This is a genomic window from Arthrobacter sp. AQ5-05 (assembly GCF_003287975.1).
In the GTDB taxonomy this organism is placed as follows: Bacteria; Actinomycetota; Actinomycetes; order Actinomycetales; family Micrococcaceae; genus Paeniglutamicibacter.
Genome location: NZ_QMKQ01000021.1, coordinates 1 through 57,671 on the forward strand (window position 1 = coordinate 1; position 57,671 = coordinate 57,671).

Genomic DNA, 57,671 nt, shown 5'->3' on the forward strand with positions numbered 1-57,671 from the left:
GATGCCTCGGACATGAGAACCCGCCAACCTTCAGGTGGTGCCTAACTGCCTGCGAACACCTTCAGGATCCACCCGGCACCCCGTAAAACCGCGACAACACGCCGTACCGACCCCCTGACTAGTTACCAATTTTCCCTGATACGACGGGCATTTCGTGGTTAAAACGCCGAGCAGCTCCCAAATCTCATCGGTGGATCAAGGCTAAGAACGCCTGTTGCCGCATCGTCCAACAACAAGCTGCATGCCGTTGGGTACGCGACTCAGCAAAGCCTTAGCGTACGATTTTTTCCGTTTTCTGCGGCGACCCCTTCCACGCCTGTGGGGTGAAACCCGGGGGCATGATCGATGCCCGCGAGCGGCCCGAGTCCGGCTACCGGAAAGTAATTGCTGCAGGCTTGGACTACGAGGCTGCACTCTCACAATTGCTGGGCTCCCTTGAAGGTAGCGAGCGATTGCTTTCCATCCGTCTCCCCTAGATGATTGAGTTCTATTCATTTCAGTGGTCGTAGGCGGTCAGGGAGCGTTTGCGTGGCTCGTTGGTTTTCCAGTTGTGCCAGATTCCGGCCGAGAGGGCCAACAGTTTTGAGGCGACGCGGGCGTATAGCCCGTCGAGGGTCCGTGCCCCGTGGTGCTCGAGGCCGAGCTGGCCCTTGAGGCTGTCAAAGACGGACTCGATCCACTGGCGGATGCCCCCGAACTTCCCGAACCGGGGCTTTTCGTCCTTGCGGTCCGGCCGCACCAGGTTGGCGCCGAGGTCCTCGGCGATGAACCGTTCGAATTCCTTGCCGGCGAAGCCCTTGTCGGCGAGGATGACCTGCCCGTCGCGGACCAGGTGGTGGTCGTGGCGCAACAACGCCTCGGTGACCTCGCGTTCCCCGAGCTTGGGGTTGGCCAGTCCCCAGATGACCGGCATGCCTTCCGGGGTGCTGATCAGGTACAGGCGGAAGCCCCAGAAGTAGCGTGAGTGCGAGGCGCAGTATCCGTAGCCGGCGTGCCCGGCCAGCTCGGAGCGCTTGACGGTTTCGCGGCTGGTGCCGCACGGGACCGGGGTCGAATCGAGCAGGCGGAGGATCTCGTGCCAGGATTCGGTGTCCCGTGCCAGGGCGGTGATCACCGCGGAGATCAGCGGTCCTGCAGCCCGCACCCGCTTGTTGTAGCCGGATTGCTGCGGGATCCCGGGGAATAGACCGCTCAGGTGGGTGCGCGCATAGCGGACCCACCGGGATTCGGAGGAGTGCCCGTGCAGCAGGTGCTGGGCCACGACCAGGCACAGCAGCTCGGCATCGCTCAAGATGGCCTTGCGGCCGGGTTTGCTCGACCGGTCGTATCCCAAATCCGGCAGGACACGATCGGTCGGCAGGACGTAGAGTGTGGTCAGGAGGGTGTTGAGTTTTGGGTTCACATACGAGACTTAGCACTCTTCGCCAGCGATCAACAGGGCCCGGGAACAAGTTCCCGGGCCCTGTTTCGTCCTAACCACCGATTAGGACTAACTCATCTAGTGGGACGAGGTTAGTGCTGTTCGGCGAAGACCGGGTCTGCCGGAGCTTCCACCTCGGGCTGGGGATCCGAGAGGGTCTTCGGGACGGTGTCCTTGAACAGCGGGAGGCGGTTGAGGTAATCCACCACCGAGTCCGTGGACTCCACGTCACCGAACTTGTTGTCGATGTCGTAGAGGTTCCACTGCACGACGCCCGGCACGCGGTCCCCGATGGTCTCGCGGGGGATGATCGGGCGGAAGCCCTTGGCGATCGCGTCCTCGACGGTGTGGCGCACGCACCCGGCCGCGGTCGCACCGGTCACAATCAGGGTGTCGATGCGGTTGGAGGTCAGGAAGAGCTCGAGGTTCGTCCCCGGGAATGCCGAGGCACGGTTCTTCTCGAGCACGACCTCGCCCTCTGCCGGCGCGATGCGGTCATCAATCTGCGCCCAGTAGGAATCCGCCGGAAGGGTTTCCGTGGGAATCTTCGAGTACCACAGGCCCATGTCGTTCGTGCCGGAGGTCGCATCGCGGTTGCGGTACACGTTGGTGGTGTAGAAGACCGGGACGCCCTTGGCGCGCGCGGCCTCGTTGATCCGCTGCACGTTCGGGATGATCGTGTCCATGCCCGGGCAGCTGAACGGGTGGCCCGGACGGGTCCAGGCGTTTGCGAGGTCGATGTGGATGACGGCGGGGCGGTTGCCGTAGCCGATCCGGCGCTTGAATCCGCGCTCGTTGTAGATGCTGTTTCCGGCTTCGAACGCTTCTTCCAGCACTGCTGCCAGACGGGCTTCGATGTCGTTGAACTTCCCTGTCGCTTCAGTCATTTTTCTCTCCACTCTCATTCACTGGGGTGTTGCTATCGAAGCAACAATGTTGCTCTGGTAAGTACCATAGCGCATGGTTCGACCCAGCGCCAGAGCTTTGCCGAATCCGCATCTCCATCGGAGCAATCGCTCGGCAGGGCGTGCGGATTGGTGGGTGCGAGTATCGACAACCCGTCAAGGATCGGGTCCGCCCGCTCGTATTGAGCCTCCTCGCGCGGCTGGATGAATCAGGACAAAAGCCTTGACCTGTTGCTGTTAGAGCAGATAAGTTGTTGCCTGACCAACAGTGGCCTGGATCACATACGAAATACTCGGCCCGCAGTATTCTGGGCTGGAAGTGAACCACCACGCGGTCTTCGGCGCCATCCCCCCTGAACGGAGACAACATGGAACGCAACCTTGCAGACAGTTCACTGGAGAAGGTGAGCCCGGAGCGCCTACGAAAGGTGGTTCGCGCCTCTTTTGCGGGGACCGTAGTGGAGTGGTTCGACTTTGCCATCTACGGCTACATGGCAACTCATATTGCTGCCACCTTCTTCTCGTCCACGGATCCGGTCACAGGCCTGCTGGAGACGTTCGCCGTATTCGCTGTGGCATTCTGCCTGCGGCCATTGGGTGGAATCTTCTTCGGACGCCTGGGAGATCGCCTTGGACGCAAAAAGATCCTGGTACTGACTGTGCTGCTCATGTCCGGATCCACGGCCGCAATCGGTCTCATCCCAAGCCACGAAACGATCGGCATGTGGGCCGCCGTCCTACTGGTGGTTGCCCGGTGTTTGCAGGGGTTTTCCGCCGGCGGCGAATACGCAGGCGCCACGATCTACGTCGTCGAACACAGCCCCGACAGACACAGGGCCCGCTACTCGTCCGCCATGTCGGCGGCCACCTTTTCCTCATTCGCTCTCGCGGCCGGGCTCGGCGCGCTGCTCAGCTTTATCCTGCCGGCTGCGGCCATGGGCGATTGGGGCTGGCGCATCCTCTTCCTGTTGTCGGTGCCGATGGGCCTGGTTGCCTTCTACATTCGCGCCAAACTCCACGAGTCTCCCGAGTTCCAAGCGATGATCGACGATTCCGCCTCACGTCCCGCCCCGTCACTGGAGACCGTCTTCCGCACCCAGTGGCGCGCGATGCTGCGCCTAGGCGGGTTTGTGATGCTCACGGCGCTCTCCTTCTACATCTACTCCACATATATGTCGACCTTCCTGATCAAGGTGGTCGGGCTGCCGCAGCACCTCGCGCTGTTCTCCAGTCTTATCTCGCTGACCATGGCGACGGCGTTCGCCCCGGTCATGGGCCGCGTCTCGGATCGCATAGGGCGCCGCCCCACCATGCAGGCCGCCGCCGGCCTCCTGGCCATCCTCACCATTCCGGCGTACATGATCGCCGAACAAGGAACGTTTGCAACCGCCGTTGCCAGCCAACTGCTCATAGGAATCGGCGCAGTAACCGCTAATGTGGTGACCTCGGTCCTGATGTCGGAAATGTTCTCAACCGACGTGCGCTTCGCAGCATCGGGCACCTGCTACAACATCACCTACGCCGTGTTCGGTGGCACCGCACCCTTCCTGGCAACGTGGCTTGTCGCCGGAACGGGATACTCGCTCTCCCCCGCCATCTACGTCGCAGCAATCGCCGTCGTATCATTCCTCGTCGCCACCTTCCTCATACCCGAGACCGCCGGACGACCTCTTCGCCGCTACCACGACGACCCCGTGGCCGCCGAGCCCGCGCGCGCGATGACCCCGCAAATGGCGCCCAAGGTTTGATGACCTGCCCGCTGCTCGAACCCGGCGGGGTTCAAACGTCTCGCATCAGCGGAAATTTCACGGTTATTGACTGCACCGACGCTGAAGTCTCCCGCCGCCGCAGGTATCGGATCCAGACTGGATCTTCAGTCAGCCAGCAGGACGTAGCGCAGGCCTCTTGTTCTCATTGACGTGATCTGATGTGCAATATCTTGGGCAAGCGGACCATCTCTGCAGAGATGGTCCGCTCCTTCGGACGGGTCCGCTCGAAAGAAAATGCGCAGTGGCGCACATCCAGCTTCAAGGCTTGGGTGGAACCATCGCATCATGCAGTCACGGCATTCGGGGAGCTGTGGCTAGCGACGCCTCGACCGCCCTGGTCACGACACAGGATAGTAACGTCGCGGTCCACGCACGCGACGTATCAAGACCTGGTCACTAAGGATCTGGAGCACTTCCTTACTTTCGATCCGCGGATGCTGTCCGACCGAGGCCTCAGACCACGTCCTCTCCAAACACTTTTTGGTCGGGGAGCCAACCTCTCTTCTTCCTCCGTGACGTCACTACTGGAGGAGCCAATCGACGTTGTCGTCGCCGCAGGAACCAACATCATATTCATTGAGAACAAGAAAATCGGTCTGGATGACTTGTTCGATGAAGACGACCCGTTTGACGCCGAAAACTGCCGCTAGCTCCCCTGCCGTTCAATTAAGCGGTCCCGCCCGACGTCAACCCACGTCTGCAGTCCGGAATACGTGCCGCCCAGGACGCCAACCATGACCGGGCGGCACGCCTTGTCTTAAATTGTGAGACGAACCCCGGAACCCCTTTTAGAGCGCCGGGACCCCTGTTACGCATGTGAATGTTCAAGCCCATGTGCCTCACAGGAGTTTCTACGTGCCAACTTTCCATCTTCCCGCCGACCTTGGCCAATCCGGCGGGCACCCCCGGATCCCCGCCGTACCCCCCTGCCCCCACAGCCGCACGGTCGGAGCTTGGGACCCGGCGCACCTGGGCGAGCCGACCGGGCAACTGCCCGCCGACCTGGTGGGCCGGACGCTGGACGCCATGGGGAAGCGTGAACGCCGCGCCCGAACCCTACCCCCGGGTGGTCTGTACTTCACTTCGCGCTTGTCTTGGCCACGGTCACCGGATCGGCACTCACCCAGGCCCGGCGTCGGATCGGGGTCCAGCCCCCCCGCACTGGCCCTTCGAGCTGCTCCGCGGCCCGGCCTCGACCGCCATCTGCCAGGGGTGCTGGTTCGGGTCCCTGCGCATCTACGCGATCGACGGCACCATCCTGACCCTGCCGGACACCGAGCAGGTCAAGACGAAGTACGGCGTGGCGTGCGGGGCGCCTGCTTCGGATGCCCGGGACTTCCCTGTTTTCCCAGATACGACAACAGTCCGGCACCCTCTGGAGGGGTGCCGGACTGTTGTTGCCATGGCCTGGGGCCGCTGGCCAGTGGGACGAGGTTAGTGCTGTTCGGCGAAGACCGGGTCTGCCGGAGCTTCCACCTCGGGCTGGGGATCCGAGAGGGTCTTCGGGACGGTGTCCTTGAACAGCGGGAGGCGGTTGAGGTAATCCACCACCGAGTCCGTGGACTCCACGTCACCGAACTTGTTGTCGATGTCGTAGAGGTTCCACTGCACGACGCCCGGCACGCGGTCCCCGATGGTCTCGCGGGGGATGATCGGGCGGAAGCCCTTGGCGATCGCGTCCTCGACGGTGTGGCGCACGCACCCGGCCGCGGTCGCACCGGTCACAATCAGGGTGTCGATGCGGTTGGAGGTCAGGAAGAGCTCGAGGTTCGTCCCCGGGAATGCCGAGGCACGGTTCTTCTCGAGCACGACCTCGCCCTCTGCCGGCGCGATGCGGTCATCAATCTGCGCCCAGTAGGAATCCGCCGGAAGGGTTTCCGTGGGAATCTTCGAGTACCACAGGCCCATGTCGTTCGTGCCGGAGGTCGCATCGCGGTTGCGGTACACGTTGGTGGTGTAGAAGACCGGGACGCCCTTGGCGCGCGCGGCCTCGTTGATCCGCTGCACGTTCGGGATGATCGTGTCCATGCCCGGGCAGCTGAACGGGTGGCCCGGACGGGTCCAGGCGTTTGCGAGGTCGATGTGGATGACGGCGGGGCGGTTGCCGTAGCCGATCCGGCGCTTGAATCCGCGCTCGTTGTAGATGCTGTTTCCGGCTTCGAACGCTTCTTCCAGCACTGCTGCCAGACGGGCTTCGATGTCGTTGAACTTCCCTGTCGCTTCAGTCATTTTTCTCTCCACTCTCATTCACTGGGGTGTTGCTATCGAAGCAACGATGTTGCTCTGGTAAGTACCATAGCGCATGGCTAGGCCCAGCGCCAGAGCTTTGCCGAATCCGGATCTCCATCGGGCCGGCTGCCCGGCAGGGCGCGAACATCCGCGGGTGCGCCACTCCGGAAGCCCGGCAAGGAGCCGACTCCTGCCCCCAGACCCAGCAGGCCGGGCAGCAGGATTGGAGCCGAGCCCCGGGTGAATGCCGAGGCCCCCTCCGTGACGGAGGCGCACATGGCCGCGACCTCGCACCGGCGATCGGGGCGTCGATCCGCCCAGAGGCTTAGTCGATGGATGGGTGCCAGGGGAGGTGGCGGATGGTGATCGCATTGCAGCGGCCACCGGCCTGAAGCTCACCCGCCCCGGTCCCGCCCTCGATCTTCCTTCAACTTTCCTGCCCAGACCGGGATGAAGGCGGCGGGGAACGTCACGAGGCTGAAGGGGACGCCCATCCACCGATCGGGAACGGCAGCCCCTCCATGCGGCGTCCAGCGTGGAGGCCGCGGGCCCTCCGGGCTTGACCACCGCATGGACCAGGAGGCGATGGGGTCGGCGACTGCGGCAGGCCACTGCGCACCCAAAAAAATATCGAATGGATCCCGCTTAGGCATTGCGTGTTGCTCAGAGGGGCATTAGATTGCTACCTAAGCAACGTTGCGTGATTCGAATCACACGAATTGTCGGAGAAGGTCCCAGCACTGTGGGCCCGCCTTCCCCTCCGGGGCCCGACCCGGGCCCCGTTCCCTGCATCCCCTGCCCCTCCCCCAGGCCCTTCCTCTTTCCTCAACAGACCTGGGTATCCCCCTTTCGAAAGGACCCATCATGAAGCGCATCGGAGTCGACGTCGGCGGCACATTCACCGACCTTTACTATTCAGACGATGAACGCCGCATCGCCGTCGTCGAGAAGGTTCCCTCCACCCCACACGACCCGTCCGAGGCCGTGGTCAATGGCATCAAGATGCTCTGTGAGAAGGCCGGTGTGCCCCTGTCGGAGATCGACCAGCTGGTGCACGGGACCACGGTGGCCACGAACACCGCGCTGACGCATACCGGGGCGGAGGTCGGGATGATCACCACCGAGGGATTCCGGGACATCCTGCACATTGCCCGCCACAAGAAGCCGCACAATTTCTCCCTCCAGCAGGATTTGCCGTGGCAGACCAAGCCGCTGATCAAGCGCCGCCACCGGCTCACCGTGAAGGAACGCATCACCGCCCCCCACGGCGAGGTCCTGGTTCCCCTGGACGAGGACGAGGTCCGCACCCGGGTGCGCGAACTCAAGGCCGCAGGTGTCCAGGCCATCGCCGTGTGCCTGCTGCACTCCTACCTGAATCCCGCCCACGAGCGGCGCATCGGGCAGATCGTCAACGAGGAGTTCCCCGAGGCCTACCTGTCCCTGTCCAGCGAGATCGTCCCCCTGTACCGGGAGTACGAGCGGTTCTCCACCACTGCCCTGAATGCCTATGTCGGGCCGCGGGTCTCGCGTTACCTGCACCGTCTGCAGGAACAGGCCGAAGGCTTGGGCTACCGGCGCGAGATCCTGCTGATGCAGTCCTCCGGCGGCATGGTGCCCATCCGCGAGGCCGCCAAGCGACCGGTCACCCTGATGATGTCCGGTCCGGTGGGGGGCCTGATCGGCGGCATGTGGGCCGCCAAGCAGTCCGGCTTCGAGAACGTCGTCACCCTGGACATCGGGGGCACCTCGGCGGACATCGGCGTCGCCTACCAGGGCGAGCTGCGCATGCGCCACCTGCTGGACACCAAGATCGGGGACCACCAGGCCATGGTTCCCATGGTGGACATCGACACCATTGGCGCCGGCGGCGGTTCCATCGCCTATGTCGATGCCGGCGGCGTCTTCCGCGTCGGCCCGCAGTCGGCCGGCGCCGTCCCGGGACCGGTCTGCTACGGACGCGGGGGCACGGAGCCAACGTCGACCGACGCCCAGGTGCTGCTGGGCCGGATGCGTCCGGACCGCATGCTGGCCGGCTCGGGCCTGGACATGGACCTCGACGGCGCCCGCACGGCCATGGAGAAACTGGCCGACAAGCTCGGCATGTCCGTCGAGGAGGCCGCCCTGGGCGCGCTGCAGATCCAGAAATTCGGCATGACCCAGGCCATCGAGCAGAACTCGGTGCGCCGTGGCTACGACCCGCGCGACTTCACCCTGGTCGCGGCCGGCGGCGCCGGCGCTCTGTTCGCCTGCGAGATCGCCGCCGAACTGGAGATCCCGCATGTGTTGGTCCCGGCCCACCCGGGCATCATCGCCGGCATCGGGCTGCTGGCCACCGACGAGCAGTACGAGTTCGTTGCCACCAACCGGTTCAGGTTCGCCGACGCCGATCCGGCGGCCATCCAGGCATCCTTCGAACAACTTGAACGCGACGCCAATGCGCAGCTGGACGCCGAGGAAGTCCCCGCCGAACGGCGCAGGATCGACTGGCTGGCCGACGCCCGCTATGAGGGCCAGGGCTACGAGATTCGCTTCGATGTCCCCGAAGGTCCGGTGACCACCGCCTGGCTGGACCAGGCCGAGGCCGCCTTCCACGACGCCCACTTCGAGGAGTACGGCCACCGCTTCAAGGACGGCACCGTGGAGGTCATCAACATCCGCGTGGAGGCCCGGGCCGTGATGGACGAGCTGCCCACGCCGGAGGCGACGAAGTCCGGCTCCCTGGAACAGGCCCTGGTGGAGACCCGTCCGGTGACCTTCCAGCAGGACGGCAAGCCGGTCACCCTGGACACCGGCTTCTATGACCGGGACAAGATGGGCGTGGGAACCACCTTTGCCGGCCCGGCAGTCATCGAGCAGTACGACTCCACCACGGTCATTCCCCCGGGCTTCACCGGGACGGTCGACGAGGCCGGCAACCTGGTCATCGCCTGCCCGGCGGCCACCCAGAGCGTCGAGCAGCTGGCAACCCCGATCCTGATGCGCGTGATCGGCGGCGCACTGAACTCCGCGGCCAAGGAGATGGCCTCGGTGCTCTTCCGCATGGCCTACTCCTCGATCATCCGCGAGTCCGAGGACCTGGGTGCCGGGCTGTTCGACAAGGACGGCAACGTGCTGGCCGAATCCGACTCCACCCCGATGTTCATGGGTTCGATGCCCAAGATCGTCAAGGGCGTCATCTCGGTCCTGGGCGATGACATCCACGAGGGGGATGTCATCCTGCACAACGATCCGTACCTGGGCGCCACGCACTCCCCGGACGTGGCGATCATCGAACCGATCTTCCACGACGGGCAACTCGTCGGTTTCGCCGGCGCCTCCGGGCAGCTCATCGACAACGGCGGTGCGTTCTCCGGGCTGATGGTGGACATCCAGGACATCCAGTCCGAGGGCACCATCTTCCGGGCGGTGAAGGTCTATGAGAAGGGTGTCCGCCAGGCGTCCTTGATCCAGCACATCCTCAACAACACCCGGACACCCACCTCCAACGAGGGCGACTTCCAGGCGATGATCGCCGCCTGCGACCTCGCCAAGTCCCGCTACCTTGCGCTGGTGGAACGCTATGGCCTGGACTCGGTCCGCGACGCCGGCCAGTTCTGGATCGACTACTCGGAGAGGATGCTGCGCCAGGAGATCGCCAAGGTCCCGGACGGAGTGTACGAGACGGAGGTCGGCTACCTCGACGACGACGGGCGCAACTACGGCAAGAAACTGCCCATCGTGGTCAAGGTCATCGTCGAGGGCGACGAGATCACCTACGACCTGACCGGTTCCTCCGAACAGGTGCCCACCGCCTACAACTGCGCGTTCGAGGGCACCACGGTCTCGGCGTTCACGTTCATCACCCGCATGATGTTCCTGGACGAGGTCGCCTTCCCGGTGTTCGTCCCGCAGAACGAGGGCATGCTCAAGCCGCTGAAGGTGATCGCCCCGGAAGGCACCATCTTCAACCCGACCTACCCGGCGGCCACCTTCAGCCGGTTCTCCCAGGTCCAGCGGGCCGTGGACCTGGCCCTGCGGGCACTGGCTCCGGTGATGCCCGAACGGGTCACCGCCGGGAACTCGGCGCACATCCACTTCATGTCCTACTCCGGCTGGGACCAGAAGCAGGGCGAGTACTGGGTCTACCTCGAGGTCAACGAAGGCTCCTACGGCGGGCGCCAGCACTCGGACGGGCCCGACTCGGTCGACAACCTCATCGCCAACACCCGCAACAACCCGATCGAGGAACTCGAGTGGCGCTTCCCGATGCGCACCGACCGCTACGAGCTGCGCGACGATCCGGCAGCCGCCGGTGAGTTCCGCGGTGGCATCGGCATCGTGCGGGAGAACACCTTCCTGACCGACACCGCGGTCACCTGCGAGGGTGAGCGCCACGACTCGGATGTTCCCTGGGGCGCCTTTGGCGGCCATGACGGCCTGAACGCGTCCTTGGTGAAGAATCCCGGCCGGGACGGGGAGGCGTACTGGCCTTCCAAGGTCACCGGCTGGCAATTGACGGCCGGCGATTCCCTCCAGATCACTGTGCCCAGCGGCGGCGGATTCGGCGATCCGCTCAAGCGCGACCCGATGAAGGTACTCGAGGACGTGCTGGATGGCTTCACCACCGCCGAGGCCGCCACCCGCGACTACGGCGTGGTTCTCAAGGAGGTCAACGACCAGCTCACGGTCGACCTGGTCGCCACCGCAGAACTCCGGAAGAACGTGGCATCCGAGCTCAGTCCCATCAACTGATCCCGAAGCCGTAGCGGAAAAAGGGGGCGGATTGGAGGCCAGCGTCATTGCCTGGTCGCTAATCCGCCCCTTCGTTCCTGATCCACCACCCTGTCTCTGTCATTTTCCCGCCCTGCCTCTGTCATTTCCCCACCGTCCTCAAGGAATCGTCATGTCTACTGTGCAACCAACTCAATTTGTCGAATCGGATGTCCGGCCCAAGGACGTCCGGTTGGCCACCTGGATCTGCTTCTTCGCCTGGACCTTCGCCGTCTACGACTTCGTCCTCTTCGGGAACCTGTTGCCCCAGCTCGCCGAGGACCTCGGATGGACAGGGGCCCACTCGACCGAAGTCAACACCTGGGTCACGGCAGGCACGGCCATCGTGGCCTTCGCGATCGGCCCGATCGTGGACCGGATCGGCCGGCGCAAGGGCATCCTGATCGCCGTGGCCGGAGCCGCCGTGGCCTCGCTGCTGACCGCCATGGTCGGCTGGGTCATCGGCCTCGCCGCCGGACTGGGGCTCGTCTTCCTGGTCCTGGTGCGGTCCCTGGCCGGTCTCGGCTACGCCGAACAGGCCATCAACGCGGCCTATCTCAACGAGATGTTCGCCCACAACAGCGACCCGGCCAAGGCCAAGCGCCGAGGGCTGGTCTATTCGCTGGTCCAGTCCGGCTGGCCGGTCGGCTCCGTGCTCGCCGCCGGGTCCGTGTACCTGCTGTTCCCCATCGGCGGTTGGCAGCTCTGCTTCATCGTCGCCGCCATCCCCGCCGTCTTCATCCTCTACGCCGGACGCTGGCTCAAGGAAAGCCCACAGTTCTCCCATCGTCACCAAATCGACCGGATGATCAAGGCCGGTCAACTGGAGGTGGCACAGTTGCTCGGACAGAAGCACGGCATCGATGTCTCTGAGAAGGCCAGTCCCCTGGCCTCCGTTTTCCGCGGGGAATCGCTGCGCTCCACCGTGACGATCGGTGGCGCCTTCCTCCTGAACTGGCTCGGTGTCCTGTCCTTCGCGATCCTTGGCACCTCGCTGTTGACGGCACCCGACGGCAAGGGCATCGAGTTCAGCAACGCGCTACTGGTCCTGATCATCTCCAATGCCACGGCCTTCGCCGGTTACCTTTTCCATGGCTGGCTGGGTGACCGAATTGGACGTCGCAACGCCATTGGCATCGGTTGGATCCTGTGCGCCGGGTCCTTCTTCACCATGCTCCAAGCCCCGAACGGGAACTTCCCGCTCATCATCGCACTCTATAGCGCCGGGCTGTTCTTCCTCATCGGCCCCTTCTCGGCCCTGATGTTCTTCACCGGTGAGAGTTTCCCTGTCCATACCCGGGCCACCGGCAGCTCGCTGATCAACGCCGCGGGCCAGGTCGGTGCGATCATCGGCGGCCTGCTGATCACCGCTTCCCTGGCCGCGGGCAGCGGCTGGATCAATGCCACGTTGTGGTGGGGTGTCATCCCCATCCTGGCCTCCGGGATCCTGATCTTCGCTGCCCGCAACGTCGATCCCCGCACCGTCCGCACCGACTGACGCGCCTGAACTCCGAACCACGGACACCGTCCGCCCGGCGGCAACTCCCTGTTTCCCAGGGAGTTGCCGCCGGGCGGACATTAATGAGTCCGGGCCACTCCAGCATCCTCTGGACGTAGCGTTGGAACAGCCGAACCACGCAGCGGAGCATCCGATGCCTGCGTGCCCGGGTTGCTTCCGTGCTCCCTGGAAGCGCGAACCGCAAGGGTGCCGCTGCCACGTGCGCTCGTGCTGGGCCTGTCCGGGAGTGGGCCGGATGAACGGCGGGCCGTTGCCCGCCCCCCGAAAGGTGCTTCATAAGACATATAGTTGCTGGTAAAGCAACAGCGCAAGGGGTTGGGTAAACTCTTGCCTTAACCCTTTCGGGGCACCGCTGCCTGGGTTGGCGGGTGCGGACGATCGATGGCCGTGGGTTGAGATGGCTGTCAACAAGGCGGAGGATTCCGCGGAAGAAGGTGTGTGGTGGGAAAGACGCAACAGGTTTCGGAGAACACCCAAGGTGTTGCCGCGTCGCTGCTCAATGGCCTGGCGGTATTGGAGGCGTTTTCCATCGAGAACCCCGTCCTGGGGGTCACCGAGATCGCAAACCGGGTCAATCTGCACAAGAGCACCGTCTCCCGGATCCTGAACGGGCTGGCCGAGACCGGATACATCCAGCGGGACGAGCAAACGGGGCGATTCCGGCTCGGCCTGGGCCTCATCATGCTCTCCGGGCCGCTCTTGGCCGACCTGGACGTCCGGCGTGCGGCCCTGCCCTATCTTGAGGGCCTGACATCCGCCACCCGGGAAACCGCTGCCATCTCGGTGTGGAACGGGAAGGAGGCGATCGTGGTGGAACAGGTGGCCAGTCCCCACCAGGTTAAGCACACCGCCGCAATCGGCACCCGCTATTCCCGGTACGAAAGCTCATCGGTGCGCGTTCTGCTGGCCGAACTTCCGCCGGCCGAGGTACAGCGCCTCCTGGGGGACGGAACCATGACGATTGAGGCCGACAGCACGGCACCGCACCCGGTGGCCGCGCATCTGGAGCAAGTGCGGGAGACCGGCTACGCGGTCAATGACGGGTACACCACGGACGAGGAATACGGGGTCTCCGCCCCGGTGCGTGACTACCGGGGGATCGTCGTGGGGTGCATCACCGTCAGCGCGCCACGCTCGCGCGTGTACAAGCTGAACAGCTTCGAGGCGCTGGCCGAGGCCGTCACAGGCGCTGCCGGGCAGGTCTCGGAGCGGCTCGGGGCCGCACCGGCCACCAAGGCCGCGGGCGTTCAGGCGTAACTGCCAGCCGGCCGGCCCGCGTGCGTTCGGCCCGCTGCCCGGGCTCCAGCTGCGCGAAGGCGGGCATTATGGAGCGCATCACCTTGCCCATGGACCCCGTGACCGCCCCCCGGGCCGGTCAGTGACTCCCAAGAAGGAGAGAGTCACCCGCCCGCTGCGCCGCAGCGAGTTCGAGATCACCTTCGGGACCGCCAACGCCCGCACTGGGTGGATCAATGTCCTGGCCGTTCAGCGGAACACTGTCGTCCAGGCTTGGGAACGGATGACCCTTGATCCCCTGGCCAACGACTCCACCTGCTACGGCATGAAGGGCGACCTGGAATTTGTTGCCACTAGGGCACCACCCACAGGCGCCGGCAATACGAGCTTTTCCACGGGGCCAGGGTCTGGTTCTACGTCGAGGGCAAACAGTGGTCCTGATCGATATCCACACGCACCACCCCAACGCCACGAAGTAGGTCCTCCACTGCGTGGCCAACACTTGTACGCCCAATACCCCGGGAGGTTCTGCCGTTGACCCACCACGCCGTCCCCGGCCGACCTGGTCGGCGTCAACCTGCCCGAAGCAAAACCAGCCAGACTAGGCGTCTAGTGACTCCACTCAGCTTGACAGATGTAGTCCAAGAATCCCTAGACGATTAATACCGGACTACACGAAATACCAGCCATGCTGGAGAGCCCGGGATGCGTGCCATCGACGCAGGTCATGGTCATCCACCTTGTTCAGGAGCGCGACGTTGTGGCTCCAACTCAATTGTCCAGACGTTGTCTGGACAATTGACGACGCAAGGGTTTGACGTCATTCATCGACGGAATACCCATTACCAACCGATCACGTATTGGCCGTGGCCGTGTGTCTTGGGTGCTGTGCAGGATTCTTCAGGATTCCTGCCGCGGGTGCTCTCGTGTGAAGTCCTTGAACCAGCGCATCTGGGCGTCGTCGTTGTTCTGGTCCAGGGCTTCGAGTTGCTGCACCAGGGCAGCAGGCCGGGCTGTACCCGGGCGTGTGGAGATGATCTGCTGTTTGCGTTCGAGGCGCAGACCGTGAATCTTCTGTTCCCGGGCCTGCGACAGTCTTTCGCTACCCGACGGGTCGACTTCCACGGCATGGCCGTATTCCACAACGGCATGGGGATACAAGTGCCGCAGCCGCCGGGAACCGTTCCTGGCTGTGGGACCGGCCGTGCACCGCCGGCATCATCCCATGTTTGCGCCGATGGCTCCGGTGAAGTAGGGAACCAGCCAGATGACCCACACGATGAGGGAGAACTTGTGAAAGCTCGATTTCTCGGCTTCACGGTTGCGCAGCAGCACGATCACGGCCCACACCAGGTGGAGCACCATGAGCAGCAAGGCCGCCGCACCGGTGACGGCCATGATGGTGTTGAGCCCGGTCCCCAACTCGCTGGCCTGGACCCCGCCGGTTGCCGCAATCCGGGACATCAGATAGGTTCCGCTGGCATCGCAAACCAGGCCCACTGCGAAGAACCCGGCGTGCCACCATTTGAGCACGCGCTGGAGGTGTTCGGCCCAGACACCGATCGAGTAGAAGATCAGGGCAGCGGTGATGAGTACGATCGCAGGCAGGAGCATGATCCGAGGGTATCGGCTGTTTCCAGCCGCCGGATCAACCAAATGGTTGACTCGCATGCTTTCGGGCATTGTGTGCGGGGAAACCACAACTGAGGCGCATGCCGGATTCGGTCCCGTGCCCCGGGTCCGCCGTCATGCAGCGCAAGGCGTTTGCCACCTCCGTCCAGGTCCGGGGTCCGCGGCTGGCGGCACTCGGGGCGCTTGGACAGCTGCGCGAGCCTGTGATTGCAGGCCACGAGGTGATGGGTGCCGCCCGAGCCAGCCGCGGCCTGTGCGTTGCACTTGTTGTACGAGTTGTTCACGGCGAGATACCGCCAGGCACCCACCACCTGGTGGATGGGTGCAAGCCAGGTACCGCTGGGCAGGTCCGCGTTGGCTATCGAAAGCACCGCGACAGCCACGCCAATCCACTGCGCGATCTTGCCGAATACCGGGCTTGAGCCGCCAACCGGGAAGGTGAGGGCTCCAAGGACGGCGAACGTCTAGACAATGCAGCCAACGATCGTGCCGACCACTGCGTAAAGGAATGAGGGGCATTTCGCGAGCCCGGACATTCCCCGGGCGAACAGTTCCAGGCCCCCGCCCGGCTCCGGCCGTGCCGGGCTTCGCCGCAGGGTGCCCCGGGGCCGGGATGCGAGGCTGCACCGCCGCGGCAGCTGACCCGGTCTGCCTGGTGGAGGCAATCGAAGCCCACACGACGATAGCTAGCTAGGCTAGGGATTGTGTAGGGTTGGAAGCGCAGGTCACAAGCCGTGCCAAGTTGGCCATTCCTGGACGAGGTGTATGCATGCGGATCCAAAGCTGTCTCGATGCCGTGAAGAAGGCCGACCGGTTGGTCGATGCGCTGCGGCTGGCCGATGAACTGGCCGTGGAAGCCGGCAGGGACGGCGGGGTGCGCAACCTGCGACTGCTGCGCAGCACCATTTCCGGGCCCGACCAGGTCGCGGCGATCGCCGCCATCCATGCCCTCGCCCAGGTCAACGACGAGGAAGCCGACAGGCTCCTGGCCGAATTGCTCTCCAGCGACCAAGGGTTCATCCGCGAGCATGCCGCCTGGGCCCACGGTTCCCGGACGCCGCGCAGCAAATCCGTGGGGCGGCTCATCGGACTGGTGCACACGGGGGGATTCGCGGGGATGCTCGCGCAGCGAACCCTTGAAGACTGGGCGGCCACCGTGCCCGAAACGATCACCGTGGGACTCGAGGGCGCGCTGCTGGGCGTCGTGGACGAGGCGGGACGTTATCGGCTGGTCGAAACCCTGGGCCTGGTGGAGCACGAGACGGCCATCCACTTGCTTGAGCGCATCGCGCGGAACACCGGCGAGGCGGAAGACGTCCGGGTGGCCGCGGTCGTGGCGCTGGGCCAGCATGCGTGCTCCGAGGACACCACGATGTACCTCGAAGCGCTCGCGCGGGAAAACGGCCTGCTGGCCCAGGCTGCCCGGCTCACCCTGGCGGATCTCGCCGAAACCCCCGCCCCACGGCCCGATCCCGGTATTCCCGGGCAGGGGCTCACGATCGCCCAGCTGTTCCTGCATGCGGACATCGACGCGCACCTGAGCCACGCCGGCAGCGGGGACACCGGCGGGATCGCCACCTTGCTGGTGCGCCTGGGCGATGCGCTGGTCCACGGCCACGGGAACCATCCGGCCTCCGCCACCCCGGGACCCGAGGCGGATGGCCGTTACACGGTCAGCCGTGTGGTGACCCTTTCCCGCGGGGGGCTGGTCGAAGCGGCACGGAGCCTGGACACCCTGCGGGAGACCGCCACCGGCCACGTCTACGGCCGTGTTCCCCTGCTGCAGGACCCCATGCCCTCCGCAACGGCGTGGCCGTTGCGGGTGGCGGCACGCCGCGGCATCCACCGCATCCTCACGTCCCTGGGACGGGTCGATGCGCTGCACCTGCGCATGGCCGACGTGGGAAGCCTGGCCGCGTTCGACGTCGCCCGCAAACTCGAGATCCCCGTCGTGTTCACCGTGGCACCGGACCCGCACGCGGTGATCAACTCCATGGATCTTTCCGGGCAATTGACCCGGGAGAATTTCGGGAGCATCGACGAGGTGGAGCATTTCTGGTTCCGTGCGCGCCTGGTCCAGCGCATGGCCGCCACGGCGGCACACACCGTGTTCTTCCCGCGCCCGGAACTCGCACGGGACATGAAGGAACTGGTGGGCCTGGACATGGCCCTGGAGCCCGAGCGCCACACAGTGGTCCCCGAGGGCATCGACCTGAAGGTCATCGACCGGGCGGTGGCCGAAGCCCAGGAGCTTGCCGCCGGAGGCGAAGCCAGTGAACCGCTGGTGCAGCTGCGCGGGCTGTTGGCCCGGCTTCCCGCCGAACGCCGCGGGAAGCCGCTGCTCATCAGTGTGGGCAGGTTCCACCGGGTCAAGGGCATGGCCACCATCGTGGAGGCCTGGGCCGGCTCGGACCTGCAGCAGCGGGCCAACCTGCTGCTGGTCGGCGGGAACCTGAACCATCCCTCGCCCGACGAACGCGAACAGCTCGAACGGATCGACGCGCTGGTCGATCCCGGGTCCCGGGAACCGGCCGGACTGATCCTGCCCGGGCACCGGCCCAACGACACCGTGGCCCGTTGGGTCGCCGCGGCACGCACCGGTATTCCGGGACTTGCCGCCGAAGCCGGGGTCTACGTCTGTGGCAGCCTCAAGGAGGAATTCGGGATTGCCCTGCTCGAGGCCATGGCCTCGGGCCTGCTGGTGGTGGCCCCGGATTCCGGGGGGCCGGCGACCTACCTCGAGCAAGGACACACCGGGTTCCTCACCGCCACCTGGAACACCGCCCGGCTGCGCGCTGCCATCCTGGAGGCGCTGGATTCCGCCGCGGCCGAGACCAGCCAGGAACGTGCCACCTACTCGCGCTCCGTTGTTGAGGCCGATTTCACCGTCCAAGCCATGGCGCGCGCCCTGGCCAAGGTATATTCCGATGTGCACCACGCAGACGTGGAACTTCAACGAGAGCTGGTTTTCGTCCCATGACACTGCTGATCATCAGTCCCGACTATGCTTCCCACCTTTACCCGCTGGCCGCGTTGGGCGCCAACTGGCTTGAGGCCGGAGAGCGGGTGGTGGTCGCCTCCGGTGGGGCAACCGCGTCAATCGTGGAGTCCTTCGGCTTCGAGCATGTCCACCTGCAGCTGAGTCGGGGTTCGAACCCCGGGGTGATCCGGGCGGAGGAACAGCCCGAGGGCGAGGATGACGCCCTGCGCGGGTTTTTTGCCGCCACCCGCCTGGGCATGGTCCAGACCCTGGCATTCCAGGCCGAGGCCCGCATGAATGACCTCATGTGGGAACCGGTGAAGACCGCAAGGGCCGTGCAGCGGATCATCGAGGATGTTGCACCGGAGACGATCATCGTGGACCATTTGGCCTTCAGCGCCCGCTTGGGGATGGTTGCCGCCGGGATCGAGCACATCGATGTGGTCTTGGGCCACCCCACGGCCCTCCCGCTTCCGGCGGCGGCGGAGGTCTACGGCCTGCCGCCGGCCTGGCCGGCGGCATTCTCCCCGGAGGACCAGGAAATCGAGGAGCTGCGGAACCTTTGCACCCGGGTGTCCGAATCCTTTACCTCCGAATGGAATTCGGCCCTGGCGCAGTTGGCACCCGAACTGCTTCCCTCCCCCGACGCCTTTGCCGAACATGGCGACGTGCTGGTCTTCAACTACCCCGGTGAACTCGTGGGCGAAGAACGTGCCGGGCATCTTCCCCCGCACATCTTCATTGGGTCATCGGTTCGCACCGAAGCGGCGGAGGCCCACATCGAGGAGTGGATCTCCGAGAGCGATGAACCTTTTGTCTATGTCAGCTTCGGCAGCTTTCTCTCGGTGCGCGGGGATGTGCTGAACAAGGTCGTCACCGCCTTGAAGGAATCCAATATCCGCGCCGCAGTGGCGTATGGTTCCGCCGGTGCCGAGTCCTTGGGCGAAGTCCCGGATAACTGGCTCGTCGGTGAATTCCTGCCCCAGGTCACGTTGCTGGGTTCCGCCGCGGCCGCCGTGACCCACGGCGGAAACAACTCGGTCACCGAGTCCCTGACCTTTGGGGTGCCTACCGTCGTTCTGCCGTTTTCCACGGACCAGTTCGCCGGCGCCGCGGCCCTGGAGGACATCGGTTTTGGTGCCGTACTGGCACCCAACACCGCGACGGTTCAAGAGCTCCGGCGCGCCCTGGGCGCCATGCTATCGCTTCCACAGGACACCCGCGACGCGATGCACTCGCTGGGCCGATCCCTGCGGGAGGGCGCTGGACGCAGCCAACTGCGTGCTGCCCTGGCCAAGGCAACTGCCGGGAAGTAGACGGTGCCTGGCGCACCCTGCGCCGGCGGCACCCCGCAGGGTGCGGGCTGTCGCCGGCCCATGATCCACTTGCCCGCGGGACTCCGAGCCTGATGGGCATTGATTTGCGCCCGGCGCGCCAAGCTACTGGCCCGAGGTGTTCCCGTCCGTTGCCCGGTGCGCCGTCCGGGCGGTTTCCATGGGCCAGACGCCCTTGGCATGCCGCGGCTTCCTTTCCCCGCCCGCGTCGGCAGCCTGTGGCTCTTCAGGGGGCGGAAGTGCGGGCTTCAACCTGAGGCTGGTCAACAAGCCGAGCGCCAGGACTCCGGCCGCAATCCATGCAGCCACGGACACTCCCTGGGTCAATGCATTCCGTGCCGCGTCGGCGATGGCTGCGGTTTGCGGATTTCCGGCCAATGCCGAGATCGTGCCGCCCGAACTGTGGGTCACCGAATCCACGACACCCCGGAGCTGCGGGAACTGGGCCACCAACCCCGAAACCTGGGACTCGGTGGAATTCTTCAAGGTGGTGAACAGCGCGGTGCCCAGGATCGCGATTCCCAGGGCGGAACCCACTTGCCGCGCCGTTGACTGGGTGGAGGCTGCCTGTCCCGACTGCTGCACCGGGACATCGGCCAGTACCACTTGGGTCAGCTGGGCGGTGGCGAACCCCACCCCGATTCCATAGACAAAGAGGATGGCCGAGGTCATCCAGGTGGAGGAATCGGGGCGGATCAACAGGGCCAGGGTTGCCACTGAAACAATCTCCAGTCCAACACCCAGCTGCACCATGCGCACTGCAGGCAGCGACTTGGACAGCGCGGATATCGAACCGGAGGCCACAAAGGATCCCGCGGCCAACGGCACCAACGCCACCCCGGCCTGAAGCGCGCTAAGTCCCAAGACGTTTTGAAACCACAACGGGAGGGAAAGGATCAACCCGAACTCGCCCAGGCTCACGGTCAAGGCGGTGAGGTTTCCTCGCGAGAAGGATGAGATGTTGAACAGGGAAAGGTCGAGCAAGACACTTCGATTCGCCCGCGACCGCGAACGTTCCAAGAGAATGAATCCGACCAGCGCCAGCACCGACAACACCAAGGACACCGGTACCGGGGATAGTCCAAACAAAGGGAATGGCGCATCGGTGTTGGCACTCCACCACCCATAGTGGCGCCCCTCGATCAGGCCAAAGGCCAAGGATCCAAAGCCGACCACGGAAAGCAGGGCGCCGAGGTAATCATCGAGTTTCACGGTGGCGTTTTCCCTGGAGTCGGCCACGAAGTACAGGACACCGCCTGCCGCGATCAACCCCAGCGGGACATTGATCAAGAACGCCCAGTTCCAGGAGAAGGAGGATGTGAGCCATCCGCCAACGATCGGGCCCACGGCGGCCATGCCGCCGATGGTCGAGCCCCACACTGCGAAGGCGATGGTGCGTTCTTTGCCGCGGAAGGTGGCATTGAGCAACGAGAGGGTGGCCGGAAGGATCATCGAGCCTCCGATCCCCTGCACCGCGCGTGCGGAGATCAACCAGCCGCCGGAGGGGGCCAAGGCACACAGGGCCGAGCTGGCCAAGAAAATCAGCAGTCCCAGCGCCAGGATCCGGCGCCGGCCGACCCGATCCGCCACCCTGCCCCAGACCAGCAGCAATGCGGCGAACACCAGGGTGTAGATTTCCTGGATCCATTGCACCTGGGTCGTGCTCAGACCCAAGTCGTTGATGATCGCCGGGACCGCCACCGCCACGATGGTGCTGTCCATGATGATCAGTGCCACCGAGAGGCTGATGGCGCCCAATCCAAACCAGCGCAGCCTAAGGTATCGCTCGTTGTCTGCTTCCACGTGTGCCAGACTACTCCTACATAGTTCCACCATGGAAGGATCTCTGGAAGGATTCTTTTGGCTCCGACAAGCCTCGGGGTCGACCACACCGGCCGTGCGGACACTTACCCGGGTTGCGGCCGAAAACCGAGCCGTCAACCCGGGAATGATGGCACCGCCCAGCGGTGCGCCAGATAACCTGCCGGCTCCGGGCCGGGGGCGCGCAAGCCCGAAAGAAGTCCACCATGGAGCCCGAACCCTGAACGAAAGATGACCACCGTGGAACCGAACGCACACAACGAAGCAGGGCGGCGATGAACCGCAGCGAAGTGGTCCTCTTCTGGGCAGTACGCCTCGTCTCGGCCCTCGGGGCGGTCGCCGTGGTCTGGGCGGGAATCTCCACCGGTGACATGCTCGTGCACGGACACCCGGCGTACGCGATCCTGCTCGGGCTGCTCTTCATCGTGTGCACGGCGGTCGCCATCCGTTCCTGGCGCCGGCACACGCCCGGGCACCGCAGATTCAAGGTGCTGCGCACCATCGGCCTGTTGGCCTCCTGTGGGGTCCTGTCCCTGGGCTGCTGGCTCGTGCCGTACAGCGCCGCACCCGCGGCCCTCTCGGCAATGGTCTCCGACGGCACGCTCACCGTCACGGAGTCCCCAACGCAAATCTTGATGACACCCACCGGCACGCCCAGCGACGTCGGGGTATTTTTCCAGCCCGGAGCCTTGGTCGACGCCCGGGCCTATGCCGCGGTCTTGCGGCCGCTGGCCGAGAGCGGCCACACCGTCGTCATCCCGAAACAGCCCTTTGGCATTGCTTTCCTGTCCACGGGGGCCTTCAACGCCGCACGCACCGAGCACCGCCCGGTCGCCCGGTGGGTCCTCGGCGGGCATTCACTCGGCGGGGTGGTGGCCGCTATCGATGCGCAGTCCCTCGCCAACGATCCGGGAAGACCCGTGGCCGGGGTGCTGTTCTTTGCCTCATATCCAGCCTCGGACATGCGCACCCTGCCGGTGCCCGTGCTTTCGATCTCGGCATCCAACGACGCCTTGACCACCCCGGAAAAGCTCAAGGCCTCGCGTTCCCTGCTTCCGAAAGACACCACCTACACGGAAATAAACGGCGGTGTGCATGCAAACTTTGGTGACTACGGGACGCAATCCGGGGACGGCGAGCCAACGATTTCCCGCGACGAAGCCCGCACCGAAATATCGGCTGCGGGCCTCGCCTTTGTGCAATCGCTGGGCAGGTAGACCCGCCGCAGTCCTGTCTAGTTCTGGATGAACGGGTAGTCGGTGTAGCCGGCGGACCCCTCGGTGTAGAAGGTGGAGGCATCGGGCTCGTTCAGCGGAAGGCCTTCCTGCCAGCGACGCACCAGATCCGGGTTGGCGATCGCCGGGCGGCCGACCACCACGGCGTCTCCCCAGCCGTTTGCGGCCACCGCAGCGGCGTCGTCGTAGGTGGTGACGGTCTGGAAGCCGGTGTTCAGCAGGACCGGTCCACCGAAACGGGCGCGCAGGTCCTGGACGAGGGCGCCGGCTGGATCGGCGTGCAGGATGCTCAGCGCGGCCAGGCCCAAGGGGGCGATCCCGTCGATGAGAGCGGCATAGGTGGCCGCGACATCCGCCGGATCGGTTTCCACCGCGCCCTGGACGTTGTGCTCGGGGGAAATGCGCAGCCCCGTTTTGCCTGCACCGATGGCGTCGGCCACGGCCATGGCGACCTCAATCACCATGCGCGCCCGGTTTTCCGGGGACCCGCCATAGGCGTCGGTGCGGGTATTGGCGCTCGGGGCCAGGAACTCGTGCAGCAGATAGCCGTTGGCCCCGTGCAGTTCCACGCCGTCGAACCCCGCGGCGATCGCATTGCGGGATCCATTCACGAACTCCTCGACGATGCCCGGAAGCTCGTCGGTCCCCAGAGCGTGCGGGACAGGGTAGGCATGCTTTCCCATGTAGGTCCGGGTGACCCCGTCCACGGCGATGGCACTCGGGGCCACGACGTGGCCCTGCCCGGTGGTATCGGGGTGGGTGACCCGGCCTGCGTGCATGACCTGGGCGACGATCAACCCGCCCTCGGCGTGAACGGCGTCGGTGACGCGCTTCCATCCGGCGATCTGCTCCTGCGTGACAAGCCCGGGCTGGCGGACGAAGCCCTGGCCGGTGGCGCTGGGGTACACGCCCTCGGAGACGATCAACCCCATCGAGGCGCGCTGGCGGTAGTACTCGACGACATCGTCGTTCGGCACGCCGTCCGTGCGGGAGCGCGAGCGGGTCAGCGGCGCCATGACCAGGCGGTTGGGCAGTTCGAGGTCACCGAGGGTGAGCGGGGAAAAAAGGTCCATGGGGCAGTACTCCAAAGGTCGGGGGTGGTTGTCTGGTGCAACCGGCCCCACCGCATGGCTATTCCTTCCGGGCCTCAGTGGTGAGGCGGAACACCGACACTCCGGAATGCATCAGGGCAGGAATGACGACGCCCGGCACCCGCTCGGCAATCAGTGCCCAAGGGTGGCCACTACTGCTCCGGTGCGCTCTCCGGCGCCGTGGCGTAGGCTACCGACAGCCGCCGGTACGAACGCGTGGCCAGCGCGGCAAACCCCAGCACGATCGAGGCGATCCCCGACACCAGGAACACCAGCGCGATCCCGCGGGCGTCCCCATCCCCCAGCAACCAACCCCAACCTTCCTTCCCGGCTTGGGAGTTCATGTACGGGATGATCCAGAACTCGGCCAGCGGCGCGATCAGGAAGGCGGTGATCGGTGCGGCAGCGGCCTCAAAGGTCATGGCAAAGCCGAACACCCGGCCTTGGACCTTGTACGGGACGACCTTCTGGATCACCGTCTGCTCCGCTGCCTCCACCGCCGGAATCAGCATCATGTAGATCCAGATGCCCACCGCATACAGCCACCACCACTCGCGGATCGTGAAAGTCGCACCCAGGAATCCCGTGCACGCCACCAGGACGAGCATGGTGCGGATCGGGTTCTTGCCCAGGCCGAACTTGGCCACCAGCCCGCCCCCGACCAGGAACCCGGTGGCGGTCACCCCGAGCACCACGCCCCAGATCTGAACCGGGAAGATCGTCAGGCCATAGGGGTCCATGAGCGCCATGAACACCCCGCCGGTGAGGTTGTTGAAGGTGGTGAACAGGATCAGGGCAAACAGGCCCTGGGTCGCCCGGACCGCGGAGATCCCGGCACGCAGCTCGGCAAAGCTCTCGCGTTCGGCTGCCCGCACGATCTTCGGTTCCGGGATCCGCAGGACCATCAGGTGCACCAGCACCACCACGCAGGCCACCAGCGCAATGACGATCGTCCCGCCCATGCCCAGGAACCCGACGGCCAGTCCACTGAAGACGCTGGTGATCATGAAGGCGAGCCCCTGCACGGTGCCCACCAGGCCGTTGGCATTGGCCCGGCGCTCCGCCGGCACCAGCAGGGTCACGGTGGTGGACAGGGCAATGTTGCGCAGCTGTTCGACCACCGCACCGATGAGCACCACTAGGGCAAAGAGCCAGAACCAGATCCCGGACAAGCTCAGCATCTCGGACTCGGGAACCAGCAGGAACATGGTTCCCGCCACCGCAAAGCAGGCCACCGTGAACAGCGTGGAGCCCACCATCACCGCGTGCTTGCGGTAGCGGTCCACCAGCACCCCGAAGAAGAGGCCGAAAAATGCGACCAGCAGCATGTAGGTCCCGCCGATGAGCCCGGTGGCCAGCACCGAGCGGGTCTCCAGATACACCCAGAAGGTCAGGGCGAACCAGAGGAAGCTGGTGATGACATTGGCCAGGGCCGTATTGACCAGCACATGCATGAACGTGCGGCGCCCCGATTTCGGAGGCGCCGCCGCACCGGTGGATTCCGCTTCGGCGGTGCCGGTGTTGGCAGGTGACGGGTCGTCCCGTGGCATGGACCAAGTTTATGGCCGGCCGCGCCGCCCCGAAAGGGCCGCGGCCGAGAAATGGCGCCGTGGCGCGGAAGCCAGGGCTTCGGCAGCACTGCCAACGGGTGCGCACATGTGCAAGCCCGTGTAAGAAACTTCAGTGCTCCACTAGTCCCATTGACGGCGACAATCGAAATCTACTTCCGGTTCCGCAAGACACTACTGGATATGTCCTCCGAAAGCGTTCCCCAAGCTATCGGGCCGGAAACCGCAGCACAATCATCGCTTGGACACCGTTCCCATCAAGGACGCGATGGGACGGATGAAGACTGGCCGGGCCAGAGCAACCGCAGCTGAAATGACCACCAGTGAACCCAAGAACAGCCAGAATCCCAGCCATCCGTTGTCGTCCGCGCCAGCATAGATATGGTTAAGGTTTCGCAGAGCGCCAGTAGCCAGAACCAGAAAAACATGTGTCACGACGAAGACTACAAAGAAGATCATGACGGGGAAATGCACAGCTCGGGCAAGTGTCATCGGGTAGACCTTGTTCAGCCGCCTGTTGTTCTGTGGCCATATGCCGGACATTCTGATACCGCTCATGAATGCCAAGGGTGCGGCCACGAAAACGATTAGGAAATATGCCAAGAGCTGCAATGCGTTGTATGAAACCCATCCATTCTCTGTAGGCCAGTCGAGTGAAGCATATTGAAGAGCGGCCGAGAGCGCATTTGGAAAGACATCCCAGCTGGTCGGGACGATCCGCACCCAATGCCCGGTGGCGATGAGAAGTCCGACAAACACCACACCATTGATGAGCCAGAAAGCATCAAGGAGCAGGTGAATCCACAGGTCGAGGCTGATCTTTCCCGGAGCCCCTTTGGTCCTGATCAAGCCGCTGTTATTCCTGGTCCAATAGGCGTCCGGACGCGAGACCCGACGCACTCGCCATCCTGAGCGGATGATCAGCACCAGGAAGAACAGATTCAAGAAATGCTGCCAGCCGAGCCACGAAGGAAAACCTGTTGGCGCGGTCGTCGGCAGCATAGCGTGCCCCGGATACACAGTCAGGAATCCGTCGATGGTTCCCGAACCCCGAAGCCATTTCGCCGAAGCCACCACGAGGACAATGAGCACCACAGCTGCGGCCGCGATAGCTATCTTCCTGGTCTGTGGCCCCATTTTGGACAACACGTGTTCCTTGGACGGGTTCGTCTTTGACGTCACCACGAAGGCTTCCTTTCATTTACAACAAAAAACATGAGTTCGGCTAAGAATGCCGTCGAGTCGGCCGACCAGCGTAAGGCGAAATTTGGGGTGGGCACCAACGTTAATGCCCACCCCAAAAGAATTCGGAGCTACCTGACCGAAGTTCCTTCATGAAGATCCTGAAGGATGCGGTGGTACAGACCTCCGGAAGTGAGGCCGCCATCGACCACGATCTCTGTGCCGGTAACGTATCGTGACTTGTCCGACAGCAGGAACATGACGACGTCGGCGATCTCCTCTGCTTGGGCCAATCGGCCAGCGGGGACAGAGCCCAAGCTCTGTTCCACGAATGTTGCCGACCCGGAATTCAGCAGCGGCGTATCCACCAATCCGGGGTGCACCGAGTTCACGCGAATGTCCATGTCCGCGAATTCCAGCGCGCCCACCTTGGACAGGCCGCGCACCCCCCACTTGCTGGCTCCATAGCCCGCGGCGAAGTAGCCCAACATGCCCGCGATGGATGAGATATTCACGATGGAACCACCTCCTGCGGCTTGAATCAACGGTGCCATGGCTTTCATGCCGTAAAAGACACTGTTAAGGTTGATGTCCATGACACGCAGCCAGTCGGTCGGAGAAGTATCCATGATATTGCTGCGAAAGCTGATTCCGGCGTTGTTGACCAAGCCGTCAAGCTTGCCATCACGTCGTTGAATGGTCATCGCCAACTTTTCCCAAGCCGCGCAATCAGTGACATCGAGTTGATGGAATTGGGCCGATCCGCCTGCCTCCCGGATTTCGTCGGCTACGGCTGCGCCATCTTCCGAGACGTCAGCGATCCAGACTTTTCCGCCTCCTTGGGCTGCGGCAAGTGCTTCGGCCCGCCCCATCCCACTGGCAGCACCGGTGATCAGAATGCTCTTTCCTGCGAATTCGTCGTGTGCGACGCACCGTTCCATTCTCTAGTCGCCCTGCAACTCGATGCCCTTGGTCTCCTTGACGAAGAAGACCGTGACCAGCGTCAGGAGTGCGCAGAAAACAAAGTATCCGGCCGGGGCCATCGTGTTGCCTGTCACGCTGATCAACAGAGTCGCGATGAATGGCGCAGTGCCGCCAAGGAACATGTTCGTGATGTTGTTACCCAGTGCAAGTCCGCTGTAGCGGACGGAAGCCTTGAGCATTTCAACATAGGCAACGTATGACGCGCCGTTGACGATGGACACGCAAATGAACAGCGTTGACTGGGCAATGGTGGCCTGCCAAGCAACTCCGCTGGACATCAACATGAACATTGGCATCCCAAGAATTAGCGCGCAGGCGGAGCCGGTGCCAAGCACGATCTTACGACCGAACTTGTCCGCACAATAGCCTGCGATGGGGAGTGTGATCACGCCCAAGACCAAGGCCAGGGAAGTGGACAGGAATGCAACCCGGGCCGAAAGCCCGCCAACCGTCTGCAAATACGTGGCGGCGTATACCGAGGCAATGTAGTAACCGCCCGTGATGAGTGCACCCAACCCGATGATCTTGATGAGGTTGAGCTTGGAGGTGCGCAGGAGTTCCTTGATGGGCAGCTTCGCAATCTCACCCTTCTCTTCAAGTTCCGCGAACTGGGGAGTGTCTTCCATCTTGTTACGGATAATCACGCCGATGATGCCAATCGGGAGGCTCAGCAAGAAGGGAACGCGCCAGGCCCATTCCATGACCTGCTCGGAGGTAAACATCGTGTTGACGCCAAGAGCCACCAACGAGGCGATCAGCGAGCCTAGGTAAGTGCCCGTGTTGACCAAAGATGTCTGGGTTGCACGCCACTTTGCGGGAGCCGATTCGGCCACAAAGGCATTGGCCCCGGCCAGTTCGCCGCCTGCCGCAAAACCTTGCAAGCAGCGGCACAGCACCAGAAGGATTGTTGCCCACACACCGAGAGTGGCGTAGCTAGGTAGCAGACCCATTAGGACGGTGGCAGCGACCATCAGCAAGATAGTCCAAGACAAGGCCTTCTTGCGCCCGTACTTGTCGCCCATGTGCCCGAAGAAGATGCCGCCCGGGACGCGAAGGAAGAACGCGACGGCGAAGGCCGCAAAGGTGCCCAGCAGTGCGGCGGCGGGATCATGCGCCACAAAGAACTGGGCGCCAATCATTGTGGCCATGTAGCCATACATGCCGAAGTCGTAGTACTCGACCACGGTACCGATAACAGCGGCCTTGATTACCTGTGCCGGTTTCTGCTTCGGCTTCTCGGTACTTTCAGGGGGCAACGCTTGCATTGTTGAATCCATGTTTATTCCTCAGGGATCAGAGACCAAATAAGATAATGCGTCGGATGTGACGCATAGTCCGGTGATGGTGCCAATTGGATATCGCACCGGTGCAACAGGAAAAAATCCATATTTCGGTGCGAGCTTAAACCGTCCTGCGCTGAAATCAGGAGTGCGAATAACGCAACACGCTTGCGTCGACTCGTATTCTATGTGCCTAAAGTCACGGAACGCAAGAAGGCAAGCTGCGATCCGGCCAATGTTTCCTGCACTCACCACCGGAGCACCCTCCTGACTTTGTGATGACGCACACTCGGGTTAGGGTTAAATTCGCACACAGAGTGCGTTTATCGCAAGTTCATGAGTTGGATAGTGGACGAGGTGGCTATTGGAGGATCTTGTGGACAATTTTGAGCGGACGATGTTGGCCGTACTTCAGCTGTATGGGGCACAGTCCCGTGCCATTGACATTGGTGCCGCGCAGACCTGGGCCGAGACTTTCGTACCGGACGGTCGTTTCGAATCACCGAGCTACCCCGGCCCCGTGGTGGGGCGCGAGGAACTCGCGTCCTTCGCTGCGAGTTTTGCCCACAACACCCCGTTGGCCCGTCATGTCATCACAAATGCCCACATCACGAGCATGGACTCCACTGATCGAGCTACCTCCACTGCATATTTGATGGTCGTTCAGACACACCGGAACGGCGATGTCCAGATCCTCCGGCTGACCACCATTGAGGATGAGCTGATGAAAACCGATGGCGGTTGGCGAGTTTTGTGCCGACGAGTCATCTTGGAAAACAAAGGAAAGCAAAAATGACAGTATTGACCGAGAACCCGACCCGAAGCATCACCACTCCGATGGTTGCGATCCACCCGGAACTTGCCGGCAAGGTTGCAGTCATCACCGGTGCTGCCCGTGGCATGGGCGCGATTTTTGCACGCGGGTTGGCCCGTCAAGGCGTTCACGTTGTTGCCGCTGATATCAATGAAGCCGATGTGGTGCAGACTGCGGCCGACCTCAACGCGATGCACAACTCCAGCGAAACGGCAGGCAGAGTCATCGGCACAGCCGTTGACGTGACTGTTCCCGAAGCCCACGACGCCTTGTTGCAGACAGCTCTCGACAAGTTCGGTCGTGTCGATTTCTGGATCAACAACGCGGGCATTTTCCCCCAGGCCGAGATCCTGGACATCACCCCCCAGCAGATCAACTCCACTTACCAGGTCAATCTCAACGGTGTGCTCTTCGGTGCACAGACCGCCGCGCGCCACATGAAGGAAAATGGTGGCGGCTCCATCATCAACATGGCGTCGGTCGCCGCCGTCCGTGTTCGAGTGACCCGCGGTGCCTACAACTCGAGCAAGGCCGCCGTCAAGCACCTGACCAATTGCCTCGCTGTCGAGCTTGGACCGCACAATATCCGCGTCAACGCGGTTGCCCCCGGCTTCATCGACACGGAAATGACGCGATGGGTCCACGAGCAGCCCGGAGCCCTGGACAATGCCTTGGGCACCATTCCCCTGCGCCGGATCGGCGCACCGGAGGAAGTCTTTGGCACACTCCTGTTCCTGCTTTCCGACAGCGCCCGATATGTTACCGGTACCACCATTGCTGTCGACGGCGGCTCACAGCACATCTAACGACCCCTCTGCAATGGGTCAAGGATAGACAGGAAATCACAATGGACTACGACCTCATCGTTATAGGCGCCGGTGGCGCCGGGCTTGCGGCAGCAGTAACTGCTGCACAGGCGGGCTTGTCAGTTATAGTTTTCGAATCCGAAACCGAAATCGGCGGTTCCACACAGCTGTCTGCTGGGATGCTGACGGCAGCCGGAACCAGTGTCCAGCGGGAACTAGGTGTCGAGGACACCGCTGAGCGCTTCTACCAGCACTACATGGACCTCAACCAGTGGCGGGTTCTGCCAGGGCCGACAATGGCGTACTGCGAGGAAGCAGCAGCCGTTGTGGAATGGCTGAAGGAACTTGGGCTGGAGCTGCCCGCACAGGAGTCCTCAAGCGCCCATGAACCGGGGCTGACCCGTGCAGGCGTCGAGGATGTATGGCGCGGCCACGTCCCTAAGGACCAAGGTTATGGGTTGGTCCAGGTTCTTGACCGTGCCCGCCGAAGCCTCGACGCTGAGCTGGTCCTGAACACGCGTGTCAGCGAGCTCTTGATCGTCGATGGCGAGGTTCGCGGGGTCATTGCCGATGGCGTTGAAGTCACTGCCCCAAATGTGTTGGTCGCCAGCGGCGGGTTCGGCCAAAATCCTGATCTGGTGGCCGAGCTCTACCCGGAGGCCCTGGGAGCCGGAACCTACGGTTTCTCTGTTGCAGCACCGGGCAGCAGAGGCGACCACATCGAATTCGCAAGACAACACGGGCTCTCCTTGTTTGGACATGGTTGGGGCCTGCTTCTGGTTACCGCGTCCTTCCAGCGCTACCACCACTGGCAGAGCGGTTTCCCTCCTGCTTCCCGCATGTACGTCAACGCCGAGGGGCGTCGGTTCATGGACGAGGACGCACCGTATGCAATCAGTCCGGGAATCCTCAAGGACAACGACGGATTTGCATGGGCGATCTTTGACGAGGAGGCCCGCTTGAGGCTTCCTTCGGGTTATGCAGACTGGAATTCCGAGAATATCCTCGACCAGGTCGCTCTGGGATTGGTCCACCGTGACGATTCCCTCCCTGGCCTCGCTGTACAAATCGGCGTGAACGCGAGGTCGCTGGAGACCAGCACCGCTCGCTTCAACCAGCTGATGACCGAGGGCGTGGATTCCGATTTCCTTCGGCATCAGACGCTGCAGGCAAAAGGCACGGACCCGCGCCTTGCCCCCATTGAAAATGGCCCCTTCTATGCAGTGAAGATGGTGCCGGGAGAACTCGTCTGCACTCACACGGGACTGCAAATTGATGCCAACGCCCGTGTCCAGAACCAGTTCGGCGAACCGGTCATTGGACTCTACGCCGCTGGCGAAGCTGCCGGAGGTGTCCTTGGCGAACGTTACGTCGGCGGCGGAAATTCCGTTGCCCATGCACTGACATTTGGTCGGCTCGCCGGCTTGCATGCCGCAGCCCGTGTGGCTGCAAGTTAGTCAAGCGCCCAAGGCAGGACAAGAACCTTTATCCGCACCATCCGCGTTAACAACGGGAATCAGCTGGAGAAAACCATGAAAATTGCAGTACTGATAAAACAAGTTCCGGACACGGCTTCACCGCGGTCGGTCGACCCGGACACGTTGCGAATCACACGAGACCCCGCAGAAGCCGTCATCGACGAGATCAGTGAAAGGGCCCTCGAAAAGGCGCTGCAGCTGCGTACCGAGCACGGCGGTGAAGTAGTCGTAGTCTCAATGGGGCCGGACAAGGCGGTTGCCTCCCTACGCCATGGGCTTGCCCTGGGCGCAGACCGTGGCGTGCACCTGAACGATGATTCCTTTGCCGGGGCAGACTTGGTTTGGACCGCTACGCTTCTTGCTGCGGGATTGAGCACCATCGATTCCGTCGATTTGATCCTCGCCGGCAATGCCTCCACCGACGGTCGTGGAGGTGCCGTTCCGGCAATGTTGGCAGAACTTCTCCAGATGGCCCAGGCTACCTCACTACAGGCCTTCGACGTTGTCGATGGCGTTCTGACAGGCGAACGCATCTTGGAAGACGGCGTCCAAAAGATCCAAGCCACGCTTCCTGTTGTGGTTTCCGTGACGGAGAACATCGCGGAACCACGGTTCCCGGGCTTCAAGGGCATCATGACTGCCAAACGCAAGAAGATCCTCACCCTGGATGCCACGTCATTGGCGACGGTCGGCGAGGTCGATCCCAGCGGCCGCCTTGTCGGCGCCAATGTTGTTCGATCAGTCATCGAAAATCCCGCCCGGTCCTCCGGTGAGAAATTTGTTGATGACGGCCTTTCCGGACAACGGATCTCGGACTACCTCAAAGCAGAAGGACTCGTATGAGCTACAAGGACGTGCTGGTCCATGCAGACCACGCCGAAGGAACATTGCACCCGGATTTCTCCGGATTGCTTGCAGCGGCCAGGAAAATTGGACGGCCCGTAGCAGTCGTAGCAGCCTCCGCGGAGCACTTGGACAACCTCGTTGAGCAGGTGAAGAGGCACCCGGTGGAGTCCTTGTGCGCCGTCGAAACCCCGGCAGGGGAACAACTGATCACCTCCGAGCTCGCAGCTCTGACTGCAGCATTGGACCGGCTGGTGGACGGGGACGCCGAAAAGGTGGGGGCCGTCTTGCTATCGAGCGGCATCAAGTGTCGCGAGTTGGCAGGACGACTGGCAGTTCGTCGCAATATGGGCCTGATCATTGATGCCGTTGGGCTTGATCTCGTCGATGGCGCTGTCATTGTCCAGCAATCCGTCCTCGGCGGCCAATACTCCGTCGCCTCCGGAGTCAACCATGGTGCCCCGGTGATTTGCCTGCGGCCGGATTCTGTTTCGGCGGATGTGAATTCCCCGGAGACCGTCGTAGGCTGCATGGTCACAAGGATGGGTATCGCGGTACCTTCTGATGCCGATGCCGTGGTGCTCTCCACGAGCGAACATCGGGTCTTGGATGGCCGTCCCGAACTGAACTCGGCACCGATCGTCATCGGCGGCGGACGAGGACTCAACTCTGCGGAGAACTTTGGTCTGGTTCAGGATCTTGCCGATTTGATGGGCGCGGCAGTGGGCGCATCCCGTGCTGCCGTCGATGCAGGATTCTGTGACAGAAGCCTTCAGGTGGGTGAAACCGGTCAGATCATCGAGCCAGAACTGTATATCGCGGTCGGGATCTCCGGAGCAATCCAGCACCGTGTGGGAATGCAGAACGCCAAGAAGATCATCGCCATCAACACGGACGCAAATGCACCAATATTTGATATTGCCGATCTGGGCATCGTCGGTGACGCATTCACGGTCGTTCCACAGCTAATGGAGGCCCTCCGTGACCGGGCAGGTGCAACCTCATGAGCCTGGCAGAGAAGCAGGCCATCGCTGAGGTCCTCTACAGGTACGCACGCGCAGTTGATCGCAAGGACTTCGACGCAGTCGCCGCCTGCTACTTCGAAGACGCAAATGACAACCACGGCGGCTACAACGGCGGTGTGGCTGGGCTGTTAGAGGACATGGAAGTTCGGCACCGGACGATCGACTCGTCACAGCATTTCATCACCAATGTGCTCATTGACCTGGGTACAGACATTGCCGATGCCGAGTCCTATTGTTTGTGCTATTTGCGGCAGCAGAGGAAACCTGGTGAGGAATCGCAGCTTCTTCTGACGATTCGATGCCGTTACGTGGACCGCTTCGAGAAAAGAAATGGACAATGGCGGATTGCCGATCGAATCGTCGTGTTCGATGAATCCCGACAAGAATTGATCACGGATACCTTGGACCCCGCCTGGGTCACATCCACGCGCAGTTTCGATGACCCGGTCTATTCAAGATTCATCCAGTCAGCGCGGTTACGCCTGTGATGGCATCCCCGGGTGTTGCGGTGGCGTTCGATTCCCCACAGCACCCGGGGATGTTTCATGCTTGGAGTACAGAAGGCTATTGAGTTCTTCCTCCAAGGAGCCCGCCGAGCTCCGCCGCCGAGCGCAGCACCTCGGGAGCCAGAACGTCCAGCAATGAGGACTGGAAAATAGTCACACCGACACTGAACTCACCCATCCCGCTCCCGGCTGGTACATGGGCTGAAAGTCCCCACGCCGAGGGGATGACCTCGGCACTGGAAGTTGCGTAACCTCGAACTCGAGCTTCCGCGACCTCCATGCGCTCCCCAGCGACGGGCGGGCGTGCCGAAAGGATCGCTAGCCCTCCCGATCCTTGATGGATTGGATGTATCTGGCCCGCGCGGAATGCTATATGTGCCACTGCGTTTGTGGGCTCCACCACCAGCAGCGCCTGAACCTGGTCTTGCCCCGTTGCCACAATTAAGTGCGCCGTGGCACCAACTTTGTCGGCCAGGGCTTGGAGAACCGGCCGAGATACTGTGCGCAGGTCTTGATCCACTGATTCTGCAAGTCTAATCAGCCCAGCTGCTGGTGAAATCAGTTTCGTGTCCGATCGACGGACCAGATTGTGGCGCTCAAGTGTGCCTATCAATCGGTGCGCAATGGTGCGGTGGACACCGAGATGCTTGGCAACCTGGGTCAGGGTAACTCCAGCCGGATGATCTGAAATGTATTCCAAAGCCACAAGCCCGCGATCAAGCGTCTTCGAGATTGCAGATTCCTGTGAAGCTACTTCTGCCAGACTCACTGCAGGCCCCCTTTGCGTTAGATTTATACTATTCTAACTTGGCGTGCGATTATCGCAACGTGCGGGCATTCGACACGCTGACTGTTGCATCGGAAATTCAGTGACTGGGCTGAGCAAGAGGATCTGGATAAAGACTCACTCAAACTTCATCAAACTTGGTGTCATTCGAGGGGTTCGGCGAGACCAGTTGACCAGAAGCTTCGGACTCGCAGACTCTGCACTTTCTTTGTTGGTTGCAGCAACAGCACCCGAGTTGTTGGGCTTACGTTCATTGGCTCTGGTCTTACGGTTTATTTCCAAAGCTGTGGGCCAGACAGTCCGCCGAATTAGTACCGGTCAACAACTAATCATCTTTTCAAGCCCACGTCTTCAACCTTCGGTGTTGTTGTGGTCGTAATCGTAATTGGTGCCGAGCCCAATCATGATCGAAGACCTGCGGCTTCCCCGTTGACTAATAACTTCCAGATACGCCGTCGGCGGGCAGACGCTGAGCTTTGCCCCTGCGCCCTCCCGCCCACGAACCTCGTCCCGGACCTCGCTAGTGCAGTTCCTTCTTGGAAGTGTCCTTGTTGAGGAGCAACACCGCCAGCACCATCAGCAGCACCGCACCCCAGAACACGCCCACGGTTTGGTACGAACCGGAGTTGATGACCAAGGTCTGGGCAATGAGCGGAGATAATCCAACGCCGAGCGCCGCCGCTCCCTGGAATGCAAGCGATGCGCCCGTGAACCGGACGTCGGTCGGGAATTGCTCCGCGATGTAGGCCCCCACCGGCCCAAAAAGCATGCCTTGGACGATACCGCTGCCAACGACAATCGCCATGCCGAAGCCAATCAACGATCCACTCTCAAGCATGGAGATGATCGGGTAGGCCAGCACCATTCCCAGAATCGCCGCGGTGGCCATGACGGCCCGCCGCCCGTACCTGTCACTGAGGCGAGCCGAGGCAAAGGTCATGGTCAGATTGACCAGCGCAGCGGCCGCTTTCCAATTGAGGACGCCTGTCCGGTCGGCGCCGGACTCCGTGGCCACGGCCACGCCCCAGACGGTCATCAGGCCTTGGGTGACGGCGAATCCCAACGAGACAATCAGTGCAACGGCAACGGCCCTCGGGTGGTTGGTGAAGACTTCAACCAAGGGAATCTTCCGCTTGGAACCGGCTTTTTCAAGTCCTTTGAACAGCGGGGATTCCGACACCTTAAGGCGAATGACGAGTCCGACCACCACGAGTACGGCACTGAAGAGGAAAGGAATGCGCCAACCCCAGGTCAGGAAGTTGTCCCCGGTGAATGCGGAGGCGGCCGAGAGGGCAAGCGTGGCCAGGATGGCGCCGGCCGGACCGCCGGCGGTGGCGAAGGACGTAGCGAATCCCCGCTTCTCCTTCGGCGCGTGTTCCAGAGCCATGAGCGCAGCACCGCCCCATTCACCGCCAACGGCGATGCCTTGAATGAGCCGGATGAAGGTCAGAATGATTGGAGCGGCGATTCCAATGGTCGCCGTGGTGGGCAGGATGCCAATCGCCATGGTGGCGAATCCCACCGTGAGCATGGATATGACAAGCATCTTTTTGCGGCCAACACGATCGCCCCAGTGGCCAAAGAGCGCCCCTCCGAGTGGGCGTGCAAGATATCCCACCGCGAAGGTTGCAAAGGATGCGAACGTCGCCATGGCCGGCGGCATGTTGATGAAGAAGACCTTGTTAAAGACAATGGCCGAGGCGGTGGCATAGAGCAGGAAGTCATAGTACTCAACTGCGCTGCCGATAAAGCTTGAAGCGAGAATCCGCTTCATCTCCGGCGTTTTCAATGATGCTTGCAACTGAGGTTGTTGTCCTTGGAGGTTTGAAGGCACGGTGGAACCCGTTTCAGAAGTGGTGGGCGTGGACATGGTTACTCCTGGTTTCCGAAGGGAATGATATCTAGGTCATCGGGGAGGAAGAACTCGCCGCTGAAGTTCATGCGCGCGTCCTGCCAAACCAGCGGTGAAGCAGTTCCCGGGACCAAGTGATGAAGTGCCAGTCTCTGGGCGCCGGCCTTGGTGGCAATGCGAGCAGCGTCGGCGGCGCTCGTGTGGCTCTTGTAGTGGTGGTCTCTGGCGGCAATTGACGTGGCATCGTCCTTCCGCGCATACAGCCCGTCGATATAGTCGAAATCGATGGCCTCGTGTAGCAGCAACCCCGTGCCTGCGGCGAGAACGGCCGTATTCTGGTTTGGAGCGGTATCCCCCGAAATCGTGACCGATCCTTCAGCCGAGTCAAAGCGAAAGGCGAAGGCGGGAGCCACGGGAGGGTGCTCAACCAGGATTGCCGAAACCGTGACCCTCGAATCCTGATGGATGACAAAAGGTTCCATCGCCGGTGTGGGATTGTCGTTAGGGTGGTATCCGATGCCGTCCGGGATCTTTATGTCACTGGCAACGAATAGGTCGTGCGGCGAGGGACGCAAGGAATCAATGATTCGGTCATTGAGATCGGTTGCAAATGCCTTCATCAAGGTGGCAAAAGTCTCCTTGGTTCCCGGCGTCGGTGATTCCGGGGCGATGTAGGCCGGCATCACTGTGGCCCGCGGCGAGAGCGGCGGGAGCATCCCTCTATCGCCGGGGCCGATGATCGGTACGGGGTCTTTGAGCCGTGACCCCATCTCGTAGAGTCCGAAGAGGGCCAGGCTTGCCAAATCAATCGTGTGGTCCGAGTGCAGGTGCGTAATGAATATCCCGCGCAGGTCCTTGAATTCCAGTCCCGCCTCATGGATGCGACGCCCGACACCATGTCCGCAATCGACGAGGTAAAACCCGTCCTCGACCACAATCGCAGTCCCGATCCCGCATCTCTCTGACCTGACGCCACGTGACCACCAGCGTGGCCCACCGGCTGTTCCCAGTGTCACGACATGTGCCCTCAAAGCACCGTTCTGGCCGCTGGTATCGCCCATTTCTTTGTCTCCTAGTCTCAAGCTTTCACTACCCTCAATGGTGATCCGCATCATGAATTCTGTATAGTCGATATATGCGAAGGTCTACATAAGGGGAATTGATGGCAGAAGCGACGCTGCGTCAAATGCAGTACTTTTTGGCGGTTTTGGACCACGGCTCTGTCACTGCAGCCGCCAAGCAATCCCATGTCTCGCAATCCGCACTGTCCATGGCCATTGCGCAGCTCGAGTCCATCTTCGGCGCGCAGCTCTTTGTGCGGAACAAGGCCCAAAAGGTCGTCCCCACGCCGGCGGCACTGCGTCTGGAACCGCACGCACGGAACGCTTTGGAGTCAGTCGACCTTGCCCATCATGCAATCCGGGACGAACGACACCGTATCGGCGGACTGGTCAGAATCGGATGCTTGACGACCCTCTCGCCATCGATCATGCCCGCCTTGATAAAGGTCTTCTTTGATAAATATCCTGAAATCAGCGTGCGAATACTTGAGGGCAGCGCTGTTGAACTTCAAGAGAAGCTACGTGGCGGTCAGCTTGACGTGGTCTTCCTTTACCACCGCCTTTTCGAACAGGACCTGGTTTGCCAGGACCTGCAAAAAGCAACGATGCATGCCATGCTTCCTGCCGGGCATCCCCGCGCCACGGATGATTCGGTGTTCGTGCGCGATATCCAGGACCTTCCGCTGATATTGCTCGATATCCCTCCGACCGCCGACTCCATCCTCGGGATCCTTACCGGATTGGGCGTGGAAAAAGCCCCTCGCCTGCGCTCGTCAAATGTGGAAACGATCCGGGAGTACATCGGATTGGGACTCGGTTTTTGCCTGACAAATACCGTGCCCGTGAACCGGATGAGCTTTGGGGGGCATTACGTCGCCTACGTGCCCTTGGCCGACAACATCCCTGCCAATGCGATTACGGCGGTCACGCGTCCCGGGCATCCAACCAGCCGGCGCGTGGGGATTGCGATCAACGTCGTTGCGGAGAATCTCCACGACCGCGGCACATAGTGCGCTTACTTTCAGCAACGTTGGCATGTCCGCGTGGGATGAACGTCAAAGGACTCCGTCCCTGGCCCCTCCCTTGGCCGGGTGGGTCCAGCGCACCTCGGGCCTCCCGAACGTCCGCTTTCGCTCCCGCAAGCAGTTGAAGATCACCTGTGGGAACGCCCTCAAGGCCCATGGGAACCGGCTTTCCGGATCCCATGGGCCTTGAAGAAGGTATGTAATTACTCCCCGGGGGGGGCGCGGCCCGTGCAAGGGCGCTAAGCACGCCGTGATGGCGGCGCTGCCGGCATTGGAATGCCTACGGTCCAGCGGGCACGCTATCGGCGGCCGGCGTCGCCGGAAGAATGGTGGCGGTGCATTCCCCGAAGTCGATAATCGTTCCGTCGGGTCCCGGAGCGGTCCCCCTAAGCGTGACGGTCTGCCCGTCGCCCAAGAACGTCATTTGCTTTCCATCGGCCAGCAGCACGGGCTCCTTGCCGCCCCAGGATAGCTCCATGAAGGACCCTCGCTGGTTCTTCTCCGGCCCGGAAACGGTGCCCGAGCCAAAGAAGTCCCCGGGCCGCAGCCCGGCGCCGTTTACCGTCATGTGGGCAACCATCTGGGGCGCCGTCCAGTACAGGGTGCGCACCGGCGGGTGGGAAATGCTCTGGCCATCGACGATCACCTCCATGGTGATGTCCAGGCCCCACGGTCCACCCGCGCTGTCATCGAGGTAGCCGGCGACGGCCACGTCCCGCACCGGGGGGTCGACCCGGGCCGCGCCAAGCGCCTCGAAGGGAACCACCCAGAGCGAAATCGACGAGGCAAAGGACTTGCCCAGGTAGGGGCCCAGCGGGACGTATTCATAGTTCTGGATGTCGCGGGCCGACCAATCGTTGAACAGGACGGCACCGAAGATGTGTTCGGCAGCAGCCTGGGCCACGCCGACTTCCCCGGCGGGGGCGCTTCCCCCGAGGACAAAACCGATCTCGGCCTCGATGTCCAACCGTCGGGACGGGCCGAAACTGGGGTTTCCGCCGGGCTCGGGGCGCAGCCCCTTGGGCCGGGGGAAATTCCGGCCGGAGGGTATGACGGTTCCGGCGCGGCCATGGTATCCCACCGGAAGGTGCTTCCAGTTGGGAAGGAGTGGGGCTTGGTCCGGCCGAAACATCTTGCCGATGTTGCTGGCGTGGTGCTCCGAGGCGTAGTAGTCGACGTAGTCCGCGACGGTAAAGGGCATGTGCATCTCCACCTGCTCCACCGGGAACGACGCGGCCTCGACCTCATCACCCAACCCCTCGCGCGTGACGACGTCCACGAGCCATCGGCGAAGCGAAGCCCATGATTGGTGCCCGGCGGTCAACAACGCGTCGAGGTTCGGCGTGTCAATTGCGAGGCGGGTTTCACCGTCCAATCCCTCGACCGCGGTGGACAGCGCCTGCAGGTCGATGGCGCGTCCTCCCAGGCGGACTCCGAGGCGTGGTCCGGCACCCTTCGGGGAGAAGGATCCATAGGGCAGGTTCTCGGGGCCGAACCCCGGACTCGCAAAACGTTCGGCTGCGGTATTCATGTGGTGGTGCTCCTTGGATCGGGTGAAGACTGTTGGGGTTGGTCCCGCTGTGCGGGTTTAGGCCATGCCGTGGGGAAAGAGGTCCATGGCTTCCAGGCTCTCGGCGGGTTCGACCACGCTGCACGTTCCGAATGAGGCGAATGACTGGCGCCAGTCCCCACCGGAACTCCGTGCCAAGCGTTCAAGTTTCGCCGTATCGAATTCGGACAGCAGCGCCGTGACCTGCTCGACGCCCGCGCCTTGCCGGGCTGCCTCGGTGGCCATCGCGATGTTCAGGAAGCCGTGGTGCGTAAACCCGGTGTCAAGATCCGTGTAGCGCACGGCTTCATGCAGTCCGGCGGTCAGCTTGAACTTGAGGCCGGCTTCAACCGCCTTGAGGAGTACGCTGGCCAGCTGCTCGGGAGTCGGGAAGAGCTCGGCACGGATCCCGCCGGTGCGGTATTTCAGGTGCAGGGCGCTTCCCGCCATCAGGTCAAGGGCTCCCGCTGCCATTTGGGCGGCATCCAGCTCAACGTACACTGGCAAGCGCGATAGTTCCTTGGCCTGCAGGATCTGCGCCCTCCAGCGCTCCGGGTCTTCCGGGGTGGTCTTGAGTTCCAATGCCACCACCTCCAGTTCCGGACCCAGCCTCCCGGCAAGCTCCAAGGCTTCGCTCAGCCCATCGGCAGGCACAACGGCCGAGACCTCCACCGGACGGCCGTCGAGCTCCAATCGGGATGCGATGGCCCTGGCCTCGGGAAGGTCCCTGAGCGCAAGCACTGCGGGACCGACGGCGCCGCTGTGCCGGTTGGCCCGGCGTGCCACGTGGTCGGTGATTGCCTTCTCCAGCGGGGCCAGGCCGGGCGGAAAGGTGGCTGCGTCGTCGAAGAAGCCGACGAACTGCCCGGGTACGGTTTGCATGTCCATTCCCGTCATTTGGAGGCCTCGCTGATCCAGCGACCGCCGGTCCAAGAGGACGCATATTTCCCGTCATCGGTGGCCACGGCGGCTTCCCCGAGGTCAAGGGGGCGGAAGGTGTCGACCATGACGGCGGTCTCGTCAAAGTACTCGACGCCCAGGGATGCCTCGATGGCCCCGGGCTGGGGGCCGTGCGGATGGCCGCCGGGATGAATGGAGATGGACCCCCTGCCGATTCCCGAGCCCTTGCGCGCCTCGTAGTCGCCATCGACGTAGAACATGATCTCGTCGGAATCGACATTGGAATGGTAGTAGGGAACCGGCACCGCCAGCTCGTGGTAATCGACCTTGCGCGGCACGAAGTTGCAGATCACGAAGTTGTGTCCCTCGAAGACCTGGTGGACCGGTGGCGGCTGGTGGACCTTGCCGGTGATCGGCATGTAGTCCTTGATGTTGAAGGTGTAGGGGTACAGGCATCCGTCCCAGCCCACCACGTCAAAGGGATGGTGCGGCAGGATGTGGACGGTGCCTTGCAGTCCCGAGGCCCCACGGCCGCGGTGCTTGATGTACACCTCCACGTCGGTTTCGTCGTAGAGCAACGGTTCGGTGGGCCCGTGCAGGTCGCGCTCGCAATATGGTGCGTGTTCCAGAAGCTGACCGTATTTGGAGAGGTAGTTCTTTGGCGGGGCGATGTGTGAATTGGCTTCGATGAAGTACAGGCGCGCGCGCTCCCCGTCCCGCATGACCCACCGGTGGATCGTCGCCCTGGGGATCATGACATAGTCGCCTTCGGTGGCTTCAAGCGAACCGAACTGGGTCTCGACCAGGGCAGAACCCTTCTCGACGTACACGCATTCGTCGCCGATGGCGTTCTTGTACAGCGGCGAAGTCTTCCCGACATGGCCGTAGGAAATGCGAACGTCGGAGTTGCCCAGGACCAGCCGACGTCCGGTCACCGCGTCGACCTGCGACACCTGATCCTCGGTAAAGAGATCATGAAGCTTCAGGTGGCGCGGCAGCAACGGGTTGTTCGAAGTCAGCTCCTGGTCCGGAAGTGCCCATGACCGGGCACCCACCATGGCGGACGGAATGTGGCGGTGGTAGAGCAACGATGAATCCATGGAGAAACCCTCTTCCCCCATTAGCTCTTCATAGAGGACGTTGCCGTTCTCGTCCTTGAACAGTGTGTGGCGTTGCTTGGGCACCGGGCCCACCTGGCGATAGTAAGCCATGACCGTCTCCTTGGTTGTAAATGTTGTGGCCCTACTCAAGTAGTAAAGACTTGAACTACTTTGGGTCATGTCTAAAATAGTAGAGACTTATACTAAATGTGACAAGCCCCATGACGCGCTCTATTTTCAAGCGCCCAATTGCCGCCCACCCGCGGCGCGGAATCGGAGTGATTTCCTCCATGCCATCACCGGTGTCCCCAAAGAACGAACCGGCGGACCTGACCGGAACGTCGCCGGATTATTGGTCGTTCGTCGAGGCCGCCAAACGTCGGATCTCCGAGGAATTCCCGGACGCGGACCTCAGCGCCAACCAGATGTTCTTGTCGCTTAACCGCGCCTCAAGCACGGTGATCTACGACTTCGAGTCAACGATCCACCGCCCCGCCGGGCGCACCTGGTCCAGTTTCCGGCTGCTGCTGGCGCTTTGGGTCAACGGCCCGCTCAGCCCCAACGAAGTTGCCCGGCTGGCGGGGATGAGCAAAGCCGCGGTATCCAGCCTGGTTACGACGCTTCTCAACAAGGGCTTGTTGCTTCGCGAAGCCTCGCCAATCGACGGCCGCTCAGTCATCCTGCATCTCACCCAAGCTGGCACAGCAGATATTCGCACTGCGTTCCAAGCCCAAAATGAACGCGAATCGCTGTGGGCAGAGGCGCTCACCCAAGTCGAACAGGAAACCCTGGTCGGGCTCTTGGAAAAGGTCATGGCCCAGCGAAACGCCATTGGAGCCCGGTACAGGAATTAGGGATTCCCCACACCGGAACCAAGGTCACACTCCAACCCGCTTGGCGACCTGCGGCGGGCACTGGTAGCAGTTTGCCATGTTCCGGAGTAATTGCCTGCGCGAGGTGCGCAAACCATGAACGGCGCGAGCCTCAGCATCACCGTGTGTCTGGAGAAGCAACCGACCATCATGTAGATCCCGCTAATTTGCCCTGGTGCAGGCAGCGACCGTGCCACCCATGAGATTCAAAAGGTCAATGCTGGCCGGGGGAACTGGTCAGCATTTCGTACTTCGGCATACTGCCAATGCCAAGAAGTCCGGGTCTTCACGCTGCGGGGGCATCCCATGCGGCCCGACGGTAAACACATCGACGGCGATGCCGGCCTGCGGCTTCCAAGGTATCCTTGCCTCTGCGTCGTTAATCCCCAACCCCGACGTCCGGGACTCCAGTCAGTTTCGCGTCCAACATCGGGCCCATAGTCCTCCACCCAACGGCGGCCAGAACACCACAAACAAAGGTGGCGCTGGCATCTTTCCAGACGAACCAGCGCCACCCTTGCCCACTGATGGAATCTATGTGGCAACCAATTCACCACGGTCTGCCGCGGCCTCTTCGTTGTATTTCTTGTTCGAGTTGTTCACCGCGAGGTACCAAGATGCACCTACAACCAGGTGGATGACGGCAAGCCCTATACCGCTGGCCGGGTCCGCGGCGTACAGGATCGCGTTGGCGATCGAAAGCACCGCGACAGCCACGCCGATCCACTGCGCGATCTTGCAGAATCCCGGCCTTGACCTGCCGATCAGGAAGGTGAGGAACCCAAGGACGGCGAACGGCAAGACGATGTAGCCAACGATCTGACCGAAAGTCAGATGCGTGAACAGACCGCCACTGAAATACATGGAAGCGCCAGCTGCCTCGCTGACGAAATAAACAAAAATGCTCGTGATCACGGCCCCGAAAGTCGCGATGACAACCTGCACGTAGTTGAACGGCATCTTGAACTTTTTGTACGGCTGCACCTGAGCAGTCATGGTTGACCATCTCCTCGACGCTAAGTCTGTATGCCCTCGTATTTTCACTGTACGCCCGATTGGACAACTTGCATTCGGAAGTCCCGAAAGGAACTTCCAAGCCCCCAATAGGGAATGACCGAGCCGCCGGGAGCGCATCGCCCCGACGTCTCGCACCCGGCATGAGCGCCACGCTCCGGTGCCTCACAGTGACGCCGAAGCGGTTCCAGCCCCGGGTGAACCGCCGGGAAACACCCGCCAACCGCTCCCTCATTTCCGTTGCTTGCCTCGCGGCAAGATCAGCCTCACCAAGGCTCCGGAACGATTCCATGTCGGTCCCTTGGTGGGGCCGATCCATTTCCGGCTAAGCGCCCGCCCGGCAGCGAAGCAGCAACGGAGCCAGTTCCTCCGGCCTCAAGTCTTCGGGCCAGTGCTCCATGGACTTGCCGAAGCGGGTCGCCGCCACGAAGGATGCCCGCTCCACGGAACTGTCCGAGCCGTGTCCTCCGGCATCCACGTGTCCGTGGTCCGTGGTCAACACCAGGTACCAGTCCTCGCCAAGCTCCTTGACCCGGCGGGTGATGGCATCCTTGATGCGCGCCAGGTGCCCCTCCACCCGCGTCATGGCCGCGGCGTACTTCTCGCTGTGCGGCCCGTGGACATGGCCCTCGTCATCGGCGTCGCAGAAGTAGATGAACGAAACGTCCGGGCCCTTGGTGGCCAGCGCCTCCACCGCGTGGTCGGCGATCAGCGCATCGACCACCTGGTAGCCGTAGGTTTCCCCATCCCGGGAAATCACCCGGTGGTGCCCGGAACGCTGCTGCTCGCGGCGTTCCCAGATCACCGGACCGGAATCCGCGGGATCCACCAGCGGCGGCCAGCCCGCCGCCGCCAGGGTCGTGGTGGATTGGTCGGCGAAGTAGGCCTGACTCAGGAAATCCGGGTGGTGCAGCAGCCGGTGGCCGACGAACTTGTTGTCCTTGACCCCGTGCTGGGAGTGGGCGCTTCCGGTCAACAGCGTGGACCATCCTGGGCCCGAGAGCGTCGGGACTTCCATCTCCAACTCGTTGAACACGCCGCTGCCTGCCACGGCATCCAGCGTGGGCATCATCCCCGTTCCGCGCGCCAGGTCAATGCGCAGCCCGTCGATGCCGACCAGGGCGATCTTCGCGCTCATGCCGCGCGCCCCGCTCCGGCCAACAGTGCGCTGCCAAGCAATGTGTTTTCCGGCTGTGGGACATCTGAACGCGCCGAATCAACAAGGACGGAGTCGCGGCGCGGACTGACCGCCACGCGCTGGGCCGGGAAGAATCCTGCGGCCTCGTGGGAGGGAAGATCGATGCGCAGCGGCGCACCCAGGTGGTTGACCATGACGCTGGTGGTGGCACCGCGCAGCACCATGGATTCGACGATTCCGGTGCCTTCCGGGTGCCCCGAAAGACACAGGTCTTCGGGCCGCACCAATGCCTCGAGCCCGGAGGCCTGGCTCGGTGCGGTTGCGGGGTTGGAGATCTGCAGGATGCGGCCCAGCACCGCGACCCCTCCGGTGGTGGCGAGCGCGGGGATGCGGTTCACGGCGCCGACGAACTCGGAGATGAAGGCGGTGCGCGGGCTGGCGTAGATGTCCTCCGGGGTCCCGAGCTGTTCGATGCGCCCGTTGAGCATCACGCCCACCCGGTCGGCAATGGTCAGGGCTTCCTCCTGGTCGTGGGTGACCAGCAGCGTGGTGGTGCCCGACTGGGTTTGGATGCGCTTGATCTCCTCGCGCAGGTGCACCCGCACCTGGGCGTCCAGTGCAGAGAGTGGTTCGTCGAGCAGCAGCACCCGCGGTTCGATGGCCAGCGCGCGGGCCAGGGCAACACGCTGGGCCTGGCCTCCGGAAAGCTGTGCCGGGTACTTGGCACCGTGCTCCCCCAGTCCCACCATTTCCAGCAATTCCTTGGCCCTCAGGGTGCGCCTGGAGCGGCTTGCCCCGGCAATGCGCAGCCCGTAGGCCACGTTGTCCAGCGCGCTCATGTGCGGGAACAGGCTGTAGGCCTGGAAGACGATCCCGATGCCACGTCCGCGCACCGGCGCGGACGTGACGTCCTTCGAACCGATCTTCACGGTGCCGGATTCCGGGATTTCAAGCCCGGCAAGCACCCGCAGTGTGGTGGTCTTCCCGCAGCCCGAGGGGCCGAGCAGTGCGAGCAGTTCGCCGCCGGCCATGGACAGGTCCAGGCCGTCGAGCACGGTGCGCCCTCCGTAGGACTTGGTGATCCCGGTGAGGGTGACTTCTGCAGAATCCCGGGTCATCGGGATCCCCCTTTCGTGGTGGGGTTCTTGATGCCGCGCTTGCCGCTGGCTCCGGTCAGGGAGGCGAGCAGCAGCCAAGTGGCAAGGATGGTGAGGAAGGACAGGGCCGCGGCGGCGCGCGGCTGGTTCATGCCAACCTGCACCATGAAGACCGGGAATGTCGAGTGCAGCAGCAGGGATGCCAGGGCGTATTCGCCCAACACCATGGCGCAGGAGAGCAGCGAGGCTCCCAGCAGGGCGGTGCGCATGTTCGGGACCACCACGCGCAGCAGGCTCTGCCAGGGCTTGGCGCCCAGGGATTCGCTGGCGGACCAAAGGGTTGGCAGGTCCATGGCGCGAATTCCGGCGTCCAGGCTGCGGTAGACCAAGGGAAGGGTGAGCACCATGTAGAACGGGACCAGCGAGTACGTGCTGACCAGGAACCCGGGGGCCACCTGACGGAAGAACAGGTTCGCCCCGCCCACCAGGGCAATGGCCGGAACGACGTACGGAACCACCGAAAGCCATTCGGTGAAGCGCAGCAGCTTCGGTGCCTTCAGATGAAGGAAGAGCAACGTGGGCACCAGCAGGACCAGCGACCCAAGGGTGCTGAGGACCGCAAGCTTCCCGGTGGTCAGCAACTGCGCGCCCGCATCCGTGCCGGCCAGCGCGTCGCGCAGCGGGTCCAGGGTGAATCCCTGGCCCGGCAACGTGAAGCCAAAGGCGGCGGAGGCCACCAGCGGCAGGAAGAAGAGCAGCAGGGCCACGGAAATGATGGCGATGCGCGCCATGTCCTGCGGAGCCTGCCATGAACGGGTGTGCCGCGGCCCCGCTTCGGAACGGGTGCCTCGTGCCAGGTTCTCTAGCGCAGCCATTTGTTTGTCCTTCTTTCGAGCAGGGTGCGCAGGCCCATGGCCGTCACCACGATCACGATCATGCCGGTGACCAGTGCCGCTGCGAAGCTTTCGTCGCTCATCACGTCTCCCGAGATGAAGAATCCAATGAGGATGGGGACAAGGTTCACCCGTCCCCCGGCCAGCGCATAGGCGGTGGCGTAGGCACCGAACGCGTTGGCGAAGAGCAGCAGCAGCGACCCGACGATCGGTGGCCACATGATCGGCAGGGCCACATCCAGCAGGTAGCGGCCGCGGGTGGCACCCAGCGAATAGGCAGCTTCGGGCCATTGCTTCTTCAAGGATCCAAAGGCCGGCAGCAGCAGGATGGCCATCAGCGGGACCTGGAAGTAGAGGTAGACCAATGCCAGTCCGTTGAAGGACGCCAATTGGACGTCTTCGCTCACATCCCAGCCGGTCAAGCCAAGGATCAATTGGGTGGCAAGGCCTTGGACCCCGAGGGTGGCAATGAAGGCGAAGGCCAGTGCCACGCCTCCCATCTGCGAAGCGACCGCGGAGAAGGACAGCACCAGGTTCTGCAGCCAGGCCGGCTTGCTTCCGGTGGCCAAGGCCCAGGCCAAGATGAACCCAAGTGCCCCTCCCACCCCCGCGGTGAGCAGGGAAAGGTTGATGGTTTGGATGAAGGCATCCAGGTATTGCGGCTCAAGGAGTTGGGCCATGGCGGCGAGGGAAAACTTTCCGTCGACCCGGAAGCTGGTGACGACGTTGGCGGCGATCGGGATGATGAGGAACACCGCCAGGAAGAGCAGCAGCGGGGCGGCACCCACCCAGCCGGGAATGCCCCGCGCGCCGCGCGAGCGCATTCGCCCCCGCGGCGACGGTTCCGGTGTCCCCGCCGGATTGCGTTCGAGTTGCATCGTCACTGCGAGGCGACCTTCTGGGCCCACTGGTCAACGATGAGCTTGCCGGCAGCCTCGCCCTGCTCGACGGTGGGGAACTTGATCTTCTCGATGACCCCGGCCTCGGGCAGCTTGGCCAGTGCCTCTGCGGAAAGCTTTCCGGCCTCCTTGAGTTCGATGTAGCGTGCCGGGATTCCGCCGCCGCGGGCGAAGAGCTCGGAGCCCTCGTCGCTGGTCAGCCAGTCGACCCAGAGGCGGGCACTGTTGGGGTGCGGCGAGTCGGCGACCACGGGCTGGGCGTAGTAGTTGCCGAAAACGCCTTCCTCGAAGGTCTTGGTTTCCAGGACGACCCCGGACTTCTTCAACTCGGCTTCCATGCCCAGGAAGTTGTAGTTCCAATCAAGGACCACCGCGGCCTGACCGGTGCTCAGCGCGGAGACCGGCGAGGTGATGGAGACCAGATTGCCGGACTTGGCGAGCTTCTCGAAGAAGTCGATGCCGGGCTGGATGTCATCGACGCTGCCGCCGTGGGCCAGTGCCGCGGCAAAGACCGCGGCGATCGAGGATGCACCCTTGCGTGGGTCACCGGGCAGGGCGACCTTGCCCTTGTACTTGGGATCGAGCAGGTCGTCCCAGGTTTGCGGGGCCTCGACGACGTTGGTGTTGGTGCCGACCTGGACCACGCCGTAATACGCACCGACCCACATGCCGTCGGGATCCTTCAGGTCGGCCGGGATGGCGTCGAAGTTGCTGGGCTTGTAGGGCGCAATGAGCTTCTCGTCCGCGGCCTTGCCGGTGAACGAATAGCCGATGTCGATGACATCCGGCTGGGTCTTCTGGCCGCGCAGGTTCTTCACAGCCGTCAGTTCGTCGGCGCTGGAGGCATCCGGGGTGGCCACCGGGGTGGCAATGCCGTATTTTTCGGTGAACGTCGAGAACTGGCTGCCGTAGTTGGCCCAGTCCGCCGGGGTAGCGATGAGCTGGACCGTGCCCTCGGCCTTGGCCAGGGTGGTCATTTCCTCGAGGCTGGTTCCGATGGTTGCCGCCGCGGTGGGCATCTGGCTGCAGGCTGCAAGCGAACCGCCGAGGGCTGCCAGGACTGCGACGCCGGCAACCGAGCGAAGCACGGTGCGTCGGGAGGCTGCGAGTGAACGTCGTGCTGGCGGAACGAGTGGGTTATTCATGGCGAGGGTGCTCTCCGTGTGAGTGAGTCGGGCCCGTGGAGGCCCGCTTGCTCACCCAACCTAACGACGGCACGTTGACTGTCAGCGACCTGAAAGTGTCCGCCAGATGAACAATGGTCTAGACCGATCAGTTAAGCCCTTCGCCTTGCACCCGACCGGCAAGCCCCTACTCCGTGCTGCGGCCCGACACCATGATCTTGAGCCTGTCGGTGCGGATCAGGTCCTCCGAATACTCGACGGGACGCCCGTCGCGGGCCAGTCCGGTCCTCTTGATGCCAAGCACCGCCGTGGTCGGACCGATTTCCAGGTGCCGCGCATTTTCCGCCCCTGCCACCGCCGGGTTCAGTTCCTCCACCGAGGAGAATGGTGCCAGTCCGTAGCCCTCACCCATCACCGCATAGATCGAACCGCCCAGGTTCCTTTCCGGCAGCCCCGGGAAGAGTTCCGCCGGAAAGTACGACTCCTCCAGCACCACCGGGGTTGCGGCGGCAAAGCGGACCCTGTGGATCCGGTGCACCGGGTCGCCAACGGCCAGCTGCAGAGCCTCGGCCACCGCTCGGTCCGCCGGGATCGTCCGCGCAGAAAGGATTTTTGATGAGGCGCTATGGACGCTCTTGAGCAGCTGGGCGCTGAGCCCCATCAAGTTTGAGATATCCACCGGAACCCGGGTCTCCGCCACGAAGGACCCGCCGCGACTGCCCACCGCACGCACGATCCGCCCCTCGTGGAGCAAGGTATCCAGTCCTTGGCGCAGGGTCATCCGGCTGACATCCATTGCCTGGGCAAAGACCCGTTCGGCGGGCAGCCTGGTCCCGGGCGAAAGCAACCCCTCGGCGATGATGCCGCCGAGCCAGTTGCTGATCGATTGGTGCGTTGGCTGCCCTGGTTCGAATTCGAGCCCGCGGGCCCGCTCGAGCAATTCCTCGGTGTTGATCATCTGCTCGCTTTCCTGATGCCCGCCGGGTTCACATTCCGTTTACCCGCTGCCAAGCTGGGGTCCACCCAAAGAGGCGGTCGGCGACACTTCGGCGCGCTAGTTTGATCTCTCGATTGCCCATCGGTCTAGACCTCAAGGGCAGCTGCACTACACACTACAAGATTGGAAACGCATCATGCGCGCCACCGCCGCCACCGCAATTCTGACCCTCGAGGACCTCGACGGCGTGCTCTTCGACTTCAACGGAACCCTCTCCGACGACGAGCCGATCCTGCGAGATTTGTTCATCGAACTCGCGGCGGACCACTGCCAGGTGGAACTGACTGACGCACAATACCGCCACGCCCTGGCCGGGCGCAGCGACCGGGAGATCATGGCCGACATCCTGGCGCTCTCACCGATCGATGCCGGCCCGGTGGAGAAGTATCTGCCGTTGATTGACGCTGAATACTCCGCCCGGATCGACCGGGAAGAAACGATCCGACCGGCCACCCGCGAACTGGTCTGCGCGCTGCATGCGGCCGGGGTGAAGTTGGGCGTTGTCACCGGGGCAAGCCGGTTGCAGGTGCTCCCCGCGTTGGAACGAGCTGGGTTGCTGGAACTGTTCGAGGTCGTGGTCACGGACGAAGACGTGGTCCATGGCAAGCCGAACCCCGAGGGGTTCCAGCGAGCGGCGGCGTTTCTTGGTCTTGAAAACCCCGCCCGCATTGCCGCATTCGAGGATTCGGTTCCAGGGCTTGGAGCTGTGGAAGCGGCTGGCATGATTGCCATCTGCGTCGAGGGCACCCACCCGCGGGAGGTCCTGGAGCAGCATGCACGCATCATCGTGCCGAGGCTCAGTACCGATTGCCTCAAGATCGATCTGGGTCACTAGACGGCGAGGCGTTCGCGGCATGCCTGCATCATGGATATCGCGAAGTCCTTGCCGGTCTTCGGTCAAAGCAGGACCGGGAACAAGCAGCGGTGGCACCCGTTGGGATTGTCTTTATGAATGGATTTATGGTCAATCAAGCGACAACACCCATGCGCCCAACCACATGGTCTACTTCTCTTTCAAGAGGACCGGAAAGCATCAAAAGCGAAAACGGATGAAGGAAGTCCGGCGCCGGATTTTGACTTCAGGAAGAGCTGGGATACCAGGACTCGAACCTAGAATGACGGTACCAGAAACCGTTGATGATCGGTTCAATGGTGTTCTGGCCAAAGGCCCGCACCCGGTCACGCAGTGCCCGGTCGACGTCGGTGAGATCCGCATCAAGCAAGAAATAGTCCGGGTGGTCAATAACCGAGGCCATGGTCCATCTTTCTCTTCTCTTTCATCAGGGACGCGTGGTTGCCAAGAAAGCACCATCGGACAGGGACAACGGGCAGCCTTCAGTGGCGGAAACGGTGAGCCACCCACCATTGGCGCAGCAAGAGGCAGGGCATTGTCTCGACCCGCCGCGGACATTCACCACGTCGTTGCAGTGCACACCACACCAACAAGCGCGTTGGGCGCACGGAATCGGGCCAACCAACGTGGTCACGGCCGTAGGACATGTCGATCGGTACAACCCTTCACACTCCTTGAGTCAGTCCGCCGGGCGACCAGCGGGGTCTCGCGAAGCGCGTATTTCCGCATGCTGACCACGAATGATGCGCTTTCTGTCCCCCGTAGCCGTTTGAGTTCCGCGCCGAAAGTCTGACTCGCGATCATCGCCATGGGGCTTCAAGCCGCATGCTTCGACTGATCACCGTGATAGTTGTGGTTCTGCGCCTTGTGACGTGAGTTGAAGTGCATTGGACCGGCTGACTTCTTCCTGCGCCGCCGTGGCCCATCAGCGGCCTGGGCCCTTGACGCGGCGTGTTCAAACACGGCGGGATCGCGTTTAGGCTGCCTGCAAGATGCTGGAATCGAGTTCGCGTCGACCCTGAACCGCGGCAACCCCTCATCTCTGGGCAAGCCGGCTTAGCGCCCAGGCAGCGCCTGTGCGCCGCGCAGTTCCTTGGACAGCTCGTGGGCGTGGTGCAGCAACAGCCGGCCCGCTCGGGCTGCCGGCCGGCGCTGAACCTCGACTCGATGCCGGTCAGGCTCAGCGCCCACGCCGGTTGGTCGGCCGCATCGAAGACGGCCGTTCCCATTCCCCAGCTGCCTTCCACGATCAATCCGGGATTCACCGCCCAGCCCCGTTCCCGGGTCTCGGCAATGGGCTGCCTCAGCAACTCCTGACCATGCTCGCTGCCGTGCCCCGCTGCGAGGTCACGGCCCGCCACCTAGCGTTCGATGGCCTGCTCGGGCAGGAAAGAAAGGATCGCCAACCCCGCCGAGGCCACCCGGGTGGGTATCCCCGACCACCCGCCCGGAGCGCTGGTCCACCCCCGGCAGACCACCCCTGCGGGTAGTAGCGCTCCACCCCGACCCGCAGTGCAGACTGATCAAACACAACCGCATATGACTCACATCACATGCCAGGCTTTGGGAGATTCCATGGAACGTTTGATCAACATAGACAACGGTGGCACCCTGACCGACATCGTCGTCGGAAGCGGCACCGACTTCACCTTCACGAAGACGCTGACAACCCCGGCCGACCTGTCCCAGTGTCTCTTCGATGGCCTGGCCAAGGCCTCGACCACTATCTACGGGCAGGAAGACCTACCGTCCTTGCTCCACTCCACGCGCCACATCCGCTATTCATCGACCCAAGGCACCAACGCATTGGTCCAGGGAAAAGGTCCACGCATCGGCCTGATCACCGACGACCCCAATCTCGTGGCGGCGCTGCGCAAAGGTCCCGAAGAAATCAGGCTTTTTGACGACCTGATCGGAGAACGCGTAGGTCTGCTTCCGGTGGACGGCGACGAGGAATCCCGCGCCCGGTTGCTGGTCACCGAGATCAACCGCCTCACCACGGCCGGTGCCGAGCGCCTGGTCGTTGCCGCAACGGACCCTGACCGCGAAAAGCTCTATAAGCGTGCGATGCTGAAGAACTTCCCCCGGCACTTGCTCGGATCCGTGCCGGTGCTCTTCTCCTGGGAATTCACCTCCGACACCTTGCGCAGCCGCCGGATCTGGTCGGGAATCATCAATTCCTTCCTCCACCCCACCGTCGAACGTTTCCTCTACAGCGCCGAACACCGGCTACGTTCCTACAAGGTCAAGAACCCGTTGCTGATCTACCGCAACGACGGGGCTTCCTCCCGCGTGGCCAAGTCGGTGGCATTGAAGACCTACTCCTCGGGCCCGCGCGGCGGGCTTGAAGGAACCCGGGCCCTGGCGGATGCCTACGGGCTCAAGCATGTTCTGATGATCGACGTGGGTGGGACCACCACGGACGTCGGATCGGTACTGAACTCGGAAATCTCCGCGGACCGCCGTGGAAGCGTGAAGGGTGTGCCCATTTCCTACGAGATGAGCAACGTCCATTCCAGGGGCATCGGCGGAAGTTCTGTCATCGCCGTGCAGAACGGCGAGATCACCGTTGGCCCCGACAGCGTGGGCGCGGCACCCGGGCCGGCTTGTTTCGGGTTCGGCGGCCGCCAGGCAACCATCACCGACGTCAATCTGCTGCTGGGTGTGCTCGATCCTGCCACCTACCTCAATGGGGAAATGAAACTGGATGCCGAGCGCGCCAGGGCGGTCATCACCTCGACCGTTGCCGAGCCCTTGGGCATCAGCCTCGACGAGGCCCTGATTCGCATGGAGCGGACCTACGCCGAGCAGATGGCTTCGGCCTTCTCCGGTGCGATCCAGGACGCGGAAACAACGACCGTTGCCGCGTTCGGTGGCGGCGGGCCGATGAGCGCATGCCTTGCGGCCCGGATCGCGGGAGTCCGCCACGTGCTGATCCCGCGTCTCGCCGCGGTGTTCTCCGCCTTCGGGATCAGTTTCTCGGATATCTCACAAACCTATGAAACCGACATCACCGGGGCATCCGCCGCACAGATCGATGAGGCAAGGCTGGAGATGGAAGGACGTGCGGCCCGTGACATGTTCCAGGAAGGACACACCATCACTGAATGCGGCCTTGACTGGACGCTTGTCATTGAAAACGCAGATGGTTCCTTGGCCAAGGAATCGCTATTCGACGAAACCTCAACCCCGCGGATATCGGACGGCCAGAGGGCATTGCTCTCACTGAAATGCACGTTTGCCCTCCCACACCCGACGCTGCCGGGCAACCATGAACAGTCAAAGAGCGAGGCAGTGGCTGCGGGAACCCGCTCGGTCCGTTCCTCTGCCGATTCGGTCGAACAGATCCCGGTGTACCAGCTCGAGGAGCAAGCGCCCGGCGCCACCGCCGCGGGACCGGCCATCGTGGAGGGACCGTTCTTCACGGCGAGGGTTCCTGCCGGTTGGGTCCTCGACATTTCCGCCGCAGGCGACCTGCTGCTTTCCGACTCGCAGTAGCCACTGATCATTCCCTTCCCTTCGCCTTTGAACCACCAAGACAGAAAGCCAGGCAACGACCATGCGCGTCCCCATGACGGAATACCTCTACATCGACCTTTCCACCGAGCAGTGGGTGTGCCGCCCGTGCGGCCACAACCTCGGTGACGCCCGCGGCAGCTACAAGGAAGGCACCCTTGTCTTCGACCGCGACCCCCGCGAGATCCACCCCCCGATCATCGACCCGGAGAAGTACGAGTTCACGTTCTCCCCGGACCCCGCCTTCTGCCGCATCCTCGAATACTGCTGCCCGAAGTGCGGCACGCAGATGGAGACCGAGTATCTTCCGCCTGGCCACCCGCCGACAATCGACATGATCTGGGACATCGATGCGCTGCGTACGCAGTGGGAGGAACGCGGGGAAGATCCCGAACTCGTTGTCGACTACGGTCCGGGCGAAAACGCCGTCACCGACATGCGCTCGACGCACGAGGGCCACCACAACCATTCGCATCGCTAAGCCAGAATTCCAAAAGGAGCAAACAGGACATGAAACGCATTTCTGTTGACATCGGTGGTACGTTCAGTGACTGCTTTTTCGTCTGGGACGACATCTATGTCGAGTCAAAGGCCCTGACCACCCACCACAACCTTGCCCTGGGCTTCAATGAAGCCTTGGACCTGGCATGCGCACGAGCCGGAGTCAGCCGCCAGCAGGCACTGAAGGAAGTCGACTCCGTACGTTACGCGACCACGTTGGGAACCAACGCCTTGATCGAAGGTGTTGGACCCCGTGTCGGGGTCTTGGTCACCCACGGCTTCGAAGACACCATCCACCTTTCCCGCGGACGAGGCTACGGTGAAGGCCTTGACCCGCTGAAGCAGGGCGACATGGCCGACGCACAACGACCCGAGCCCCTTGTCCCGCGCCACCTGGTGCGTTCCGTCAAGGAACGCGTCGATTCCATCGGCACCGTGCTGGTTCCCTTGATGTACGAAGATGTACGCCAGCAGGTCCGCGAGCTGGTCGACAACGGGGCCGAAGCCATCGTCGTGGCACTGACCAACGCCACCGAGAACGCCGACCACGAGGAAAGGATCCTGGAGATCATCCTCGAGGAATACCCGGCCCATGAGCTGGGATCGATCCCGGTGTTGCTCAGCAGCCAGGTTTCCGGGCGCAAGGGCGAATACATCCGAGCCATGTCGACGGTGGTGGATGCATTCCTTCACGAAACCATGTTCCACGCATTGAACCAGCTCTCCAGCAACCTGCGAGAATCGGGCTACGACAAGCCCATGCTGGTGATCCACAACTCCGGCGGAATGGCCCAGCCAAACTCCACCGATGCACTGCAGACCATCCACTCGGGTCCCATCGCCGGGGTCGGCGGTGCGCAGCACCTCTCGGAAACCACGGGGCTGGGCAACGTGGTCTCCATGGACATGGGCGGGACCTCCTTCGACATCGGACTGGTTCCCGAAGGCGGCATCAAGCACTACGATTTCCAGCCGACCATTGGCCGCTGGATGGTCTCGGCTCCCATGATCCACCTGAACACCCTGGGCGCCGGCGGCGGTTCCATCGCTTCCTATGACCGCATCCACGGAGCCATCAAGATCGGTCCCGAATCCGCTGGTTCCGACCCGGGACCGGCCTGCTACGACCGCGGCGGCCTGCGTCCCACCGTGACCGACGCCGATCTGGTGCTGGGATACCTAGACCCGGAAAACTACGCCAACGGCTATATCCCGCTGAACAAGAAGCGAGCAGCCTACGCGATCGAGGAAGCCTTCTCCGACGAGCTGGATCTGGAAGCAATCCAGATCGCCAAGATCATCAAGCGCACGGTCGACGAGGAAATGGCCATCGGCATCGAGAAGGAACTGCGCACCCGCGGCGGCCTGGTCGAGGACTACACCATGCTGGCCTACGGCGGCAACGGCCCGTTGCACGCCTGCGGCATCGCGTCCCGTGCCGGCATCAGCAAGATCCTCTTCCCGCCATTTGCCTCGGTGTTCTCCGCCCTGGGCGCGGGGAACATGAAGCCGCTGCACATCCACGAACGCAGTGCCTACATCGTCCTCTACGACGCCCTGGAACGCAGTCTTTACAACGAGTACGACGCAATCAACGGCTACATCGAGGAGCTCGAGCAGAAGGGCGCCGAGGACTTGGTCCGGCAGGGGTACGACCGTGACTCGGTCAAGTACCGCCTGGAGATGGACATGCGCTACGGAAACCAGCTGGTGACCACTGCCGTGGCCTTCGACATCAACCGCGTCAACGGAACCGGGGCCGTGTTGCACCTTATCAAGACGTTCTCCGACATCTTCGGCGACCGCTACGGCGAAGGCACCCAGGCCCCCGAGGCCGGGGTGCGTGTGCAAACGGTCCGGGTCGCCTCCTACGTCGAGGGGGATGTAGTCCAGTTCGAATCACTCGATTCCAGCGGAACCCGTCGCATCGAACCAGTGGCCGTCGCCGAACGCATCATCCACTTCACCGATGAGGAGGAACCGGTGAATACGCCGATCTACGACACCAGCTCGCTCAAGAGCCACTACGTGATCAATGGCCCTGCACTGGTCACCACCGAGAGCACCACCTACCTCGTGGAACCCGG

The 57,671-nt window shown here is 62.9% G+C and carries 47 protein-coding genes (1 of these 47 running past the window's edge); 20 read left to right on the plus strand and 27 right to left on the minus strand.

Annotation, left to right across the window (positions count from 1 at the left end; genetic code table 11):
- Positions 1 to 496 precede the first annotated feature (496 nt).
- On the minus strand, positions 497 to 1,402 hold the full coding sequence (locus DQ353_RS15795) for an IS982 family transposase (RefSeq protein WP_113763924.1): 906 nt from the start codon (positions 1,400 to 1,402) through the stop codon (positions 497 to 499).
- 110 nt (positions 1,403 to 1,512) lie between these two features.
- Positions 1,513 to 2,307 (minus strand): N-carbamoylsarcosine amidohydrolase, encoded by a 795-nt coding sequence (locus DQ353_RS15800; RefSeq protein ID WP_113763926.1) that lies wholly within the window; start codon positions 2,305 to 2,307, stop codon positions 1,513 to 1,515.
- A gap of 386 nt (positions 2,308 to 2,693) precedes the next feature.
- On the opposite strand from DQ353_RS15800, the gene DQ353_RS15805 reads away from it, so the two are divergent.
- Together DQ353_RS15805 and DQ353_RS21770 are read left to right on the plus strand one after the other, a co-directional pair.
- A complete protein-coding gene (locus tag DQ353_RS15805; protein WP_113763928.1) occupies positions 2,694 to 4,073 on the plus strand; it encodes an MFS transporter in 1,380 nt (459 codons plus the stop codon).
- 533 nt (positions 4,074 to 4,606) lie between these two features.
- Positions 4,607 to 4,744, plus strand: coding sequence for a hypothetical protein (locus DQ353_RS21770; protein WP_181578438.1), 138 nt, complete (start codon positions 4,607 to 4,609; stop codon positions 4,742 to 4,744).
- Between the two features lie 784 nt (positions 4,745 to 5,528).
- On the opposite strand, the gene DQ353_RS15815 is transcribed toward DQ353_RS21770, so the two are convergent.
- A complete protein-coding gene (locus tag DQ353_RS15815) occupies positions 5,529 to 6,323 on the minus strand; it encodes an N-carbamoylsarcosine amidohydrolase (protein WP_113763926.1) in 795 nt (264 codons plus the stop codon).
- A gap of 864 nt (positions 6,324 to 7,187) precedes the next feature.
- Between DQ353_RS15815 and DQ353_RS15820 the strand changes: the two genes are divergently transcribed.
- From DQ353_RS15820 to DQ353_RS15830, 3 genes are all read left to right on the plus strand, one after another.
- The gene (locus DQ353_RS15820) at positions 7,188 to 11,054 is read left to right on the plus strand and encodes a hydantoinase B/oxoprolinase family protein (protein ID WP_113763932.1); all 3,867 of its coding nucleotides are present in this window, start codon (positions 7,188 to 7,190) and stop codon (positions 11,052 to 11,054) included.
- A 151-nt stretch (positions 11,055 to 11,205) separates the two neighbouring features.
- Entirely contained in the window at positions 11,206 to 12,570 is a 1,365-nt protein-coding gene (locus DQ353_RS15825; RefSeq protein ID WP_113763934.1) for an MFS transporter, read from the plus strand.
- Positions 12,571 to 13,032: 462 nt separating this feature from the next.
- Positions 13,033 to 13,848, plus strand: a complete 816-nt coding sequence (locus DQ353_RS15830; RefSeq protein ID WP_113763936.1) for an IclR family transcriptional regulator — start codon at positions 13,033 to 13,035, stop codon at positions 13,846 to 13,848.
- Between the two features lie 649 nt (positions 13,849 to 14,497).
- On the opposite strand, the gene DQ353_RS15840 is transcribed toward DQ353_RS15830, so the two are convergent.
- From DQ353_RS15840 to DQ353_RS15850, 3 genes are all read right to left on the minus strand, one after another.
- Positions 14,498 to 14,626 carry a DUF1016 N-terminal domain-containing protein gene (locus tag DQ353_RS15840; protein WP_286166857.1) on the minus strand — a complete coding sequence of 43 codons (129 nt, stop codon included), beginning with the start codon at positions 14,624 to 14,626 and terminating at the stop codon, positions 14,498 to 14,500.
- A gap of 101 nt (positions 14,627 to 14,727) precedes the next feature.
- A complete protein-coding gene (locus DQ353_RS15845; RefSeq protein WP_286166851.1) occupies positions 14,728 to 14,970 on the minus strand; it encodes a hypothetical protein in 243 nt (80 codons plus the stop codon).
- A gap of 75 nt (positions 14,971 to 15,045) precedes the next feature.
- Positions 15,046 to 15,441: an HsmA family protein gene (locus tag DQ353_RS15850; RefSeq protein ID WP_181578439.1), complete on the minus strand. Its 396-nt coding sequence runs from the start codon at positions 15,439 to 15,441 to the stop codon at positions 15,046 to 15,048.
- Between the two features lie 787 nt (positions 15,442 to 16,228).
- Here DQ353_RS15850 and DQ353_RS15855 point away from each other — a divergent pair.
- The gene (locus DQ353_RS15855) at positions 16,229 to 18,439 is read left to right on the plus strand and encodes a glycosyltransferase (RefSeq protein WP_113763940.1); all 2,211 of its coding nucleotides are present in this window, start codon (positions 16,229 to 16,231) and stop codon (positions 18,437 to 18,439) included.
- The gene (locus DQ353_RS15860; protein WP_113763942.1) at positions 18,436 to 19,755 is read left to right on the plus strand and encodes a glycosyltransferase; all 1,320 of its coding nucleotides are present in this window, start codon (positions 18,436 to 18,438) and stop codon (positions 19,753 to 19,755) included. Before DQ353_RS15855 ends, DQ353_RS15860 begins: the two co-directional genes overlap by 4 nt.
- A gap of 123 nt (positions 19,756 to 19,878) precedes the next feature.
- On the opposite strand, the gene DQ353_RS15865 is transcribed toward DQ353_RS15860, so the two are convergent.
- Positions 19,879 to 21,576 (minus strand): DHA2 family efflux MFS transporter permease subunit, encoded by a 1,698-nt coding sequence (locus DQ353_RS15865; RefSeq protein WP_353616700.1) that lies wholly within the window; start codon positions 21,574 to 21,576, stop codon positions 19,879 to 19,881.
- A 293-nt stretch (positions 21,577 to 21,869) separates the two neighbouring features.
- Here DQ353_RS15865 and DQ353_RS15870 point away from each other — a divergent pair, with 293 nt between their 5' ends.
- Complete coding sequence (locus DQ353_RS15870; protein WP_113763944.1) at positions 21,870 to 22,811, plus strand: alpha/beta hydrolase; 942 nt, start codon at positions 21,870 to 21,872, stop codon at positions 22,809 to 22,811.
- A gap of 17 nt (positions 22,812 to 22,828) precedes the next feature.
- Here DQ353_RS15870 and DQ353_RS15875 read toward each other — a convergent pair whose 3' ends face one another.
- The 5 genes from DQ353_RS15875 to DQ353_RS15895 all read right to left on the minus strand — a co-directional run bounded on the left by DQ353_RS15875 (position 22,829) and on the right by DQ353_RS15895 (position 28,931).
- Positions 22,829 to 23,902: an alkene reductase gene (locus DQ353_RS15875; RefSeq protein WP_113763946.1), complete on the minus strand. Its 1,074-nt coding sequence runs from the start codon at positions 23,900 to 23,902 to the stop codon at positions 22,829 to 22,831.
- A 170-nt stretch (positions 23,903 to 24,072) separates the two neighbouring features.
- The gene (locus DQ353_RS15880) at positions 24,073 to 25,470 is read right to left on the minus strand and encodes an MFS transporter (protein WP_113763948.1); all 1,398 of its coding nucleotides are present in this window, start codon (positions 25,468 to 25,470) and stop codon (positions 24,073 to 24,075) included.
- A gap of 252 nt (positions 25,471 to 25,722) precedes the next feature.
- The gene (locus tag DQ353_RS15885; RefSeq protein ID WP_113764022.1) at positions 25,723 to 26,625 is read right to left on the minus strand and encodes a cytochrome b/b6 domain-containing protein; all 903 of its coding nucleotides are present in this window, start codon (positions 26,623 to 26,625) and stop codon (positions 25,723 to 25,725) included.
- 176 nt (positions 26,626 to 26,801) lie between these two features.
- On the minus strand, positions 26,802 to 27,611 hold the full coding sequence (locus DQ353_RS15890; RefSeq protein ID WP_113763950.1) for an SDR family NAD(P)-dependent oxidoreductase: 810 nt from the start codon (positions 27,609 to 27,611) through the stop codon (positions 26,802 to 26,804).
- A gap of 3 nt (positions 27,612 to 27,614) precedes the next feature.
- On the minus strand, positions 27,615 to 28,931 hold the full coding sequence (locus DQ353_RS15895) for an MFS transporter (protein WP_181578440.1): 1,317 nt from the start codon (positions 28,929 to 28,931) through the stop codon (positions 27,615 to 27,617).
- Positions 28,932 to 29,310: 379 nt separating this feature from the next.
- Between DQ353_RS15895 and DQ353_RS15900 the strand changes: the two genes are divergently transcribed.
- The 6 genes from DQ353_RS15900 (at position 29,311) to DQ353_RS15925 (ending at position 34,388) form a co-directional block, all read left to right on the plus strand.
- Positions 29,311 to 29,730: a nuclear transport factor 2 family protein gene (locus tag DQ353_RS15900; RefSeq protein ID WP_220094030.1), complete on the plus strand. Its 420-nt coding sequence runs from the start codon at positions 29,311 to 29,313 to the stop codon at positions 29,728 to 29,730.
- Positions 29,727 to 30,554 (plus strand): SDR family NAD(P)-dependent oxidoreductase, encoded by an 828-nt coding sequence (locus DQ353_RS15905; protein ID WP_113763954.1) that lies wholly within the window; start codon positions 29,727 to 29,729, stop codon positions 30,552 to 30,554. Before DQ353_RS15900 ends, DQ353_RS15905 begins: the two co-directional genes overlap by 4 nt.
- A gap of 41 nt (positions 30,555 to 30,595) precedes the next feature.
- Entirely contained in the window at positions 30,596 to 32,011 is a 1,416-nt protein-coding gene (locus tag DQ353_RS15910) for an FAD-dependent oxidoreductase (RefSeq protein WP_113763956.1), read from the plus strand.
- A 75-nt stretch (positions 32,012 to 32,086) separates the two neighbouring features.
- Positions 32,087 to 32,875, plus strand: a complete 789-nt coding sequence (locus DQ353_RS15915) for an electron transfer flavoprotein subunit beta/FixA family protein (RefSeq protein ID WP_113763958.1) — start codon at positions 32,087 to 32,089, stop codon at positions 32,873 to 32,875.
- Positions 32,872 to 33,882, plus strand: a complete 1,011-nt coding sequence (locus DQ353_RS15920; RefSeq protein ID WP_113763960.1) for an electron transfer flavoprotein subunit alpha/FixB family protein — start codon at positions 32,872 to 32,874, stop codon at positions 33,880 to 33,882. The genes DQ353_RS15915 and DQ353_RS15920 overlap by 4 nt, the downstream gene beginning before the upstream one ends.
- Complete coding sequence (locus tag DQ353_RS15925) at positions 33,879 to 34,388, plus strand: nuclear transport factor 2 family protein (RefSeq protein WP_113763962.1); 510 nt, start codon at positions 33,879 to 33,881, stop codon at positions 34,386 to 34,388. Before DQ353_RS15920 ends, DQ353_RS15925 begins: the two co-directional genes overlap by 4 nt.
- A gap of 76 nt (positions 34,389 to 34,464) precedes the next feature.
- On the opposite strand, the gene DQ353_RS15930 is transcribed toward DQ353_RS15925, so the two are convergent.
- From DQ353_RS15930 to DQ353_RS15940, 3 genes are all read right to left on the minus strand, one after another.
- Positions 34,465 to 35,175, minus strand: coding sequence for an IclR family transcriptional regulator (locus tag DQ353_RS15930; RefSeq protein WP_220094031.1), 711 nt, complete (start codon positions 35,173 to 35,175; stop codon positions 34,465 to 34,467).
- A 538-nt stretch (positions 35,176 to 35,713) separates the two neighbouring features.
- Positions 35,714 to 37,063 carry an MFS transporter gene (locus tag DQ353_RS15935; RefSeq protein ID WP_113763964.1) on the minus strand — a complete coding sequence of 450 codons (1,350 nt, stop codon included), beginning with the start codon at positions 37,061 to 37,063 and terminating at the stop codon, positions 35,714 to 35,716.
- Between the two features lie 2 nt (positions 37,064 to 37,065).
- Positions 37,066 to 38,160 carry an MBL fold metallo-hydrolase gene (locus DQ353_RS15940; RefSeq protein ID WP_286166853.1) on the minus strand — a complete coding sequence of 365 codons (1,095 nt, stop codon included), beginning with the start codon at positions 38,158 to 38,160 and terminating at the stop codon, positions 37,066 to 37,068.
- A gap of 47 nt (positions 38,161 to 38,207) precedes the next feature.
- Between DQ353_RS15940 and DQ353_RS15945 the strand changes: the two genes are divergently transcribed.
- Complete coding sequence (locus DQ353_RS15945; RefSeq protein ID WP_113763966.1) at positions 38,208 to 39,116, plus strand: LysR family transcriptional regulator; 909 nt, start codon at positions 38,208 to 38,210, stop codon at positions 39,114 to 39,116.
- Between the two features lie 295 nt (positions 39,117 to 39,411).
- On the opposite strand, the gene fahA is transcribed toward DQ353_RS15945, so the two are convergent.
- From fahA to DQ353_RS15960, 3 genes are read right to left on the minus strand one after another with little or no spacing between them, the layout of a single operon-like run.
- Entirely contained in the window at positions 39,412 to 40,662 is a 1,251-nt protein-coding gene (fahA, locus tag DQ353_RS15950) for a fumarylacetoacetase (RefSeq protein WP_113763968.1), read from the minus strand.
- 57 nt (positions 40,663 to 40,719) lie between these two features.
- Positions 40,720 to 41,568, minus strand: coding sequence for a hypothetical protein (locus DQ353_RS15955; protein WP_286166854.1), 849 nt, complete (start codon positions 41,566 to 41,568; stop codon positions 40,720 to 40,722).
- Between the two features lie 5 nt (positions 41,569 to 41,573).
- Positions 41,574 to 42,791, minus strand: a complete 1,218-nt coding sequence (locus tag DQ353_RS15960) for a homogentisate 1,2-dioxygenase (RefSeq protein ID WP_113763970.1) — start codon at positions 42,789 to 42,791, stop codon at positions 41,574 to 41,576.
- 98 nt (positions 42,792 to 42,889) lie between these two features.
- Here DQ353_RS15960 and DQ353_RS15965 point away from each other — a divergent pair, with 98 nt between their 5' ends.
- Positions 42,890 to 43,534, plus strand: a complete 645-nt coding sequence (locus DQ353_RS15965; RefSeq protein WP_286166855.1) for a MarR family winged helix-turn-helix transcriptional regulator — start codon at positions 42,890 to 42,892, stop codon at positions 43,532 to 43,534.
- A 552-nt stretch (positions 43,535 to 44,086) separates the two neighbouring features.
- On the opposite strand, the gene DQ353_RS15970 is transcribed toward DQ353_RS15965, so the two are convergent.
- The 7 genes from DQ353_RS15970 to DQ353_RS16000 form a co-directional block, all read right to left on the minus strand.
- Positions 44,087 to 44,548 (minus strand): DUF6069 family protein, encoded by a 462-nt coding sequence (locus DQ353_RS15970; protein WP_113763972.1) that lies wholly within the window; start codon positions 44,546 to 44,548, stop codon positions 44,087 to 44,089.
- Positions 44,549 to 44,891: 343 nt separating this feature from the next.
- On the minus strand, positions 44,892 to 45,704 hold the full coding sequence (locus DQ353_RS15975) for an alkaline phosphatase family protein (RefSeq protein ID WP_113763974.1): 813 nt from the start codon (positions 45,702 to 45,704) through the stop codon (positions 44,892 to 44,894).
- Positions 45,701 to 46,822, minus strand: coding sequence for an ABC transporter ATP-binding protein (locus DQ353_RS15980; protein WP_113763976.1), 1,122 nt, complete (start codon positions 46,820 to 46,822; stop codon positions 45,701 to 45,703). The genes DQ353_RS15975 and DQ353_RS15980 overlap by 4 nt, the downstream gene beginning before the upstream one ends.
- A complete protein-coding gene (locus DQ353_RS15985) occupies positions 46,819 to 47,676 on the minus strand; it encodes an ABC transporter permease (protein WP_113763978.1) in 858 nt (285 codons plus the stop codon). Before DQ353_RS15985 ends, DQ353_RS15980 begins: the two co-directional genes overlap by 4 nt.
- Positions 47,664 to 48,572 carry an ABC transporter permease gene (locus tag DQ353_RS15990; protein WP_286166858.1) on the minus strand — a complete coding sequence of 303 codons (909 nt, stop codon included), beginning with the start codon at positions 48,570 to 48,572 and terminating at the stop codon, positions 47,664 to 47,666. The genes DQ353_RS15985 and DQ353_RS15990 overlap by 13 nt, the downstream gene beginning before the upstream one ends.
- Before the next feature lie 2 nt (positions 48,573 to 48,574).
- Complete coding sequence (locus DQ353_RS15995; RefSeq protein ID WP_113763982.1) at positions 48,575 to 49,738, minus strand: ABC transporter substrate-binding protein; 1,164 nt, start codon at positions 49,736 to 49,738, stop codon at positions 48,575 to 48,577.
- A 166-nt stretch (positions 49,739 to 49,904) separates the two neighbouring features.
- On the minus strand, positions 49,905 to 50,675 hold the full coding sequence (locus DQ353_RS16000) for a GntR family transcriptional regulator (RefSeq protein ID WP_113763984.1): 771 nt from the start codon (positions 50,673 to 50,675) through the stop codon (positions 49,905 to 49,907).
- A gap of 175 nt (positions 50,676 to 50,850) precedes the next feature.
- On the opposite strand from DQ353_RS16000, the gene DQ353_RS16005 reads away from it, so the two are divergent.
- Positions 50,851 to 51,549 carry an HAD family hydrolase gene (locus tag DQ353_RS16005; protein WP_113763986.1) on the plus strand — a complete coding sequence of 233 codons (699 nt, stop codon included), beginning with the start codon at positions 50,851 to 50,853 and terminating at the stop codon, positions 51,547 to 51,549.
- A 244-nt stretch (positions 51,550 to 51,793) separates the two neighbouring features.
- On the opposite strand, the gene DQ353_RS21775 is transcribed toward DQ353_RS16005, so the two are convergent.
- On the minus strand, positions 51,794 to 51,970 hold the full coding sequence (locus DQ353_RS21775) for a hypothetical protein (RefSeq protein WP_181578441.1): 177 nt from the start codon (positions 51,968 to 51,970) through the stop codon (positions 51,794 to 51,796).
- Between the two features lie 397 nt (positions 51,971 to 52,367).
- On the minus strand, positions 52,368 to 52,928 hold the full coding sequence (locus DQ353_RS22380; RefSeq protein WP_353616701.1) for an IclR family transcriptional regulator domain-containing protein: 561 nt from the start codon (positions 52,926 to 52,928) through the stop codon (positions 52,368 to 52,370).
- Between the two features lie 214 nt (positions 52,929 to 53,142).
- Here DQ353_RS22380 and DQ353_RS16015 point away from each other — a divergent pair, with 214 nt between their 5' ends.
- From DQ353_RS16015 to DQ353_RS16025, 3 genes are all read left to right on the plus strand, one after another.
- On the plus strand, positions 53,143 to 55,065 hold the full coding sequence (locus DQ353_RS16015) for a hydantoinase/oxoprolinase family protein (protein ID WP_113763988.1): 1,923 nt from the start codon (positions 53,143 to 53,145) through the stop codon (positions 55,063 to 55,065).
- A 61-nt stretch (positions 55,066 to 55,126) separates the two neighbouring features.
- Positions 55,127 to 55,564, plus strand: a complete 438-nt coding sequence (locus DQ353_RS16020) for an acetone carboxylase subunit gamma (protein ID WP_113763990.1) — start codon at positions 55,127 to 55,129, stop codon at positions 55,562 to 55,564.
- Positions 55,565 to 55,593: 29 nt separating this feature from the next.
- On the plus strand, positions 55,594 to 57,671 hold the 5' portion of the coding sequence (locus DQ353_RS16025; RefSeq protein ID WP_113763992.1) for a hydantoinase/oxoprolinase family protein. The gene runs 100 nt beyond the window's last position; only the first 2,078 of its 2,178 coding nucleotides appear in the window; its start codon is at positions 55,594 to 55,596; its stop codon lies beyond the right edge, outside the window.

Bases quoted from the DNA above. Each gene is read 5' to 3' on its own strand.
- DQ353_RS15800 (WP_113763926.1), bottom strand. From the start codon at position 2,307: ATGACTGAAGCGACAGGGAAGTTCAACGACATCGAAGCCCGTCTGGCA.
- DQ353_RS15805 (WP_113763928.1), top strand. From the start codon at position 2,694: ATGGAACGCAACCTTGCAGACAGTTCACTGGAGAAGGTGAGCCCGGAG.
- DQ353_RS15815 (WP_113763926.1), bottom strand. From the start codon at position 6,323: ATGACTGAAGCGACAGGGAAGTTCAACGACATCGAAGCCCGTCTGGCA.
- DQ353_RS15820 (WP_113763932.1), top strand. From the start codon at position 7,188: ATGAAGCGCATCGGAGTCGACGTCGGCGGCACATTCACCGACCTTTAC.
- DQ353_RS15825 (WP_113763934.1), top strand. From the start codon at position 11,206: ATGTCTACTGTGCAACCAACTCAATTTGTCGAATCGGATGTCCGGCCC.
- DQ353_RS15850 (WP_181578439.1), bottom strand. From the start codon at position 15,441: ATGCTCCTGCCTGCGATCGTACTCATCACCGCTGCCCTGATCTTCTAC.
- DQ353_RS15855 (WP_113763940.1), top strand. From the start codon at position 16,229: ATGCGGATCCAAAGCTGTCTCGATGCCGTGAAGAAGGCCGACCGGTTG.
- DQ353_RS15860 (WP_113763942.1), top strand. From the start codon at position 18,436: ATGACACTGCTGATCATCAGTCCCGACTATGCTTCCCACCTTTACCCG.
- DQ353_RS15870 (WP_113763944.1), top strand. From the start codon at position 21,870: ATGAACCGCAGCGAAGTGGTCCTCTTCTGGGCAGTACGCCTCGTCTCG.
- DQ353_RS15875 (WP_113763946.1), bottom strand. From the start codon at position 23,902: ATGGACCTTTTTTCCCCGCTCACCCTCGGTGACCTCGAACTGCCCAAC.
- DQ353_RS15880 (WP_113763948.1), bottom strand. From the start codon at position 25,470: ATGCCACGGGACGACCCGTCACCTGCCAACACCGGCACCGCCGAAGCG.
- DQ353_RS15885 (WP_113764022.1), bottom strand. From the start codon at position 26,625: ATGGGGCCACAGACCAGGAAGATAGCTATCGCGGCCGCAGCTGTGGTG.
- DQ353_RS15890 (WP_113763950.1), bottom strand. From the start codon at position 27,611: ATGGAACGGTGCGTCGCACACGACGAATTCGCAGGAAAGAGCATTCTG.
- DQ353_RS15895 (WP_181578440.1), bottom strand. From the start codon at position 28,931: ATGGATTCAACAATGCAAGCGTTGCCCCCTGAAAGTACCGAGAAGCCG.
- DQ353_RS15905 (WP_113763954.1), top strand. From the start codon at position 29,727: ATGACAGTATTGACCGAGAACCCGACCCGAAGCATCACCACTCCGATG.
- DQ353_RS15910 (WP_113763956.1), top strand. From the start codon at position 30,596: ATGGACTACGACCTCATCGTTATAGGCGCCGGTGGCGCCGGGCTTGCG.
- DQ353_RS15915 (WP_113763958.1), top strand. From the start codon at position 32,087: ATGAAAATTGCAGTACTGATAAAACAAGTTCCGGACACGGCTTCACCG.
- DQ353_RS15920 (WP_113763960.1), top strand. From the start codon at position 32,872: ATGAGCTACAAGGACGTGCTGGTCCATGCAGACCACGCCGAAGGAACA.
- DQ353_RS15925 (WP_113763962.1), top strand. From the start codon at position 33,879: ATGAGCCTGGCAGAGAAGCAGGCCATCGCTGAGGTCCTCTACAGGTAC.
- DQ353_RS15935 (WP_113763964.1), bottom strand. From the start codon at position 37,063: ATGTCCACGCCCACCACTTCTGAAACGGGTTCCACCGTGCCTTCAAAC.
- DQ353_RS15940 (WP_286166853.1), bottom strand. From the start codon at position 38,160: ATGATGCGGATCACCATTGAGGGTAGTGAAAGCTTGAGACTAGGAGAC.
- DQ353_RS15945 (WP_113763966.1), top strand. From the start codon at position 38,208: ATGGCAGAAGCGACGCTGCGTCAAATGCAGTACTTTTTGGCGGTTTTG.
- fahA (WP_113763968.1), bottom strand. From the start codon at position 40,662: ATGAATACCGCAGCCGAACGTTTTGCGAGTCCGGGGTTCGGCCCCGAG.
- DQ353_RS15955 (WP_286166854.1), bottom strand. From the start codon at position 41,568: ATGGACATGCAAACCGTACCCGGGCAGTTCGTCGGCTTCTTCGACGAC.
- DQ353_RS15960 (WP_113763970.1), bottom strand. From the start codon at position 42,791: ATGGCTTACTATCGCCAGGTGGGCCCGGTGCCCAAGCAACGCCACACA.
- DQ353_RS15970 (WP_113763972.1), bottom strand. From the start codon at position 44,548: ATGACTGCTCAGGTGCAGCCGTACAAAAAGTTCAAGATGCCGTTCAAC.
- DQ353_RS15975 (WP_113763974.1), bottom strand. From the start codon at position 45,704: ATGAGCGCGAAGATCGCCCTGGTCGGCATCGACGGGCTGCGCATTGAC.
- DQ353_RS15980 (WP_113763976.1), bottom strand. From the start codon at position 46,822: ATGACCCGGGATTCTGCAGAAGTCACCCTCACCGGGATCACCAAGTCC.
- DQ353_RS15985 (WP_113763978.1), bottom strand. From the start codon at position 47,676: ATGGCTGCGCTAGAGAACCTGGCACGAGGCACCCGTTCCGAAGCGGGG.
- DQ353_RS15990 (WP_286166858.1), bottom strand. From the start codon at position 48,572: ATGCAACTCGAACGCAATCCGGCGGGGACACCGGAACCGTCGCCGCGG.
- DQ353_RS15995 (WP_113763982.1), bottom strand. From the start codon at position 49,738: ATGAATAACCCACTCGTTCCGCCAGCACGACGTTCACTCGCAGCCTCC.
- DQ353_RS16000 (WP_113763984.1), bottom strand. From the start codon at position 50,675: ATGATCAACACCGAGGAATTGCTCGAGCGGGCCCGCGGGCTCGAATTC.
- DQ353_RS16005 (WP_113763986.1), top strand. From the start codon at position 50,851: ATGCGCGCCACCGCCGCCACCGCAATTCTGACCCTCGAGGACCTCGAC.
- DQ353_RS21775 (WP_181578441.1), bottom strand. From the start codon at position 51,970: ATGGCCTCGGTTATTGACCACCCGGACTATTTCTTGCTTGATGCGGAT.
- DQ353_RS16015 (WP_113763988.1), top strand. From the start codon at position 53,143: ATGGAACGTTTGATCAACATAGACAACGGTGGCACCCTGACCGACATC.
- DQ353_RS16020 (WP_113763990.1), top strand. From the start codon at position 55,127: ATGCGCGTCCCCATGACGGAATACCTCTACATCGACCTTTCCACCGAG.